Source organism: Pseudomonas sp. M47T1, assembly GCF_000263855.1.
Classification (GTDB): Bacteria; Pseudomonadota; Gammaproteobacteria; order Pseudomonadales; family Pseudomonadaceae; genus Aquipseudomonas.
On sequence record NZ_AJWX01000024.1, the window covers coordinates 1 to 57,671 of the forward strand.

General features: G+C 56.5%; 48 protein-coding genes and 5 pseudogenes (1 of these 53 running past the window's edge). 22 read left to right on the forward strand and 31 right to left on the reverse strand.

Annotation, left to right across the window (positions count from 1 at the left end; genetic code table 11):
* Positions 1-125: 125 nt before the first annotated feature.
* Positions 126-3,065 carry a DEAD/DEAH box helicase gene (locus PMM47T1_RS21575; protein WP_008372986.1) on the forward strand — a complete coding sequence of 980 codons (2,940 nt, stop codon included), beginning with the start codon at positions 126-128 and terminating at the stop codon, positions 3,063-3,065.
* Positions 3,066-3,660: 595 nt separating this feature from the next.
* Here PMM47T1_RS21575 and PMM47T1_RS21580 read toward each other — a convergent pair.
* From PMM47T1_RS21580 to PMM47T1_RS21590, 3 genes are all read right to left on the reverse strand, one after another.
* The gene (locus PMM47T1_RS21580) at positions 3,661-4,467 is read right to left on the reverse strand and encodes a hypothetical protein (RefSeq protein WP_008372988.1); all 807 of its coding nucleotides are present in this window, start codon (positions 4,465-4,467) and stop codon (positions 3,661-3,663) included.
* 75 nt (positions 4,468-4,542) lie between these two features.
* Positions 4,543-6,546 carry a UvrD-helicase domain-containing protein gene (locus PMM47T1_RS21585; RefSeq protein ID WP_008372990.1) on the reverse strand — a complete coding sequence of 668 codons (2,004 nt, stop codon included), beginning with the start codon at positions 6,544-6,546 and terminating at the stop codon, positions 4,543-4,545.
* Positions 6,543-8,609, reverse strand: coding sequence for an ATP-dependent nuclease (locus tag PMM47T1_RS21590; protein WP_043301370.1), 2,067 nt, complete (start codon positions 8,607-8,609; stop codon positions 6,543-6,545). The genes PMM47T1_RS21585 and PMM47T1_RS21590 overlap by 4 nt, the downstream gene beginning before the upstream one ends.
* Positions 8,610-8,919: 310 nt before the next feature.
* Here PMM47T1_RS21590 and PMM47T1_RS21595 point away from each other — a divergent pair.
* Positions 8,920-9,234 (forward strand): annotated as a pseudogene (locus tag PMM47T1_RS21595) (DUF7693 family protein).
* Positions 9,235-9,418: 184 nt separating this feature from the next.
* Here PMM47T1_RS21595 and PMM47T1_RS21600 read toward each other — a convergent pair.
* Positions 9,419-9,637 carry an antitoxin Xre/MbcA/ParS toxin-binding domain-containing protein gene (locus PMM47T1_RS21600; RefSeq protein ID WP_008373002.1) on the reverse strand — a complete coding sequence of 73 codons (219 nt, stop codon included), beginning with the start codon at positions 9,635-9,637 and terminating at the stop codon, positions 9,419-9,421.
* 332 nt (positions 9,638-9,969) lie between these two features.
* Positions 9,970-11,112: a hypothetical protein gene (locus PMM47T1_RS21605; protein ID WP_008373004.1), complete on the reverse strand. Its 1,143-nt coding sequence runs from the start codon at positions 11,110-11,112 to the stop codon at positions 9,970-9,972.
* Between the two features lie 261 nt (positions 11,113-11,373).
* Here PMM47T1_RS21605 and PMM47T1_RS29230 point away from each other — a divergent pair, with 261 nt between their 5' ends.
* Positions 11,374-11,742 (forward strand): hypothetical protein, encoded by a 369-nt coding sequence (locus tag PMM47T1_RS29230; protein WP_177323399.1) that lies wholly within the window; start codon positions 11,374-11,376, stop codon positions 11,740-11,742.
* Positions 11,743-11,967: 225 nt separating this feature from the next.
* A pseudogene (locus tag PMM47T1_RS30630) lies at positions 11,968-12,087 on the forward strand (DUF7740 domain-containing protein); the annotation flags it as partial.
* 151 nt (positions 12,088-12,238) lie between these two features.
* On the opposite strand, the gene PMM47T1_RS21615 reads toward PMM47T1_RS30630, so the two are convergent.
* The 5 genes from PMM47T1_RS21615 to PMM47T1_RS21635 form a co-directional block, all read right to left on the reverse strand.
* Positions 12,239-13,303 carry a hypothetical protein gene (locus tag PMM47T1_RS21615; protein ID WP_157213065.1) on the reverse strand — a complete coding sequence of 355 codons (1,065 nt, stop codon included), beginning with the start codon at positions 13,301-13,303 and terminating at the stop codon, positions 12,239-12,241.
* 115 nt (positions 13,304-13,418) lie between these two features.
* Entirely contained in the window at positions 13,419-14,174 is a 756-nt protein-coding gene (locus PMM47T1_RS21620; RefSeq protein WP_008373008.1) for an isochorismatase family protein, read from the reverse strand.
* A gap of 48 nt (positions 14,175-14,222) precedes the next feature.
* Positions 14,223-16,619, reverse strand: a complete 2,397-nt coding sequence (locus PMM47T1_RS21625; RefSeq protein WP_008373010.1) for a membrane-bound PQQ-dependent dehydrogenase, glucose/quinate/shikimate family — start codon at positions 16,617-16,619, stop codon at positions 14,223-14,225.
* A gap of 98 nt (positions 16,620-16,717) precedes the next feature.
* Positions 16,718-17,923 carry an MFS transporter gene (locus tag PMM47T1_RS21630; RefSeq protein WP_008373012.1) on the reverse strand — a complete coding sequence of 402 codons (1,206 nt, stop codon included), beginning with the start codon at positions 17,921-17,923 and terminating at the stop codon, positions 16,718-16,720.
* A 12-nt stretch (positions 17,924-17,935) separates the two neighbouring features.
* A complete protein-coding gene (locus PMM47T1_RS21635; RefSeq protein WP_008373015.1) occupies positions 17,936-19,033 on the reverse strand; it encodes an aldo/keto reductase in 1,098 nt (365 codons plus the stop codon).
* Between the two features lie 162 nt (positions 19,034-19,195).
* Here PMM47T1_RS21635 and PMM47T1_RS21640 point away from each other — a divergent pair, with 162 nt between their 5' ends.
* A complete protein-coding gene (locus tag PMM47T1_RS21640) occupies positions 19,196-20,089 on the forward strand; it encodes a LysR family transcriptional regulator (protein ID WP_008373016.1) in 894 nt (297 codons plus the stop codon).
* A 3-nt stretch (positions 20,090-20,092) separates the two neighbouring features.
* Here PMM47T1_RS21640 and PMM47T1_RS21645 read toward each other — a convergent pair.
* Positions 20,093-20,407 (reverse strand): annotated as a pseudogene (locus PMM47T1_RS21645) (SDR family NAD(P)-dependent oxidoreductase); the annotation flags it as partial.
* Here PMM47T1_RS21645 and PMM47T1_RS21650 point away from each other — a divergent pair.
* A pseudogene (locus PMM47T1_RS21650) lies at positions 20,405-20,947 on the forward strand (SLC13 family permease); the annotation flags it as partial. The pseudogenes PMM47T1_RS21645 and PMM47T1_RS21650 sit on opposite strands and share 3 nt — an antisense overlap.
* A gap of 847 nt (positions 20,948-21,794) precedes the next feature.
* On the opposite strand, the gene PMM47T1_RS21655 reads toward PMM47T1_RS21650, so the two are convergent.
* The 12 genes from PMM47T1_RS21655 to PMM47T1_RS21705 form a co-directional block, all read right to left on the reverse strand.
* Positions 21,795-22,598, reverse strand: coding sequence for an SDR family NAD(P)-dependent oxidoreductase (locus PMM47T1_RS21655; protein ID WP_008373024.1), 804 nt, complete (start codon positions 22,596-22,598; stop codon positions 21,795-21,797).
* 47 nt (positions 22,599-22,645) lie between these two features.
* A complete protein-coding gene (locus tag PMM47T1_RS21660; RefSeq protein WP_043301373.1) occupies positions 22,646-23,446 on the reverse strand; it encodes an SDR family NAD(P)-dependent oxidoreductase in 801 nt (266 codons plus the stop codon).
* A 55-nt stretch (positions 23,447-23,501) separates the two neighbouring features.
* Complete coding sequence (locus tag PMM47T1_RS21665; RefSeq protein ID WP_043301384.1) at positions 23,502-23,861, reverse strand: nuclear transport factor 2 family protein; 360 nt, start codon at positions 23,859-23,861, stop codon at positions 23,502-23,504.
* A gap of 84 nt (positions 23,862-23,945) precedes the next feature.
* Positions 23,946-24,410: a cupin domain-containing protein gene (locus tag PMM47T1_RS21670; protein ID WP_008373031.1), complete on the reverse strand. Its 465-nt coding sequence runs from the start codon at positions 24,408-24,410 to the stop codon at positions 23,946-23,948.
* 327 nt (positions 24,411-24,737) lie between these two features.
* Entirely contained in the window at positions 24,738-25,700 is a 963-nt protein-coding gene (locus PMM47T1_RS21675; RefSeq protein WP_008373033.1) for a helix-turn-helix domain-containing protein, read from the reverse strand.
* Between the two features lie 103 nt (positions 25,701-25,803).
* Positions 25,804-26,598 carry a hydroxyacylglutathione hydrolase gene (locus PMM47T1_RS21680; protein WP_008373034.1) on the reverse strand — a complete coding sequence of 265 codons (795 nt, stop codon included), beginning with the start codon at positions 26,596-26,598 and terminating at the stop codon, positions 25,804-25,806.
* 62 nt (positions 26,599-26,660) lie between these two features.
* Positions 26,661-27,164, reverse strand: coding sequence for a lactoylglutathione lyase (gene gloA, locus PMM47T1_RS21685; RefSeq protein WP_008373047.1), 504 nt, complete (start codon positions 27,162-27,164; stop codon positions 26,661-26,663).
* Between the two features lie 512 nt (positions 27,165-27,676).
* A complete protein-coding gene (locus PMM47T1_RS29235) occupies positions 27,677-28,084 on the reverse strand; it encodes a (R)-mandelonitrile lyase (RefSeq protein ID WP_008373048.1) in 408 nt (135 codons plus the stop codon).
* A gap of 83 nt (positions 28,085-28,167) precedes the next feature.
* A complete protein-coding gene (locus PMM47T1_RS21690) occupies positions 28,168-30,549 on the reverse strand; it encodes a membrane-bound PQQ-dependent dehydrogenase, glucose/quinate/shikimate family (protein WP_008373049.1) in 2,382 nt (793 codons plus the stop codon).
* A 122-nt stretch (positions 30,550-30,671) separates the two neighbouring features.
* Complete coding sequence (locus tag PMM47T1_RS21695) at positions 30,672-31,436, reverse strand: SDR family NAD(P)-dependent oxidoreductase (protein WP_008373050.1); 765 nt, start codon at positions 31,434-31,436, stop codon at positions 30,672-30,674.
* 16 nt (positions 31,437-31,452) lie between these two features.
* A complete protein-coding gene (locus PMM47T1_RS21700; RefSeq protein ID WP_238536641.1) occupies positions 31,453-32,709 on the reverse strand; it encodes a multidrug effflux MFS transporter in 1,257 nt (418 codons plus the stop codon).
* A complete protein-coding gene (locus tag PMM47T1_RS21705; RefSeq protein ID WP_008373052.1) occupies positions 32,706-33,203 on the reverse strand; it encodes a DUF2255 family protein in 498 nt (165 codons plus the stop codon). Before PMM47T1_RS21705 ends, PMM47T1_RS21700 begins: the two co-directional genes overlap by 4 nt.
* Positions 33,204-33,500: 297 nt before the next feature.
* Between PMM47T1_RS21705 and PMM47T1_RS21710 the strand changes: the two genes are divergently transcribed.
* From PMM47T1_RS21710 to PMM47T1_RS21720, 3 genes are read left to right on the forward strand one after another with little or no spacing between them, the layout of a single operon-like run.
* Complete coding sequence (locus tag PMM47T1_RS21710) at positions 33,501-33,992, forward strand: (R)-mandelonitrile lyase (RefSeq protein ID WP_008373053.1); 492 nt, start codon at positions 33,501-33,503, stop codon at positions 33,990-33,992.
* Positions 33,989-34,777, forward strand: a complete 789-nt coding sequence (locus PMM47T1_RS21715; protein WP_043301374.1) for a carboxymuconolactone decarboxylase family protein — start codon at positions 33,989-33,991, stop codon at positions 34,775-34,777. Before PMM47T1_RS21710 ends, PMM47T1_RS21715 begins: the two co-directional genes overlap by 4 nt.
* A gap of 13 nt (positions 34,778-34,790) precedes the next feature.
* Positions 34,791-36,002 (forward strand): NAD(P)-dependent alcohol dehydrogenase, encoded by a 1,212-nt coding sequence (locus tag PMM47T1_RS21720; RefSeq protein ID WP_008373055.1) that lies wholly within the window; start codon positions 34,791-34,793, stop codon positions 36,000-36,002.
* Between the two features lie 106 nt (positions 36,003-36,108).
* Here the strand turns inward: PMM47T1_RS21720 and PMM47T1_RS21725 are convergent, their stop codons facing one another.
* The 3 genes from PMM47T1_RS21725 to PMM47T1_RS21735 all read right to left on the reverse strand — a co-directional run bounded on the left by PMM47T1_RS21725 (position 36,109) and on the right by PMM47T1_RS21735 (position 39,231).
* Complete coding sequence (locus PMM47T1_RS21725) at positions 36,109-37,092, reverse strand: aldo/keto reductase (RefSeq protein WP_008373056.1); 984 nt, start codon at positions 37,090-37,092, stop codon at positions 36,109-36,111.
* Positions 37,093-37,250: 158 nt separating this feature from the next.
* Positions 37,251-38,159, reverse strand: a complete 909-nt coding sequence (locus PMM47T1_RS21730) for a LysR family transcriptional regulator (protein ID WP_008373057.1) — start codon at positions 38,157-38,159, stop codon at positions 37,251-37,253.
* Positions 38,160-38,337: 178 nt separating this feature from the next.
* A complete protein-coding gene (locus PMM47T1_RS21735; protein WP_008373058.1) occupies positions 38,338-39,231 on the reverse strand; it encodes a LysR family transcriptional regulator in 894 nt (297 codons plus the stop codon).
* A gap of 133 nt (positions 39,232-39,364) precedes the next feature.
* Between PMM47T1_RS21735 and PMM47T1_RS21740 the strand changes: the two genes are divergently transcribed.
* The 11 genes and pseudogenes from PMM47T1_RS21740 to PMM47T1_RS21780 all read left to right on the forward strand — a co-directional run bounded on the left by PMM47T1_RS21740 (position 39,365) and on the right by PMM47T1_RS21780 (position 50,526).
* A complete protein-coding gene (locus tag PMM47T1_RS21740; protein WP_008373059.1) occupies positions 39,365-40,126 on the forward strand; it encodes an SDR family oxidoreductase in 762 nt (253 codons plus the stop codon).
* Between the two features lie 182 nt (positions 40,127-40,308).
* On the forward strand, positions 40,309-41,331 hold the full coding sequence (locus tag PMM47T1_RS21745; RefSeq protein ID WP_238536642.1) for a zinc-dependent alcohol dehydrogenase family protein: 1,023 nt from the start codon (positions 40,309-40,311) through the stop codon (positions 41,329-41,331).
* Between the two features lie 318 nt (positions 41,332-41,649).
* The gene (locus tag PMM47T1_RS29240) at positions 41,650-41,976 is read left to right on the forward strand and encodes a hypothetical protein (protein WP_008373062.1); all 327 of its coding nucleotides are present in this window, start codon (positions 41,650-41,652) and stop codon (positions 41,974-41,976) included.
* Positions 41,963-42,207, forward strand: a pseudogene (locus PMM47T1_RS30435) (glutathione transferase); the annotation flags it as partial. The gene PMM47T1_RS29240 and the pseudogene PMM47T1_RS30435, both read left to right, overlap by 14 nt.
* Before the next feature lie 238 nt (positions 42,208-42,445).
* Positions 42,446-43,075, forward strand: a complete 630-nt coding sequence (locus tag PMM47T1_RS21750) for a DNA-3-methyladenine glycosylase I (protein ID WP_008373063.1) — start codon at positions 42,446-42,448, stop codon at positions 43,073-43,075.
* 444 nt (positions 43,076-43,519) lie between these two features.
* Positions 43,520-44,257, forward strand: coding sequence for a hypothetical protein (locus tag PMM47T1_RS21755; protein ID WP_050990450.1), 738 nt, complete (start codon positions 43,520-43,522; stop codon positions 44,255-44,257).
* A 23-nt stretch (positions 44,258-44,280) separates the two neighbouring features.
* Positions 44,281-45,681, forward strand: coding sequence for a DUF1254 domain-containing protein (locus tag PMM47T1_RS21760; protein WP_008373068.1), 1,401 nt, complete (start codon positions 44,281-44,283; stop codon positions 45,679-45,681).
* Positions 45,682-45,707: 26 nt separating this feature from the next.
* Positions 45,708-46,613 carry a transporter gene (locus PMM47T1_RS21765; protein ID WP_008373069.1) on the forward strand — a complete coding sequence of 302 codons (906 nt, stop codon included), beginning with the start codon at positions 45,708-45,710 and terminating at the stop codon, positions 46,611-46,613.
* A gap of 52 nt (positions 46,614-46,665) precedes the next feature.
* Entirely contained in the window at positions 46,666-47,703 is a 1,038-nt protein-coding gene (locus PMM47T1_RS21770; protein ID WP_008373070.1) for a DUF1254 domain-containing protein, read from the forward strand.
* Between the two features lie 1,006 nt (positions 47,704-48,709).
* On the forward strand, positions 48,710-48,916 hold the full coding sequence (locus PMM47T1_RS21775) for a hypothetical protein (protein ID WP_008373071.1): 207 nt from the start codon (positions 48,710-48,712) through the stop codon (positions 48,914-48,916).
* A gap of 332 nt (positions 48,917-49,248) precedes the next feature.
* Positions 49,249-50,526, forward strand: a complete 1,278-nt coding sequence (locus PMM47T1_RS21780) for an MFS transporter (RefSeq protein WP_043301377.1) — start codon at positions 49,249-49,251, stop codon at positions 50,524-50,526.
* Between the two features lie 63 nt (positions 50,527-50,589).
* On the opposite strand, the gene PMM47T1_RS21785 is transcribed toward PMM47T1_RS21780, so the two are convergent.
* The 5 genes from PMM47T1_RS21785 to PMM47T1_RS21805 all read right to left on the reverse strand — a co-directional run bounded on the left by PMM47T1_RS21785 (position 50,590) and on the right by PMM47T1_RS21805 (position 55,281).
* Complete coding sequence (locus PMM47T1_RS21785) at positions 50,590-52,443, reverse strand: ABC transporter ATP-binding protein (protein ID WP_043301387.1); 1,854 nt, start codon at positions 52,441-52,443, stop codon at positions 50,590-50,592.
* Between the two features lie 214 nt (positions 52,444-52,657).
* On the reverse strand, positions 52,658-52,906 hold the full coding sequence (locus tag PMM47T1_RS21790; protein ID WP_008373074.1) for a CsbD family protein: 249 nt from the start codon (positions 52,904-52,906) through the stop codon (positions 52,658-52,660).
* A 254-nt stretch (positions 52,907-53,160) separates the two neighbouring features.
* Positions 53,161-53,757: a dTMP kinase gene (locus PMM47T1_RS21795; protein ID WP_008373075.1), complete on the reverse strand. Its 597-nt coding sequence runs from the start codon at positions 53,755-53,757 to the stop codon at positions 53,161-53,163.
* 243 nt (positions 53,758-54,000) lie between these two features.
* Positions 54,001-54,678, reverse strand: coding sequence for a type 1 glutamine amidotransferase domain-containing protein (locus PMM47T1_RS21800; protein ID WP_008373077.1), 678 nt, complete (start codon positions 54,676-54,678; stop codon positions 54,001-54,003).
* A gap of 21 nt (positions 54,679-54,699) precedes the next feature.
* Complete coding sequence (locus PMM47T1_RS21805; RefSeq protein ID WP_008373083.1) at positions 54,700-55,281, reverse strand: TetR/AcrR family transcriptional regulator; 582 nt, start codon at positions 55,279-55,281, stop codon at positions 54,700-54,702.
* Positions 55,282-55,473: 192 nt separating this feature from the next.
* On the opposite strand from PMM47T1_RS21805, the gene PMM47T1_RS21810 reads away from it, so the two are divergent.
* Both PMM47T1_RS21810 and PMM47T1_RS21815 read left to right on the forward strand, forming a co-directional pair.
* On the forward strand, positions 55,474-56,412 hold the full coding sequence (locus tag PMM47T1_RS21810; RefSeq protein ID WP_008373084.1) for a GlxA family transcriptional regulator: 939 nt from the start codon (positions 55,474-55,476) through the stop codon (positions 56,410-56,412).
* A gap of 295 nt (positions 56,413-56,707) precedes the next feature.
* Positions 56,708-57,671: the 5' portion of a ubiquinone-dependent pyruvate dehydrogenase gene (locus tag PMM47T1_RS21815; protein ID WP_008373085.1), read on the forward strand. Its footprint extends 755 nt past the window's final position; the window shows 964 of its 1,719 coding nt (coding positions 1-964); its start codon is at positions 56,708-56,710; its stop codon lies off the right edge, out of view.

Below are 57,671 nucleotides of genomic sequence, written 5' to 3' on the forward strand. Positions count from 1 at the left end.
CCTTAGGTTGATGACGAAGACGCTGTTATCCGCGTCCACGCCGAGCTTGAGTCGTCTGCCGGCGGGCGCGTGCTACTATATCGCCAACCTACCCCAGAAGCTTTTTCAGCCCTCAGGTCATCGCCATGGACGACGTAGCAGTAACGCATTTGGATGTTTATCAGAGCTGGCAACACCATCTCTTCAATTTCAGTCTCGATGATTCCAAAACCAATACTCCGGGGCTGCGCAAACCACAGCTGGCTGCGTTATATGCAACGTTGGGGCATCTGGTCGTAGACCCCTCAGCCACCGCTACCGTCGTGATGCCTACCGGTACGGGGAAGACCGACACCATGCTCGGGTTGATCGTGGCCGCGAGGATGGCAAGAACATTAATTCTGGTTCCCTCGGACGCCCTCAGAACTCAGCTGGTGGGTAAGTGCACCGGGATGAAAACGCTCCGTACGGTAGGAGCAGTATCGGATATCGCGCGCAATCCTATCGTTGCAGCCATCGGTTCAAAGCTTTCCGAAGCGCAGGTTGCTGATTTGGCTACAGCCAACATCATCGTGGCTACGCCCCAGGCCTTGCTGTTATTCGAGGAAAAAGCTCTGGAAGCGCTGGTGAAGATGTGTAGCCATCTGATGATCGATGAAGCTCATCACGTGGTTGCAGCCAGCTGGAACCGCATCAAAACCGCATTCAGGGGCAAACCTTGCATCCAGTTTACCGCGACGCCCTTCCGCGAAGATGGTCTGGCACTGGCTGGCAAGATCATCTACAACTACCCGCTACGTGATGCGCAGCTTGATGGGTATTTCAAGGGAATCGAGTTCCATCCGGTGCGTGAATACAACCTCAAGCTTTCCGACCGAGCCATTGCAGGCAAGGCTGTCGAACTGCTCCGAGCTGACCTCAAAGCAGGATTCAACCATCTGATGATGGTGCGCGCCAAGTCGCACAAGCGGGCCACAGACCTGTTTGAGATCTATAAGCAGCATGCCGACCTGACACCAGTGCTGATCCACAGCAAGGTGCCTAACCAGGCTAGGGTCATGGCGGCAATCGTCAGGAAAGAACACCGAATCATCGTTTGCGTCGACATGCTTGGCGAAGGCTTCGATCTGCCGGAGCTTAAAATCGCCGCCATTCACGATCAGCATCAAAGTCCTGCGGTTACGCTCCAATTTATCGGAAGGTTGACCAGGGTAGATGCAGCCCTTGGTGATGCAAAGTTTGTGGCCAACATCGCCAATCAGAAAACCGATCACCAGATGGCAGCGCTCTACAAGGAGAGTGCCGACTGGGGTGCAGTCATTCGTGATGTCAGTGAACAAAAAGTCAGTCGGGAAGTTGAGAAGGCCGACTTCAGCGAGCAGTTTGCCAACGGCGATGATGCCCAGGTAATTTTTGGGCTGAACCCGACCCCTAAAATCAGCGCCGTGGCGTACCACGTCTCCCCTGAAAATTGGAGACCAACGCGGGCGGAAGATTTGGACGGGCGCAGAGAAACTCTGCAGTACATGTCAATCAACGAGGAGGCGGACACGGTGATCGCAGTGACTCGGCGAGAGTCGTTGGTTGGGTGGGCTCAGACCGAGGAAATCGTTGATACTAACTGGATCCTGTACCTTGCCTTCTACAACAAAGCGCAGAAAACCCTCTTCGTCCACACCTCTGGTGAGGACACTCAGGCAACCCGCTTCCTAAACCTGGTGGCCAAAGACTCTCGTCGTATCAATGGTGAGCCTACCTTCCGCACCCTCCATGACATTAAGCTTATGAAGCTGCAAAACGTTGGACTATCTCGCGCCCGCAAAGACCTGCGTTTCACGATGCACGTGGGGCGAGACATCAATCAGGTGATCAGCGACATCGAGACGGGCAACGCGACCAAATCCAACATCTTTGCGACGGGCTTCGAGGATGGGGAGCGTACAACCGTAGGCTGCTCGCACAAGGGTAAAATCTGGGAGATGAATTCTTCCCCGATCAACTACTGGGTCGATTGGTGCAAGCGCATGTCGGTGAAGCTTAACGACAACACCATCGACCCCGCCGACGTACTGAAAAACGTCATGCGTGTAGAACAAATCAAAGACAAATGGCCCAAAGGCCTGTTTTACGCTGACTGGCCTTTGTCCATCGCGATTGAAAACGAACAACGGATCTCGCTGTATTTTCAAGGAGAGACATTCAATCTCCTAGACGTACAGCTCGGTAAGCCTGAGTACAGCAGCGCACTGACGTTGGAAATACCCGTATTGGTCGAGGGCCATGACGGCGAAGAACGTCGACTCACCACAATCGCGATCAAGCTGTTGGAGGACGGCTACAAGACCTCTTGCCTAGGTATGAAGATCCTCTACCCTCACGAAATGCCACTGGACTCCTACCTCGATGGGGAGCCGCTTGTATTACTCAAGGTCGACGGCTCCATGGTGCAGGGCAATTACCGTCAATACTCGCTCAACAGCATGGATGTGAAGCTTCCTGCAGCGTTGCTTGAAACTTGGGATTGGGGAATGACGAAAATCCATCAAGAGTCCATGCGTGCGGAGCGACGAGAGGACTCAGTGCAAGGCTTCACCTTCGCCAAGATCGCTGATGACTATTCCATAGTTTTCAATGACGACGGCAAGGGCGAAATCGCTGACCTGGTGGCGATCCGCGAGGGCAAGGACGCGATCTATGTAGACCTATACCACTGTAAGTTCTGCCCGATGACGGATGGGGCGGCGGTGCCCGGGGCGCGGGTAGCAGATGTCTACGAAGTATGCGGTCAGGCGTCCCGATCAGTGAAATGGCTATGCACGGATGAAAAATTCTTCAACAGATTGATGGATCGCTACCAGCAATCCTTGCTTAAGGATTTTGACAGAATGTTGAAAGGCACGCCTCAGCAGCTGGAGATACTGCGTAACAAGTGCCATGACCACGAGCTAATCTTCAAGTTTTTCATCGTGCAGCCCGCCATCTCAGCTAAGAAGGTGTCTCAGGAACAGCTTGCTGTGCTCGGTACCAGCTACTCATACATCAAGAGCATCTCGGGATCGGATATCAAAGTGATCGTGAGTCCGTAAGGCATCAATGTTAGCGGGGCGGGATGATTCCCGCTGCCCACTGCCCCTGCCCATGGAGCTTGTGTTTCCATCGCTCAGGCTCCTCAGTACCGGGGTGCGCACACTTCAAGGGCGGTTTGCTCGTGCTACTCAGCGCTTCGGAATATCGCCGGCGACTGGGGGGATTCGACGACCCAGGGTGCCATCAAGAAGCCCGCTACCAGCTAACCGGTGAATCTGCTCGTGAGCCCACTGCATGCCGGTACCGTTTTGGTGGCCCTTCACAGAGCCTTGGTGAGCAACTTTCACGGCTTCGTCCCTCTTCGATGGGTGTTCGGTACTTCCGGGGCTGCGCGGTGAGCTGAGCCGCCGGGATCAACCGAGGCATCCTCATCGGTAACGTACTGACAATTTGCGAGCTAGCTTAGATTCTCTAGTCAACTGTGACAAAACCGCAAAAACTAAGGTAAATCTTAGTTTTCAGCTTCTGATCGTAGGCAGTGGGTTGCCTGACAGAATGCGTACAAGGCTCTCCCAGCACTCAACATTTGCTCGGTCGCGGTGAGCCCTTCAAGACCGCAGCTTGAGTCCAGGGCCTAATCGACGCATTCCCCACCTACCCTCGCTTGCGAAGTATGCGCTTGGCCGTTGGCTCATTTCTGACGATGAGCAGCTCGGAGTCCAAGACTGTGCGCGAAATAAATGCAAGCGTGCGAAGCGTAGGCTGGGCATCGATTGCCCGCGCGACCTCATCTGGGTTGACCGACTTGTGCCCGATCAGGCGCCGGCTTCTGCTTTTACGGAGCGCGTCGACGATCAGTTGGCCAAGTTGGCGAATCCCGCTCTCATCCAGATCCCGGGTGGCTCGTTGATCCCGGGAGGTACCTAGAAGATCACTCATCATGTGGGTTTTGACTCGCGATGGGTCATCCGAACACAGGTAGGCCACAGGATGGCTATTGAACACAACGTAGTGCTCATCATCGTCAGGCAGCACGCCGATATCATTGGGGCGGAACCCGAAAGAGTTGTCGACGATTTGCTTCGACAGGTAATGCGTATTGAGCTCGGCGCTTAGATGGAACGCAGGGGCCACGTAGTAGACTTCACTGCCCGTGCTTTCGAGCTCCAGTAGCAAATCATGCTGCGCGGAATGCCGTAACGCATGGAGGTGCCAACGGTAGTAGGCGCCCCCCATCAGCGTATATTCCTTGCAGTTTGTGCGCTCCAAGCGATGGCTCAGCTTGAACTGCAGAAACAGTGGCGATCCGAAAGGAATCTTCACGTCGTAGCCGCCACCCGGTTTTCCCTCCTTCTGCAGTGAAGGAAACTCAGGGGCAGCCACTACATGAGTGCTAGGCGCTGTGATCAGCTCGTTGGTGAAGGCGAAGCCGTAGGAAAATTCTGACATCTCGGGTTTCATTATTGCTGCGTCCTTGCTGTTGGTCATTCATGGCAAAGCATCGGGCTTTAATGTCTGCATAGTGGCGGTCGGTGACTAAGGGGCAGGTGCTGACGCTGCAAGCTCCAGAATTGACCAGCCAGCTTTCTCAAGCGCAACCCTGCGCTTTACACCAGTAGCGCCCTCCCCCAATGAACTCTGCCGTATGGCCAAGCACAACATGTGCGACGGACGGGTCATCCCGACGTACATCAGCATCATGTCTTTCTTCGCTGTTTCCTGGGGCCTCTTGGTAGCTGCTTTTTTTCCCTCAAGACATGGCATGAGTTTCTGGATGAAGTGACTGCCCCTGAAGGTCTCCAGGATTATCGTCGCGGCGTGTGTCTTACCCTTTTCCGAGTGAATGGATGACATCCGGATGTCGACGCCGGCAGAGACATCCTGGAACCTGTAGGTGTTTACAAGGGAACCCCCTGTTTCTCCGGCTTCGGTGGCAACGGGAGCGGGCTCATAAGCAAGGTATTGGCGCCCCAGGAGTTCAGCTGCCACTCCCTCAGAATCATAGAGCGCGGCAGCCAGTACCATGAGTTTCGGTGCGATGACCTTGACCCAATCCTGCTGCGTGATTTCGGACGGCACAAACAGCATCTGCTGGAGACAATCGCGGTATTGAGCGAAGGCTTCGTGCTTAATCATGAATTTCTCATGCACAGCGGCTTGGTGCCGACCTCGGATCTGAACCAGGCTGCGAGGGAAAGCCAGCTCACCGAGGTTGATCAGACACGAGGCCAGTAGCTCAACGGCCGAGTTGGCCGTGGGCTCCTTCATCGCATAGCGGCGTGCTATATGTGCGCCCTCGGCGAACGTGCGGGGCTTAAACGACGTCTTAGTCATGTCAGACCGATAGGATGGCCAATAATGCTCCAAGGCTTTCGGGTACTGGTTGGGTTTGAAGTTCTCAAGCCGATGCACGGCGCCGACGGCGAACACACCTTTTTCGCGGATATCTTCCGGCAGATGTTTCAGCACCAGCTTGCCGAATTCGTCCAGCACTCCGGTTGCATCCTCGTCCGGAAAGACGATGATCGTGTGCGGGATGGTGCTGGGTTCCCCTTCAGTCCGCAGCCCTTTCAAGCCATCCGTTATCGGGACATAGGCAAACGTGTTGGCAATCGATGCAATGGCCTGATCAAAGCGGAAGCTGCTGGCGATCTCCAACTGACGTTTTGGGTCAGGGAACGGATCTGATAGTGGTGTCTTCCTGTCGAAGATTTCCTGGTTTGGGTCGCCGACGCGGATGACCCGAACATCTGGATCATCGTGAGGAAAGACGCGTTGCAGTATGCCCGCCTGGTCAGGTTGGGTGTCCTGCATCTCATCGATCAACACGCACGGGAAGCGCAGACGCAATGCGCCGCACACGCCTGGTTCTTGGTCGAGTAAGGCGTGGCCCAGCACGAACACTTCATCGAAGCAGAAGTAACCTGCCTTGGCAGCGCCACCCAGCGATTTCACCACACTTTTGTAGGTGGCGGTGTGCGGTGCAAAGCCGATATTTTCATCCCCGAGTGGATGATCGAAATCGGCAGACCGGACTCGCAGGCTGTGGAGGCTTTTGTGCTTCATCTCAAAGGCCGTCTTTGCACCGAAGTGCTCGCTATCCGTCAGCTTTCTTCGGCGTGCCTTGTGCGTGAGGTCATCGTCAATGGCCAGCAGTGCAATCCCTTTCGAGCGCAGCCATGGCGAAGCCAAGAATCGTCCGGTGAAACCATGGATAGTGTCGATATAGTGAGGGAAGCGCAGCAGCCGTTGACCTACTTCCGTACCGCCGAGGCGTTTCTCGATCTCTTCCCTGGCCGCGTTGGTGTGTGAAAGCACGCAGATACCCTGCATACGGCTCTTCCAGTGACGAGCCAGGATGGCCAATTTCGCCACGACCAGCGTCGTCTTGCCGCTTCCCGGGCAAGCCGCTACATCGATGGTATCCATGGACTTCAAGAAATCACGACGAGGCTCGTCCAGCGTTTCCAGCCCCATAAGCTTGATGACCCAATCCACATCGGCATCAGTGATGGGGGCAACCAGTTGGCTAAGCGTCATTCGTCGACCTCATCCAGCGGATCAGTTGAGCCTGCCGGTGCTGCCGGCACCACGAGGTTGTGAGCTGGGCTAGAGGTTGTGGTCAGTGCGGCACCTCCGGTTGCGTACTCGATCGCGTGGACAACATAAGTGGGCAGCAGCCCACGCAGCGTCGTGGCGTCCAGGGTTTTGTTTTCAAACCGCTGGTCGATCAAATCGATCAGGTGCTGGGCTGCGATCGCTTTAGAAGCTCTTTTGAACAGTTTGTAGATCGCGGAACACCGAGCATCCTCGGTGGTATAGGTGGTCTGGATCTTGTCGAAAGCTGTCCGCGCCTTCTTCAGCAGCGTGATCTTGGTCTCCTTGCCTTCGTCGATCTTTTCCTCATTGATGGCAAGGTATGCGGCATGGTGGACTTCCTGCGAAAGACCCTTGAACGCTAGGTCGTACTCAAGCGTCCAGTGATCTGCAACGTATGTGCGCACGCATTGCCCGTCACTTTCTGCTCGCTTGTCGCGGTGCTCCTTGAGGCCTTTTTCAAGGTCAGGCGCAGTGGCACCGAAGTCTTTCATCGCGCGCCAGCGTCGATCGGATTTGTCTGGCCATACAGCCCCTTTTACTCCCTTCAGGCTCAAAATCTCGGGTGCACAGTCCGGCATCACGTCCATGTCTGTAATGCAGGCGGTAGGCACCGATATCTCCCCCTTAGAAGTGTCTTTCCGCTGCAGGATTTTCGAATACCGGCGCAGGCCGACGCCGCCCACGTTGATAATCGATACACCATGCTTGGTGAGATCTTTGCCAAGTCGCCGAGCGAGTGACGGCAGCAGAATGGCCTCGGCATCACCTTCTACGACCAGTAGCCCCTTCGCGAAGAACAGACCCGCTTTGGTAACGTCCAGGAAGCGGCTGAGGAAGCGATAGTCGTCAGGAGCAAGGCAGGTTTGTTCTTCCGCAAGGGAGAACGCTTGCTGCCGCTGCATCAGAACCAAGTTCTGCAACGGAATTTTGGAGCTTAGGTTGGGGCTGTGCGTGGTCAATATGACTTGAACCGGCCTCAAACCTGTAGGTGGCTGAGCCGCAGCCTCAAGAAACTCCATCAATTGGAGTTGGCGCTGAGGATGTAGGTGCGCTTCTGGCTCTTCGATGAGGAGCAACGGAAGTCCGTCGGGCTCTTTGCCGAGCAACAGTAGCTCACAGGCCATGAACAGCACGTTGTTCGAGCCCAGCCCATAAACGCCGCGGGCTTCACCTGTGGCGTGATCCAACAGCCCCAGCTCCAAACGCTCTAGGATCTGTTTGAGTTTGGCGGGATCCGTTCCCGCCTCCCCGAAACCAATGCGACTTGTCAGTGGCTGACCAGCAAGGGAGAGCGGACGCAGGTAGGTGTCGTTGATTTCTTTCTGCGCGGAGACGATGGCGCCGTGGCTGTTCACCAGGTGGCGAAGATAGTCGCCCATGCCTGCAATGCTGAGGGCCTCAGCGTCAGCAAGGTCAGCTGGAAGCGCTGCAGGATCAAAGGCGCTGCCGGCGTCAATGTTCGGGAAACTACTGAGTACCTGAGACAGGCGGGAGTTTCTACCCGGCGACATCTCTCGTTCTGCGTCGCGTAGCGGTTTCAGGTACGCGGTGGCCAGTAGTTGCCGTACACCCACGTCCAACGACGGGCCTTCTCCGTTTTCACCCGAGCGAACCGAGATGTCGACCCATTTACGGGTGGAGGCGGAGGCAACGATGCGGCGAGCCGACCAGTGAACGTATAGCCTCCCAACGCCACCCTTGTAGGTCACATACTCAGCGAAAGCGCCGAGTTCCGCGGGGCTCAGTCCTTCCAGCGTACACCTGAGGGTGATGGCTTCCGCCTGGGTGCCATCGTTGGCGATGTGAAAGTCCTCGATCTGTAGCCTGAGATACTCAGCATCACGTGTCTGCAGAACGTAGCGAATCGCATCGATGACTGCGGTTTTGCCCGCGTCGTTTTCACCTACGAGGGCTGTCACGCCTTCGTTGAACTGGATGTTCAACGCATGACCGCCTTGGCCGAACTGGCGGAAGTTTTCGATTTTCAAAGCCGAAAGGTACACAGCGCTACCCTCACCTGATTCAGTGGCAGGGAGAGGGTCGCTGAGCGTCAACCTGACCGATGCTATCCCTCCCTGGATGCGCTAGCTATATGCCATGAAAAAGCCATTGGTGCTAGACGATTCATCCGGTTGCTGCCGGATCGTGATAATTCGGCATACTCGCGTGGGCGTATAGCCGCTGCGAGTATCAGTGCGGCACAAATTGATGGCGGCGTAGCCCGCGCAAGACGTCAAGGTTCATTTACGATGCTGTCGGCCCAGGCCGGTCGCGAACAGGCCGAAAGCATCAATACGCACAGGAGCTTTTCGTTTGGCAGCAAAAACACTAACAGCCCGCGAGGCCTATCAAATCCTGCGAGACATTGCCCAAGGGGTTCGCACCATGCGCCGCATTGGCCAGCAGTCGTGGGCTGAGATCTGCTGTGGCTTGATGACTGTCGAGGCCGACGGCTGGGTGTTCACGTTCTACAACGATTGCGACACCCTCGATTACTGCGACAGCTGCTAAAGCCCCGAGGGACGTGCTTACGTTTTCGACTCGCTGCAGTCGTACAGTACCGACCCTGTGGAGCTGTTGAGCACTAGGGAGCAGGTCACGTTAGAAAAGTTGCTGAGAGACGCCTAGACGCCCCGCACTCAGCATAGATCGAGAAGGAACTAACCTCACCCAGGGCGACTCAGGAGGCGCACGGCCAATTCGCCCGATGGGCATATGGAGGTTTACATCATCAGGGTGTGGCTGGCTTGGCAGCCCTGAGCCGAATCAGGCTCGACATCTGACACGCCTCTAGAGCGCTGTTCGCTGACAATCAGGCGACAAACCCGTGATCCAAGCGCCTGATTAACTCGATAGCCATGTCCGTCTCCAGCCTGGTCGTGACCATAGCGGCAGGAGCTTTGCCGCCAAATGCTTTTACCGGACGTGACATCCAGTGCATGGCTGCGTCGATATCGCCGCTATACAAACGCTTCGCTGCGTCGAGCACTTCTAAATAACGGGCCTGTTGATCGGGGGGCAAAGTGCTCATGAGTACGCTCCTTCTGCGGTCTGATCCTAGACTACACCATCGCCATCCGCTCACTGTCTCCCCCTTATAGGCGAGCCTGGTGTCAGTTTCAGGCGTGCCTATTACTACGATCCCGGCATGTGGTTACGGTGGCCTGAGGCTGGCGTCTCAGGAAATGTGTAAACCAGTTTTTTGACGTGTAAAGCGGGGTGATTTACACATCAAAAAGTTGGTTTACACACCGGGTCGAGGGCGGTTTCAAGCTAGATCTTCACTTCTCTCCCGGATTCCCTCCCCTTATCCCACTGCGTATCAGCACGCGTTGACTCAAGTCCACAACACCATGGTTTCCGTCATTCGCATGCGCGCTGCAATCGCTCAGCAAACAGAGGCAGATAAAGCTCAGACTCGGCTATTTGCCACCAAACCTTGTTCTCATCCTGGTCGGTGAAGGCCAGCAGATCGTGCGCCAGAAAGACCTCAAAGCCCGCCCTCGCGACCTTATCTTCGGCGGTGAACTCGTAAAAACCGGCTTGGGCAAGTAGCTTTTTGACGATCAGCGGCAGCAACCAAGCGGAGAAAATGAGGTGGTTATGGCGAGGCCAGATGCTTCCCTTCTCACCATTTGCGGGGCCATGAGCTGCGGCGTTACGAGCGGCACAGAAATCGTGAACCCAGGCGTCGAGCGGGCGACTTACGTGCTTGTCCCAGTGCTTGCACCACCACTGCTCGTCCAGATTTCCCTTATGCCAGATGGGCGGGTTCGGTAGCTCGTCGAAGTGTTCGTTGATGGCTCTGCGGAAGGCAGCTTTGTCATGCGGAACGTCAAGCAGCGTGTCTATGGCGACCCGCATCAGGATCAGTTCGGATCGTTCATCTATGGATGACGCATCGGTATTGGCTCTGAGGAAGGAAACGACCGCTTCGTCGATGCGTTCCTTAAGTTCCCCAACAGGTAGCTTGAGTAGTGCTTCAAGCAGTGGGTTGTCGAGCGTAATCCGCGAGCTGTTGTCGACGTGGTACGGCCGAATGAACTTGAGCCCTCCCCTGCCCGCCAGCATGTTTTGTGTCCCACCGTCACGCCGACGCGTGGTCACACAGGAATGAGCCGGTGACGCGACATCAAACCGCTGCGCAACGACCTGGAGTGTGTCGGCGTTGCAATAGTCGGAAGTTGAGCACAACGACCGACCTACCAGGGCAGAGAATGCGAAATACGAACACTGAACCAGTCGCTGCTGGATTTGGACGTCCGAGGCCTCAAGGCCCGGTGTGTCTTCGTCCCAAATGATGACCGCGGCTTGCTGGATCGTCTGTGAAGGCTGAGAGCCGACCCTTCGGTCGCCGTAGTTGCCTAGTACGCCGTCGAAAGCTTCCTGCGGTATACCCAGGAGTTCACCCGGGAGTCGACCTCGTTCGTAAGGGATCAAGCGGAAATCTGCGATTCGGAGCTCTCCAGCAGCAGATACCCAAGGTAGAAAGAACACCACCGCCATAGTAATTCCCTTCAGTTAGTCACAGGTTGAATGATCTTAGCCCGTCGATCAGTGCGCAACGCCGCTGGTGTCTGCCGAAACGGTGAGTACCTCGGAATTTACGGATGTCAATGTTACGGGGTGCTCGGCACGTTGAGGGAAGCTCGTACATGAGCCGTCCGACTAACACTGGCACCGCACGACCTTTGGACATAGCGGTTTTAGCCGCTGACTTTTTTCAAGGCAGGTAAGATAGTCAGCTCCTCATCGCGGTGATTACCCATGGACGATTTCGCCCGCCGTTTTGCTGAGCAGGGTTATGAACCCCACGCAGACGACTGCTCTCACCTTGTGAAAGCATTGAATGAACATCTCCACAGCCCAGGTGACTCTCATCGTCTTCGACGCCTCTATGACTCATTGATCGATGCTGCAGATGACGGCGCCGATGAAGGCCTCTTGCGGCATGCGACGGAGCTAGCGGACTTAGTGGCTTCGCGTATCGAGCCGGAGAACGGATGTCTCGTTCTCTACTCTTGTTCCAATGCATGGGCCGCGCCGTTAGAGCTCGCCTATTCAGAGCTCGTATACGGCGCGGCTTTCATCGCCCTACTTGCAGCCCTCATTACTCTCAGAGAGCTCAGCGCATGACCGATTCGAAGAAGCCCCAGAACAACCAGAATCACACACCGCCTCCGCCCCCCACGACTGAATATCTGCGAAGATCCGAAGAGCAGGTGGTCAACCGCACCACACCGCCAGGGAAGCGTTGATAATTTGTGCCGGCCTCGAAAAAGGTCGGCAATCCCAGATTTCCAGTGATACCCCTTCCGTAAAAAGGCCTCTGAAACGCTACCCAGTACCCCCGAGCCCGCAATGAACCTGACCCACGTCACTCTCGTCCTGCTTTTGGCCGCAAAGATCCACGGCACTGATGCAGGCGTCAGGGCAGCCGCGAAGAATGTGGTCAAAAAGCTTCCTCGCAGCCATCGCGAAACCTAGCGAGCGCCGATTCGAGCATGGCACGGGCCACGCCCAGCTATCACTTCGCCGATCACTGCACATCCTTGCCGCCCGCTGTAGAAGGCCGCGCGGGGGAAGTCGTTGTTCAACACTAGCGGTGCGCTTAGTCCTGAATAACAGCGCTCTAGTCGCGTACGCTGTCCTGTTCAGAGACGTTGCGATCTATCCAGGCGAGGATCAAATCGGCAATCTCAAGGTTATTTCTATCCTGCATCAGCATATGGCTATTGCCGCGAATACCCAGGCTCGGAGGATGAAGCATGTCGGCTACTCCACCGGCTCGCCGCAAACGATCAATAAGCCTCAAGCATTCGTCGAAGCGATCCTGCCAGCCGGGGCCCGAAATATAGGTGGGTGCCTCCAAGTGATCCCCATAGACGACGAGCAAGGGGATGCTGGCCAGTGTGTCTATCTGGGAGCTCGTCCAGCGATCAGCCGAGCAACTGCCTGGCTCTACCAAGATCATTGCTTTTACCGACGAGGGGTCCAGGAGTGCCGCTTCCAACGGGTAGGCGCCAGATTGCGAATGGCCGAGCAGAATGGCCCCACTCAAGGTTGACGCAAGTGTCGACAGCGCAGAAAAATTGGGATTGGGCGACGGCAATCCCGCGCTAAGGTCGGGAATACCTTGCTTGGAAAAACTTTGAACCGCCTCTACCGGATACTGGGAATCGGGGTATGGCGTCCCCTCCTCGGGGCCAAATCTGAAGTTAACCCATGCAGCAAACCGATCGCCCATGCGTGTAACCCTCGGCTGCTGATCCGACGTTTCCTCCCCAGCACCTACAGCATTGAAAATCGCTTGATTGAAGCCTGAACGTCCGCGCCCCACCTGATCAACCACATAGACAGGGAATGACCGACGGACGAAGTATTCGTACCAGCCCATACGGCCGTCTGGTGTGGTGTCAAAACTGTTCCCGCTGAGCCCCGCACCATGAACCATCACGATAGATGAATGGGCCTTAACAGGCGGGATCATATACTCGACGTACATCTGGTCAACAGTGACTCGATCCGCTGGACGCTGGCTCCCCAGTTCTACAAAGGTTTGTTCTACCGGGCGCCCCCCGACAAAAAAGCTGCCTCGCGCTTCAAGCACCAGGGGCCCCTGATTAGGTGTCGTATTGTTAATTTGGTCAGCCATAACGTCGTCAATTTCCGCAGTGACAATAAGTATCGAGCTCATGAGCATGAGTCCACGAGCCGCCCGTTTAATTTGTCGAGCCCAGGAACTCGGTGAGAGGGGCCAGGCGCATTTGAACATCCGAGACCAGCACCGACGTGAAGAACTGCCTGCGTGATCACTGTGGTGGCCTAAGCTCATCAAATGTCGCAAGGACATTGCTACTAGGCGGTCGAGAGAAATCGGGCGCAAGCTGAGCCGCCAGCGCCAGGACAGAGGTCGGGATCGCACCCGCCATCTCCATTTCATGAAGCGCCGCTGATTCGGTGCGCGCAGACTGGCTACCTATGGCATCAACAACCACGTAGACGGTGTATCCAGATTTCAGCGCACCGAGCACCGACTGTAGTACCGCTACCTCTGTGGCATAGCCAGAAACCACAAGCGTCTTTCTCTTATGCTTAGCCAAAGCGTCGACTAGGTTAGAATCCAGGAAAGTGCCAGCCATGACGCGTTGATAAGTGTTAGCCTGGTTCGTATAAGGGGCTAATTCAGGAATTTGCGGGGCAGGCTTACCGCCGATAGGTACGATGGAATACGTGACAGGGACATCGACCAGCTTCGCGATTTTCGCCAACGCTGCTGCATTCGCACTGAGAGACGACGGGGTGACCGATTTACTCCCCTGCGTTAGTTTCGACTGAAGATCAACAAACAACACCTGAACGTCTTTAGCATCGATATCGAACCGTTGAGCGCCCAATGCGTTCGGACTACGGTTGCGTAACTCAGGGGAGACTGTTGATTCAGCCTGCGCCAAGGCAGGAAACATGCTGCTCTCCAGCCCCGCCATGATTCCCAAGGTGAGCACTAAGCATCCAAGTTCGCGTCTGCGGCCTACCGGCGAGGCCAGGCGAGCGGTTAGTTTTTTCATGTCCGTGTGCTCTTTGTGCAGTTGAAAAGGTGAGCCCTTGCAGAGGCCTTATTCAGGCAGCGCGTACGCCACGATCTTCGTGCTCTGCCGGGTCTTCATGGAAAGCTTGCCGCCTGCGGAGATAACGACGTACTGCCTACCGTCGGACGTCTGATAGGTCATAGGAGTGGCTTGTCCACCCCCAGGGAGGCGTGACTCCCATCGCTGCTCACCGGTACGGGTGTCGAACGCGCGAAGCATTCCGTCTGCAGCCGCGCCAATGAATACCAAGCCGCTTCGCGTCGTGACTGAACCGCCAATGTTGGGAACGCCCATGGTTAACGGCAGGTGGGAACGTATGCCCAGAGGCCCGCTATCGCGCCCGGTGCCTAGCGGTTGACTCCAAATGGCCTTGCCACTGGAAAGATCTACTGCCGTGAGCGTGCCCCATGGCGGCGAGTTGCAGGGGATGCCCAAGGGAGAAAGAAATGGCCCCACGATGGCCGCAAAGGGCGTGTTCTTCATTGGGTTCATGCCTTTGCCCTGACTCTTGCCGTCGAACAGTTCGATGCCTTGCTTGTCTCCTTCGGCCCGCGTGAACATCTTGATTCGATTAGGCGTTCTTACCCAGTTCACCATCATGATTCCACGGTCTGCATCGACCGAAACTCCTCCCCAATTCACACCACCGCCGTATCCGGGGTCAATGATCGTCGGCCGATCCAGAGAGATAGGCGTCAACGTCCCCTCGTAGTGCGACTCTTTGAAAAGAATGCGGCAGACCATCTGATCGACAGGGGTCACTCCCCACATGTCTGATTCGCGAAGCGTCGCACCCCGAAACGATGGCATCCCCGTAGAGAACGGCTGCGTGGGCGATAACCGCTCGCCGGGCATAGAATCGCCCTGCGGCGTTGCCTTTTCGGTGACAGTTTTGATGGGCTCACCGGTTTCACGATCCAGTACGAAAATCTCGCCACGTTTGGTCGGCTGAATCAGCGCAGGTCGCGGGCCATTGGCGGTGGGAACGTCAACCAAGGTCGGTTGTGATGCCACATCGTAATCCCAGATGTCGTGGTGAGTGGTCTGGAACCGCCAGCGCAGCCGGCCAGTGTCCGCATCCAAGGCGAGCACCGAACTGGATATCTCGTCATCGAAGGATCGACGCTGGGCGCCGTAGTAATCGGGCGTGGCATTGCCCGTGGGTAGGTACACAAGCCCTAGCTTCTCGTCAGCGCTGATAGGCGCCCAGCTATTGGGTGTCGAGTGGGTATAAGTCTCATCACCAGCGGGTTCGTCGGGATTATCCGGGCGACCCGCGTCGTATGCCCAAGCCAAGGCGCCGGTCACGACGTCAAAGGCCCTGATGACACCAGAAGGTTCGCCCCAGTACTGCCCATCCATCACCGCGCCGCCGAATACGGCTTTACCACGGATAATCTGAGGCGCAGAGCTGACGTAGTTGTAGCCAAAAGGCACTTTACCCATGCCTTTATGCAGGTCTACGCGTCCATCCACACCAAAGTTGGGGCATGCCTTCCCTGTAGCAGCGTCGAGCGCGAAAAGCTCCGGTTTCTGGCTGGTTGCCAAGATCCGCTCAGAGCAAATGCCAGCATCACCTGGGGTGCCGACCGGCACCTTGTAGTAGGAAACGCCTCGGCAGGGCTTGCCACTCGGCGGCGTGTCTCCGCTCATATCGAAACGCCAACGCTCATGACCAGTTTTCGCGTCAAGCGCAACGACGACGTTGTAGCCACTACACGCATAAAGGCTATCCCCGACCTTGATGGGCGTTACTTCCATCCCGGCACTGCTGATTTCAGGCGCCGGGCCTAGGTCAGCCTCCCAGGCGACTTTGAGGTTTGCGACGTTCGCCGGCGTAATTTGCGACAGAGGACTGAAACGCGACCCACCTTGGTCGTTGCCGTAGTAATGCCAATCTCCACCTGCATCGTGTGTCAAAGGCTGCGTTAGGGTGTCTGGGGCTTTGGCTTGACCCCGTTCCCACAGCGGATCTATCGGGGCACTGGGCGCGATGGCATGAAACCCGAATCCTGCTGCAACGGCGATAACAGAACCAGCAACTAAGGCCTGTGCACCTTTAAAAGGACGCCCGCTCCAAGCAGTCACTACGAACGGCAGCCCCAATACCGCAGGAGCGACGAGCCGTGCGATCAGCCCCCACGCACCCGCCCCAACCTCAGCAATGGCCCAAGCCAATGTACCGACGAGCATTGCCCCATAGAGCCAGGCGCCCAGCACCTGGCCACGCCATGTGAAGAATGCAGCCGCGACACTGACTGCTCCTGCAATCAGGTAATAGAGCGAGCCGCCGTTGATTACAAGCAGCACGCCACCGACAAACAGCGCCAATCCATAGATGCCGATGAAAACAGCATGCAATCGCTGAAGCCCGAACATCCAGGAAGATCGGGGGTAATGGCCGAGCGTCTGCCTTTGATTCATAAGAAGATCTGTTCTCTAAGGTGATAGGTAGTCAACTTCTCTGCCGCAGATACCGTCGGGACTCATCGATCATTTAGAAGTCATCCCGGCTCAAGTGGCTAAGCACGGCGGTTTTCCGCCCAGCCCAGGACGCATGTCCCGACTGCGGCGATGGTAAGAATCGCGCTACTGCTCCAGAACGTAGCGATGGCGCCGTCCGCGTCGAAGACTACGCCGCCAAAGGTCGCGCCCAGGGTGATTGCAAGTTGCCCCGTGGCCACCATGAGCCCGCCACCGGCTTCAGCATCGTCGGGAACGCTATGGGCGAGCCATGTCCACCACGCGACAGGAGCCGCCGTAAAAACACCGCCCCAAATGGCGAGCAATACTGCGACCGCTGCCGGCGATCCACCGAAGATCGCAAGTGCCGCAGTGACGACCGTAAGGGTCGCGGGTAAGAGAAATAGAGTCAGATAGAGCCCTTTTTCGATAACCCTTCCAATCAGAAACGTGCTGATGAACCCCGATATCCCTACGACCAGGAGCATCATCGAAAGCCCGCGTACACTGACGTGGGTTATATGCTCCAAGAAGGGACGCAGGTAGGTGAAAGCTGAAAACTCGCCAACGAAAAGCAAGCACCACATGACTAAACCGAAAACAAACGACGACTTGCGCAGAAGGGAGAAGGGGCCCCTATCGGCATTCATCCCCTCGGCCGGGAGCTTTGGTAGCGTGAAGGACAGCCAGAAGAACGCGACCGCCACAACGGGCACGATACAAAAGAACGCGCCGCGCCACCCAATGACCCCGCCCATGAAGCTGCCCAGAGGCGCAGCCAACACGGCGGCCATGGCTGTACCACCGTTAACTACAGCCAGCGCTTTGGGAACTGCACCTTTAGGAACCAGCCGCATTGCAATGGCAGCCGACATTGACCAGAAGCCGCCTACCGCGATTCCGAGAAGCGCCCGGCCCAGCATGAACACGAAGTAATCAGGCGCGAAGGCCACCAATGCACCGGAGGCGATCAAAAGCAGGATAAGCGCCATCATGACCTTGCGCCGATCGCGTTTTCCAAGCAAAACCGAGATCAGCAAACTGGTGACGACCGCAAAAACTCCTGAGATTGAAATGGCCTGCCCTGCTTGTCCTTCGGACAACTTTAGAGTGTCAGCGATAGGGCTCAGCAAGCTGACAGGCATGAACTCGGATGCGACCAGCACAAAGCTGCACACGGCCATCGCGTAGACGGCACTCCACCTCGCTGGGTGCTCGACCGTGTCGTTGGCGGATCCTGCTCTCGACGCATTGACGCTTGTCATGAAAGGATCCTGTTATGTACGGTTGGCAGAGCGTCCTAGAGGAGCGTCGCTTCCCTCTGCCACAGGGTTGCGGCTTTCGGCACTTCCATCACATGACCTTGCGCGCTGGCCATTACCGAAGGCGCCATAGGGATAGCCGCCGGACTGCGGGCGGCTGACCTTCTCCAGCCTCTGCGTCGCTTCCTCGCTCAGGTGAAGATCGGCCGCGCCAAGATTGTCTTTGAGGTGTTCAAGGGTGCGTGCACCAAATATCGGGGCGGTCACCGCTGGCCGGTCGGCAAGCCAGCTAAGGGCAACCTGGGAAGGCGTCGCACCAATTTCCTCAGCAACCTCCACTACCGCTTCGATAGTCGCCCAGTTCTGATCCGACTCGGCGTATTCAGCCGATACCCATTGATAAAGCGGCTTCTCGGAACCGGCGCGGGTGTTGGCTGCAGGAACACTGCCGCGCTCATACTTACCGGCCAGGAATCCACCGGCCAGGGGAGACCAGGGGAGCAGGCCGATACCATTGTGTAGCGCTGCCGGAACGATCTCCCATTCGATCTCACGCGACAGCAAGCTGTACTGCGGCTGCAAGGTCACTGGAAGCGTGGCGCCGAGGCGCTGAGCCGTGGAGATGAAAAGCTGCAACTGCCAACCCAGGAAATTGGAGAGCCCGATGTAATGGATCTTGCCCGCGCGAACAGCGTCATCCAGAAAGAGGATGACTTCTTCAACGGGCGTCAAGGGATCCCAGGCATGCAGTTGATAGAGGTCAATCGATTTTTTCCCAAGGTTACGTAACGACTCCTCCAGCAATCGATTCAGCCCTGGTCTGGAGAGCCCAGCGGCGTTGGCGCCAGAGTGTGTAGAGAAGCGTCCCTTGGATGCGAGCACAACGGTATCGGTAATATCGCGCGGCCGGTTAGCAAACCAACGCCCCACTATCGCTTCGGACTGGCCGCCCATATAGACATTCGCCGTGTCGATCAAATTGCCACCGGCTTCGACGTACGCGTCCATGATCGCAAACGCCTCCTTCTCGGAGGTTTCACCACCGAAGTACATCGTCCCGAGCGCAAATCGCGAAACGATTGTGCCGCTGCTTCCAAGCTGTCTACGTTCCATTTTTCAATTCCTCATGATTGGTCACAGTCAGAGACCTGTTGGGCCCACCCAGAGCGAGCACCTGCTCGCTGCCGGGCTGCAAGTAGATAACCCACTCTAAAGTCGTACCAATTGCTCGTCTATGCGCTAAAATCCGCAAAGACTTGTGAATGAGAGCCAGTAATGTCCAAAGATCGAATCAGCGATGTACAGGCTTTTTTGGCCGTTGCACGTGAGCTGAGTTTTTCTCGGGCAGCGATCAAACTGGGGCTGTCACCCTCGTCGCTAAGTCATACGGTGCGAAGCCTGGAAGAGGCATTGGGTGTACGTCTGCTCACACGCACCACGCGCAGCGTTTCCCTGACAGAAGCCGGCGCGCAGCTACTCAAATCTGTGGCCCCCCGTTTGGCTGAAGTAGAGGCTGAACTTAACGCCATTGGCGAATTCGCACTCAAGCCCAAAGGCACTGTGCGTATTACGTCTACTGACTACGCGGTCGATACGGTGATATGGCCGCGCCTTACAAATGTGCTCGCTCAATACCCCGAGCTGAAGGTCGAGATTTCCATCGATTACGGCCTCACCGATGTGGTCGCTGAGAGATTTGACCTGGGTGTTCGACATGGCGACCAAGTTGCTCAAGACATGATCGCCGTTCGAATTGGGCCCGACCGCCGGATGGTGATAGTGGGTGCTCCATCGTACTTCGAGCGTGCTTCTCGGCCGGTAGATCCTTCGGACTTGCTGAGTCATAACTGCCTCGCATTGAGGTTTGCCAGCGGCGGGCTATACGCGTGGGAGCTGAAGAAAGGCACTCATGAAACCCAAGTGCGCGCTGAAGGACAGTTCATCTGTAACGGCAGCTCCCAACTTTTGAACGCAGCTCTTTCAGGCTTTGGCCTCGCCTTCGTTCCAGAGGATCTAACGACCGATTACGTTGCCGACGGTCGCTTGGAATACGTCATGGAGGACTGGTTTCCCACCTTCGCCGGCCTGCATGTTTATTACGCAAGCCGTAAGCAGATGTCCCGTGGCGTAGAAGTCGTTATTGATGCGCTGCGCTATCGCGACCGATAGTGATCAACGCATGATGAAACCGCCATCCACGGAGATGGATTGCCCAGTCACATAGCTGGAAGTGCTGCTACTCAACCAAAGAACAGCATCGGCAATTTCTTCAGGCTTGCCATGGCGGCCCATGGGTATGGACTTAACCATTCCCTCCATTGCCCCGCCCTGCCCCGCAGCCACCATGCTGTCAACCATGGGCATCCAGATCAGCCCTGGGCATACCGCGTTGACGCGGATGTTGCGGGCGGCATATTCAAGCGCGGCGCTCTTGGTAAGGCCGATCACACCGTGCTTGGCAGCGTGATAGTCGGCGCGTTCTGCGCCATCAGCTTCCTGCTTGGGTTCGTCATCGCCTTGGTGATGAACTATCCGCGCCTTAACCTACAGAAAGAACGAATGCTCGCTCATGCAGGTAACGCGATGGTGATGGTTCTGCTGGTATTCGCAGCTGGCGTGTTTGCGCGCATTTTTTCAGGCACCAAGATGGTCGATGCAAGTGCACAACTATTAGTCAATACGATCCCTCCATCATGGGGCCATCTCTTCCCGCTGGTCGTTGCCATCACGAGCATGCCGCTGACATTCTTGCTCTCGAATGACGCGTATTACTTCGGCCTAGTGCCTATTCTGGCTAACGCGGCAGCGGCGTACGGCATAAGCCCAATCGAAATCGCCCGGGCGTCTGTTCTCGGCCAACCCGTTCACCAAATCAGCCCGCTGGTAGCGTCTACGTTGCTGTTGGTAGGGATGATTGACCGAGACCTGGGAGACTTTCAGAAAACCACCATCAAATGGGCAGTGTTGCTTTCGCTCCTGATGACCGGAGTTTCATTGCTGACCGGAGCCATTACACTTTTTACGTGAGTTGAATACAGTGCCTGTCGTGCCATATGCAAGTGACTAGTCAGTGAGAATGCAAACGGATGTTCACATGAACGCAATTTTCTAAGCAGCCGAGCTCGGTAATGGGATTGCTGGAAAACTGTCTCATCTGGCGAATGAAGAACTGCCCAACGCGATGAGGTGCTTGCGAGTAGGTGATCACTACCTGCCCGCAGGCTTCAACTCGTCAGTGCAGACAATGGGGCCTCTAGATCAATCTCGACATCTTGCACAAGCTCTGGAAAACGCTGAACCAGCCCAACATCTGAGGGTTCCAGCCAGTGCGGATTGGCTTCGATACCCACCAAGATCGATCCAAGTTATCTGGGGAAGTCGCGGTCGAAAAGGTGTCAAGCGAGAGTCTTGGCAAACGACCGCTTCTTTTAATACGCGTCGCAAAGGCTGCGCCCACCGAGGCGCGAGGGCTAACACTCCAAGGATTCACGACAGCCTGCTTATCGCGGAGTGCCCGTAGAGGGAAAACGCACAAAAAGTAACGGAATTCTTAGGCCACGGCTGCGCCTGCTCACATGGGGCTCAGCCGGGGCGCCAAGATAGCCGTTAAGACGTCACTGCCTGCCACAAACATCTCCCCTTTTCCATAAGCAGAGCCTTGATTGGGCCGGATTGCAACCAAACTGCTTGTACCAGGGGCGGCAGACAGTATGCCGGGCGCTGTGTGATCGAATCGGCAGCAGTCTAAGCACCGGCTGCACTGGGTACAATGTACATTACGGAGGGGCAATAGTGCTGGCGTCTCGACGTCCAGCGTACTCAAGGAATCCGAGGATAGCCCTCTTAGTTTCAGAGGGCTTTTGGTAAAAGCGTACTAGCGGGCGGTGAACGCCCCGTCGACGGTCAGATTCGAACCAGTCATCCATTCCGCATCGTCTGATGCAAGGAAGCAGACTGCTTTTGCCACATCTTCAGGGGTGCCCATGCGCGGCCATGGGGTCAAAGCCTCTAGAGAGGATTTCGTTTCTTTATTCTCCAAAAACGGACGAACCATTGCGGTCGCGAGAAAGCCTGGGCAGACGGCATTGACGTTGATCAGTTCAGGCGCAAAGTCGACGGCCAACTGCCGAGTCAGGTTGACCACCGCTCCTTTCGAAGCACAGTAAGATGGCTCCAACGCCAGTCCTACTAGTCCACCAATTGAGGCAATGTTGATGATCCGCCCACGTCCCGCACCTGCAAGCGGCGACTGAGTAACCATCTGTTTGATGGCATATTTGCTGCCTAGCCAGACGCCTTTGGCGTTGACATTCATGGTGAAGTCGTATTGATCTTCAGTTTCATCGAGGATGCTGTGCAAACCGGTAAACACACCAGCGTTGTTGACCATGATGTCGACTCGACCATAGAGCTCTACGCATGCAGCAACAAGAGCTTCAACATCGCTCGATTTGGAAGCGTCAGCCTGTTTGTACTCTGCGCGGCCACCCGACTGGATGATCGCTTCGTGGGTCGGGATGTCGATATCTTTTTCGTAACCTCCCGCGAGAGCGGTTGGCTGGAGGTCTGAACACAGAACAGCTGCGCCACGATCAGCCAATGCCAAGGCAATAGCGCGACCGTTACCGGAACTCGCCCCGGTGACAATGGCAATGCGGTTTTCAAGGTTTTTGCTCATGTTCGTACTCCCTAGATTTATTTTTGTTAATGGGTTTTGCGTAAACGTTAAACCGAATAGCGACAGAGCGTTTCGCCACCGTCCAGACGAACGAGAACACCATGCATGTAGCTGGATTCGTCAGAGGCAAGAAAGACGGCAAGGTTGGTTACGTCAGAAACTTCACCCCAGCGTTTGAGGGGAATACTCTCAACAAAGAACTCGTCAAAGTTTTTGTCGTCAAAAAGCTCTCGGGTCAGTGCAGTTTTTGCATAGGTTGGGCAAATGCCGTTTACCCGAATACCTTCATGGCCATATTCAATGGCAAGGCAGCGTGTGAGGTTGGCCTGAGCGCCCTTTGAAATGTTGTAGACAGATTGCTTCGGATGCCCTTGAAGGCCAGCAGTGGATACAAGGTTGATGATGTTCCCGCCACGGCCTTGCTGAAGAAACGTCTTGATGGCCTCTTGGCAACCAAACCAGGTGCCCTTCACGTTAACCTGCCAACAGGCCTCCAGATCGTCCTCGCTGAACTCGTGTGCCAGCTTTCCGCCGCGATAAATGCCAGCGTTGTTGACCATGATGTCGAGCTGACCGTAGCGCCCTATGGTTTTCTCCATCAAGTTTTTCAAGTCTTCCTGCTTGGTGACGTCGCATTTAACGAAGTGGGCATCACCACCTGCCTTCTGAATTTCGGCCACCGTGGAGAGTTCAGCATGGGCTTCAAAACCGCCTTGCGATGGCGCCTCCTGCAGATCGGCGACGATTACCTTGACACCTTCATTTGCAAACGCAGTTGCGATTCCGCGACCAAAGCCAGACGCTGCACCCGTGACGATTGCAACTTTGCCATCCAAATTTTTACTCATGATGACCTCACGAAATATTTAGGGTCGTCTTTTCCGAGTGATCGAAATGGACGTGTTACTGAAATGGCGTAAACGTCTGGATAGCGATTCGAGCGCCCCTAATCACCAATGTGTCCGTTGCCATCGGGATGAAAGGCGCCGCAGACCAAGTCAGATACGCGACTTCATCTTTTACGGCTTGGCTTTCCACTTGGAAGGCAGCCCAAAACTCAGGGGTCGTGCTCGCCAAAAACGCCTCGAAGAAAGCTCGAATTTGATTCAGCCCTGCATGGGTCGCCGTAGGGGTGATGATTACCGAGCCATCGGTGTAGTCCTTAAGAAGCTCATCAATTCCCAGTGCAAAAGCGCCAAGGTGATGTCGAAAGACTTGCTCTGTGATGGAGGTGGATTCGCTTGTGGCAGCAGAGTTACTCATGGTTTCACCCAGGAAAGTTACGAGCTTCAAAAGACGGCCCGCCTCGGAAGGCTCTTCGGCGGGCGGCTATCGGATCAGATGGCGTCAGGCTGAAAGTTTCAGCTCTTGCTGATTCAGGAACGCTTCCCATGCGCCTTGGGCTTCATCCCAACCGATATTGACTGCAACGCTGCCGTCCGCATTGGTAAATGCCAATGGGCCTAAAAAGGTCATGTAGAAGGCACTCGGAATCGGGAACTCCGTTTTGCCGTGGAACGCACCGGAAGACTCGTAACCGTAGCCAGGAGCGATTGCGGTGTCACCACCTTCATCGCGACCACCACGAACATCCATACGGCCTTTGTAGAGGAAATATTCGCCGGGGCCGGTATGAAAGTGAGCGTTGAATGAGGAACCCGCTGGGCATTCAAAGACAGCTGTCCAAGAACCCATATCTGGAGAGACGTGCAGAAGGCGCCACGTGATACCACCCGCAGAGAGCGCTTCCGGGAACGGGGCCCAAGGCGCATCATCCATCTGTACGTATTCTTCTTGAGACTTCTGTTTCATGAGTACATACCTCTAATTGTTTTTATGTCGTAACTACTCAGGCTGCTACCTTGCATTAGGCGTTCTGCTAACCCTTCAGGCTTCGGACTGACAATTCAAACAATAAAGAGAGACCGGGGCGACGGCTTGCTCCAGAGCGCACCGATTACATACTCGCAGTGCATCTGGGTGCAACCGCAGACACAGTGGGATTGCCACCGCTACCAGGACAATGGATTTGGTTTGGAAAGCTGGGAGCAGGAAATGAAGGGAAATGTGCTCAGGGCGCGTCGAGAAGACGCGTCCTGAAACATCGTTCAGCAAGCAGCGGGAGATGCCCTTGTTGCGTTACTTCAAAGTCACCGAATTGGATTCGTGACGGAATTCATGAGGAGTGATTCCGAACTCGGTTTTGAACCGACGGCTGAAATGCGTGGAGTGTTGAAACCCCCACGAAAGCGCGATATCAGTGATCGTTCTCTGCGCCATGCTGGGATTAGACAGCTCGCGCTGACATCTCAGTAGTCGCTGGTGAATAACGTACTGAAGCGCCGTTTGGCCTGCGGCCTCAAACAGCGAGTGCAGGTGCCGTAGAGAGATGCGATGTGCAGCGGCAATGTAGCCCGGTGAAAGCTCAGGGATACTCAGGTTTTCATCAATGAATCGCTTGATCCGCTCCAGCATCTGCTGTTTTTGGCACTCTCCCGCTCCTCGCACAACACCCAGCGAACTGACTAATGTACCAATCATCGCCTCAGTCAAGGCCTCGCTGTTATTAAGGTTTCCGGAAAAGAACTCTGGCTCCATCGTCTGGATCAGTGAGTTAAGCATGGTCGCTGTAGTCGATCCTCGGGAGTATTTACTCTCTATCGAATGCCAAGAGCCCGGCAGCCAACTACGAAGCCTTGAAAGCGGCATCAACACAGAGATTTTTTGAAGCCTTTCTGTCACCTCGAACGACATGGGCCGGGTAGTGTTCCAAACCAAAAGGTCACCCGGCCCCAAAGCGTAGCTATTTGAGTCGATAGTGAATCGCTCCTGTCCGGAAAGAACTAGCTGCAAGGCAAGTGTCTCCTGGTCATCAGCAGCGATTTCTCTCCCGTGCCGAGTTGCTCCGCAGGGATCACATACGCACCGCACCACCTCAAAATTACCGAGCGTGTGATGAGAGACCTCGGCCGAAAAATCGGCAGACGTGGGAATGTCAGGCTTCCACAGGCCGAAGACAGTTTTAAGCTTCTCATTCCATTCATCGTAGTGAATGGCGTCGCGATCAGTAGCAAGGTCTGGCACATCAGGCAGGTGAGTCATTTACAGACTCCTCTTATTTTATTGTTAGGAGATCGTCATACCATAGGCTGTGTACCAAAACGCCACAACGGGAAAGCGGGCTTAAAAATGCTCTCTTTTATAACTACCAGTTATCTCTGAGCTCTCCTAATCGTGCAAAAACCTGACTTGGTCGAGGGGAGTGCCCGGCGAAACGAGGGCGCATTTTCTCCAGAATCTTGGCCTCACCCAGCCGCAGAAATGGGTTGTAGGCGCGCTCATCGCCAAGCGTCATAACAGGAACAGTACCAGCCTGGAGGTGGCAGATCTGCTCCTTTAACCGTTGCGCGAGAAGGTTCGACGGATCGCACTCCAAAGCAAAGTTCAGGTTGTTCAGCAGATAATCGTGACCGGGGTAAAGCAGCGTATTGTCGGCTAACGGCCCTATCACGCTTACAAATGTGTGGTAGAGGTCGTCCACGTTGCCACCGTTTCGACAGTTCCCGGCAGATGCGTTGAACAGAGTATCGCCGGAGAAAAAACACGCCGCCTCTTTATCTGTTGGTGGCAGCAAGAGGAAACACACATGGGCGGCTGTATGCCCTGGAGTGAAAAATACCTTAAGCCGAATATCACCCAGCTCAATGATCTCGTTAGCCACTAAACCTTTTGCTACATTTGGGATGACGGATGCGATTCCCCGGTGAGCCCAGATTTCGGCGCCCGTCACTTGTTGTACAAAAGGGTTACCCTCAATGTGGTCATAGTGTTCGTGGGTATTAAGGATGAGCTTGATCTGCCATCCCATCTCGACCGCAATTTGCAGCACTGCGCGATGGTCAAACGGGTCTATCACAATGGCCTGCCCTGTCCTATCACACCCAACGACGTAGTTGAAATTTCTTAAATCGTTACCAACATAATGTCGGATGACCTTCATTCACATCACCGTGAGCAGATTTGGAAATAGAGGCCCAGCTCCAGGTCACGGCCTTGTGTGATCTATCTCAAAACGATCATCTCAGCCAAAGAGCGAGCAGCAAGGATTTCAATCCAATAGCCATCAGGATCTTTGATGAACGCTAATCCTTTCATTTTCCCTTCGTCAGGTCGTTTGACGAACTGGACGCCCAGTTTTTCAAAGCGCTCGCAGGCCTGGTGCACGTCTGGAACAGTGATTCCTATGTGTCCAAATCCACGGGGATCAGAGTTCCCGGTGTGGTATCCAGGAAAATCTTCCTCTGTCTCAGTCCCCCAGTTATGGGTCAGTTCGAGCGTGGCCTTCTGCTTGAAAACATACTGCGCTTTTTCGAGGGGGTCTGTAGGAATGGCGGCTGCATCAGAATCCTGATACGCAAGGAAATACAGAGAAAATTTCATATCGGGGAAATCAAACTTGTTCAGCAATGTCATCCCCAATACATCACAGTAAAAATTGATCGACTTCTTAGGATCACGAATCCGAATCATGGTCTGGTTGAAAATAAAATCTTGGGTCTCGCTCATTATATTGTCCTATGTCTTATTTGTTGTGTAACGCATCATCGGTCATCGTCTACGAATACTTTGGGAACGACATGACTTTCAGCGCATGGCGAAATGACTCCGGGCGCACGCCTGACGACGTCGGCACTTCTTCTCGCAGCAAATAATCATGGAAGCAGAGCGCAAAAAAAGAGCACCCATGCTTTACGGCCGTGTCCGCACGCTCAGGCAAGCAGGTGTGCACGCTAAGTGGCACCCGCACATCTCTTTTCGTACATCATCACGCTGCCTATCGAGACCTCCGAAACGCTATTAATCAGGAATGGCACCCAGATAAATAAAGCGAATCACGACGTTGGTGGATGGGCGTAATCGCCTGGCGCAAGGGCTGTGTGTGAGGCATTCACGAGCATCATTCACCTTGGCAGCATAGTGCACATGTGAGATATCACGATGAGCGCTCTGTACCTCGCCTCGCATGAAAGCGGGTACCTCAGTCGGATCTCGTTGCAAATCAGCGCCTGCTGAGCGGCTTAGGGGGTAGGCCCTACCTGATATTGCTCATCTGTCACTTTTTCCAGCCATTCAACATTCTTACCGTCCAAGGCTTCTTGAACAGCAATGTGAGTCATTGATGTAGTCGCTGAAGCGCCATGCCAGTGCTTGTGGCCGGGAGGGCACCAGATTACATCGCCTGCCCGGATTTCCACGATTGGTTTCCCTTCACATTGCGTCCAGCCGCAGCCAGCCGTGACGATCAGCGTCTGCCCCAAAGGATGGGTGTGCCAGGCGGTGCGGGCGCCGGGCTCGAACGTAACGCTTGCTACCGAAACCCTTGCCGGTTCCGGTGGAAAGTTGAGCGGATCAATCCGGACTGTGCCAGTGAACCACTCCACCGGCCCTTTGACGGATGGTTGAGAGCCTGCGCGCTTGAGTTCCATATACGTTTCCTCGATCAAGATCAACAAATTAGAGCCTGGCTGCGCCTCACCGACGGAGCCAGGGATGCTTCTAGGCTGCGCACTTACTGAGGCAGCGCGTAAGCCACCACGTAGTCGCCCTTTTGTGTAGTAGCCGAGTTACCACCTGCACTAATGACCAGAAACTGTCTGCCCGTTTTGGGCGACACATAAGTCATGGGCGTTGCTTCGGCACCCACAGGCAGGCGTCCTTTCCACAGTTCTTTGCCGGTTCGTACATCAAAGGCGCGGATATAGAAGTCCTGCGAGGCCGCGATGAACACCAGACCGCTGGAGGTCGTTACAGGGCCCCCACGAGTCGGCATGCCGATGGGCATGGGCAAGTGTGTGGCGATGCCCAGCGGGCCGGTTTGTTCGGTAGTGCCGAGTGGCATCGACCAGACGACTTTTTGGGTTGCTAGGTCGATGGCGCTGATAGTCCCGTACGGCGGCTGCTGGCAAGGGATACCTAACGGCGACTGGAAACGCCCCTGTTCGATCCCCCATGGGGTTCCCTCTTGAGGAGCATTGCCCTCGTGGCCACCACCGGCGAGAGTTTTTTCGTCATATGCAACACGCGGAATCATGCGGTTCCAGATCGCAACGCGGGTATCGTTGACGATCATATAGCCAAGGTTTTCCGCAATAGATACCGACCCCCAGTTCATGCCACCGAGCCAGCTGGGATACTGGATCGTCAGGCGCTCACTGGGCGGCGTGAATTCACCCTCGTAGCGCGCCTTGCGGAACTCGATTCGGCAAACCAGCTGGTCGAGCGGCGTAAGTCCCCACATACGACTTTCGCTCAACGGTTCAGTCCCGATGGCAGGCATGCCAACGGAATAAGGCTGGGTGGGCGAGCTGCGATCATCTGCAACCCCGCCCTGTGGAACCGAATGCTCTTCGACGTTGGCAATCGGCGTTCCGGTGCGGCGATCCAGCATAAAGATCTGGCCCCGCTTGGTCGTCTGAATCAGCGCAGGCAAGGTTCCGCCGTGACCATCCGGTACGTCATAAAGAGCCGGCTGCGAGGGTACGTCGTAATCCCAGCGGTCATGATGCACGGTCTGGAAATGCCAGCGCTCGCGCCCAGTAGCGATGTCCAGCGCGACGACGGAAGATGAGTAGCGATCATCGGCTTCCGATCTGTGGCCACCCCAGAAATCAGGTGTCGCATTCCCGGTCGGCAGATAGATAAGACCCAAGGCGTCATCAAACGCGGGGGTAGACCAGACGTTGGGCGTTCCGGCCGTGTAGCTCTGACCTTCAGGCGGTTCGCGGGTGATGGCCGGGTTACCCAGATCCCAGGCCCAGACCAAGGCTCCGGTACGCACATCGAAAGCGCGAACCACACCCGAGGGCTCGCCGGTTTTCTGGTTGTCCCACACCAGCCCGCCCACGACCACCAGATTTCGCACCACAGTGGGCGCCGCCGTAGGGAAGTAGAGATCCTGGTTGGCGTTGCCCATGCCCACGCGCAGACTCACGCTGCCGTGGTCACCAAAGTCCTCGCAGGACTCGCCTGTCTGCGCATCCACTGCGACGAGACGAGCATCCACGGTCGTGGCGATGATCCGCCGGCTGCACGACGCCACGGGCGCTTGAGTGCCAGCAACTGAAACCTCTGGAATCCCATCGTGATACCCCACACCCCGGCACCGCGGATACACGTTGTTCGCCTGCACCTTTGGATTGTAATGCCAGATTTCTTTGCCGGTGTCGGCGTCCAGAGCGAACAATTGGCTCGACTGCGTGCAGCCGTAAAGTACACCGTTCACATGCAGCGGTGTCACCACATGACCTTCCTTGCTGGCCTTGGGAATTTCACCTGTTCGATAAGTCCACGCGACTTTTAGATCGGCCACGTTCTGCGGGTTGATTTTGTCCACTTCAACGTGACGAGTACCGGACGGGGTATGGCCAAAATAACGCCAGTCTGTAGCCGGCTTTACAGTACCCACTGCCTTGCCGGGTAGCGGATCTGACGCACCATCGGCAGTCTGAATCGGTTGCGGCTGAAGAGCCGTGTAGAACGTCGCCGCCAGCCCTACTGCCACTACCAAAGCCCCGACATAAGCGGCCTTGCCCACCGACGGGCTTTGGCCACTGCGCATTGTGGGGATCGCCAGGAGTACCAGAAACGCCAGTGCGGCGAAGGCGAACAAACGTGAAAACAGTGGCCAGAAGGCCAAGCCGACATCCCACATTGACCAGACAACCGACACCGCGAATACCGCTAGATAGAGCACGGCCCCAGACAGGCGACGACGTGCCAGCAACACTCCGGCGAGGGTCATGCCAAGACCGGCCAGCGCGAAGTACCAGGAACCACTTAACGCGATGAGATAGGCGCCGCCCGCGAGCATGAAGAGCCCGGCCAACAGGGTGATTAAGCCCAGCGCAATCAGCAATACAGTGCCTGTTCTGGACGGATTTGATTCCGACATGAGTCTCTATTCCTTTTGATGCTCGACCTAATGGTCAAAGCGCAGCCCGTCTTAGCCGCTAACGCGAGGCGTTGCTCAGTCTGGTAAACGAATGCTTTTTCACACCCACACAGGCAACTGGATCAACGCATTACGAAACCACCATCCACCGAGATGGATTGCCCAGTCACGTAGCTGGAGGAGGTGCTGCTCAGCCAGAGGACAGCGTCAGCGATTTCTTCAGGCTGTCCATGGCGGCCCATTGGTACTGCCTTAGTCATGCCTTCGAGTGCCTCGCCCTGCCCCGACGCGACCATCTGATCTGCCATTGGTGTCCATATCAGACCCGGGCATACCGCGTTGACGCGGATATTCCGAGCGGCATATTCAAGCGCGGCGCTTTTGGTAAGGCCGATAACGCCGTGCTTGGCAGCGTGATAGTTGGCGCGTTCTGCACCGCCCACTAGGCCACCCAGGGAGGAGCAGTTCACAATAGTGCCGCTACCCTGGCGACGCATGTGTTCCAGCTCGAACTTCATACACGCCCAGACACCACGCAGGTTGACGGACATCACGCGGTCGTAATCCTCGACGGTGGCATCGGCGATTTCTGCCAAGATGTTTTGGATACCTGCGTTGTTGAAAGCAGCGTCCAATCGCCCAAACGCTGCAACGGTATCGTTGATCATTGCCTCCACCTGATCGATGTTGGAAACATCACAGCGAAGGCCGATTGCCTTATGACCGGCAGCGACCAAGGTTTCGGCCTGGGCCTGAGCTGCCTCACCGTTTACATCCGCCAAGGCAACAGCTGCTCCAGCTTGGGCGAATGCCTTGGCAGTGGCCAAACCAATGCCGGAGGCCGCGCCGGTTACCAAAGCAACTTTGTTCTCAAACGAAAAACTCATCGAAAAATCCTCAAAGTTAAAGGTGATCAGTTTTGTGTGTTGTCCGCAGCACGGACGCTGCGCTGAGCAGGCAGCCGAGACCGCAAATCCCTACGGAGAGGCCCATGGGCCACGGAGTACCATCTGCAAATTTGGCGACCAGCGCTGCTCCCAGCATGCCCGCGCCGTACTGCAGCGCACCGGCAAGCGCCGATGCAGTACCGGAATACTCGGGGAGGCAGTTCAATGCCCCGGTGAGGGCATTTGCCAGAACAAAGCCCGTAGCAGTGACGAAGACGAAGCATCCGGCGATAAGGAGCGGCAACCCGCCCCAATCCTTCCAAGTCGAGATCGCAATAACGCTCCCAGCGATAGCTGAAATGCCCCCACCGACTAGTAACAGATCGTCAATGTCGTACCGGTTGAGCAAACGAGCGTTGAGCTGGTTCGTCACCATGAGGCCAACAATCCCAGCGCCAAACAGCGCGCCATACCACTGCGGATCAACATGGTGATAAGCGATATAGGCGAAGGGTGAACCCGCTATGTAGGCGAACGTGCCTGCGTAAAAGAATCCGCCTGTGGCGATGTAGGCCAAGAATTTTGGCGTACGCAAGAGCAGGCCGTAGCGCTGAGCGATCGCGCTCACTGAGGTTGGGCTGCGACGCTTTGAAGGCAACGTTTCAGGTAGAAGGATCAAGCTGGCAAGCGTACCTGAGCCAAAAATTACCAAAGTCCAAAAGATCGCCTGCCACGAGAACAGATGTAGGATTTGGCCGCCTAGAGTAGGGCCCGCCAGTGGCGCCACCGCCATGATTGTCATCAACGTCGACATCTTTTGCGCGGCATGGCGACCTTGATAAAGGTCTCGCACGATTGCCCGGGCGAGAACCACGTTAGCGCATGCCCCCAGCGCCTGAACGACACGCCAGCAGATCATCGCCGTACCAGTGGTTGCCAGGGCGCAACCGGCTGCGCCAGCAATAAACAACAGGCAGCCAAGCGCGATGGGCAGTCGCCGACCGAATCGATCACTGAACGGCCCCCAGAACAATTGCCCCCCACTGAAGCCTGCCAAGTAACCGCTCACGGTCAACGCCATTGTTCCAGCGTCGGCGTGCAGAAAGGTGGCCATGATGGGCATGGCGGGCAGATACAAGTCGGTGGAGACTGATGCGAATGCTAAGAGGGCACTAAGGATCAGAAGGGTGCGAATGCCATGCTGTGGCTCATGCTCCATCCCTAACGCTTCTTGAGTCCGGCCTTCAGCTGAGGCCACTCCGATCTGACTCACTGCGTACTGCCCTTGGGCAATATGCGAACAGTCGCTGCTCGGGATCGCTCACTGATCATCGGTGCCAGGTAACTGCTGGTGCTGTATTTGGCTCGGTAGGCATCGTCGATCTGATCGTTGACTCCACCGCTCACTGGCTCAAAGCTGACGTCAAAGGTTTTGCCAGCGGCAATAATTCGTCCTGCCTTTTGTTTAAGTGCAGCCTGGTACCAACGAGAGTTAACGCCGTTGTACGCGCGTACGTACAGGTCACCACCTACCTGCACGCACCAGATAAAGGTCGGAGTACCGTAGTTCACCATGTCTTCGCGAAAAACAGAGATGTGCAAGTCGTCGGCTTTGACGATGGCACCAAGCTGAGCCTGCTCCCACTTCATATTTACCCCCTTCTGCTCGTGCCCACTTGTAGTTTCAGCGGACGTCGCATAAGTGCTCATACCACCGCAAATGACGAAAGCGGCGAGCGCCGCGCCCGATAGGAATCGCGCATTCATATTCAAATCCCTCCCTGCATGAACGTCAGTGATCGCTGAATACGTAGGAATGTTTAAGTCCGACCAAGCTAATCAACCTGATAGGCGCTGAATACCCGGCTAATGCTGGATGTTCTGCTGAGTGGCACTCATCAATTGTTGAAGCTACCGAGATACAGGGCCCGAGCCCGAAGCTGAGAATTCAGAGAAGGATTGATGAGGTGTGCTCATCGGATCATGTGGAATTTGGCTGGTAGTACCGGGAAATTTTCTCATTTAGGGTGATGGATCAACCGCCCCCTTAGCAGGAGCTTGCCAATGAGAGCACTCATCAAAACTTCTTCGCTGGCCGCCATGTTGTGTACGGCCATGTCCGCGCATAGTGCAGATATCCCGAAAGACCAGACCATGGCTATCAGTCGAAATGGTGAACAAGCTTCGATCATGGGTGCCCCTGCCAACTTTGTTGGGAACGCCCGGATTGACCCGCTGTTCGCTGCGCGCGCGCCATCGACGGTTTCCGCTGGCGCTGTCACTTTCCAGCCAGGCGCCCGGTCGGCTTGGCACACTCATCCGAAAGGCCAGACCTTAATCGTTACTGCGGGTACCGGTTGGGTGCAGCAGGTGGGCGGCGAGAAAATCCTCATCAAGCCAGGAGACCTTATTTGGACGCCGCCGGGGGTAAAGCATTGGCATGGCGCTACAGCCACCACCGGCATGACTCACATCGCAATACAGGAAGCTGTGGATGGCAAAAACGTCGAGTGGATGGAGCCTGTCAGTGACGCGCAATACGAGGCGTCTCGATGAGCCTCGCGAAGGCGGGTGTCGCCTGCTTAACCATCCTGCTGGCGGCCTGCTCAACGAATGCCCAAGTGTCTGCTCCCCATTCTCCACCAGTACCGACTCTAGACGACATGCGCACAGTGTCTCCAGCGTTGGCTCACAATACTGAGACCACTCTCCTAGGAGAGGTGTGGAAACGACCTGGCTTGACACCACGTGATCGCAGCCTCGTCACGCTGGCAGTCCTGATATCCAAACAGCAAACAGTTGAACTCGCGTACCACCTGAATTTGGCGCTGGATAACGGCGTCAAGCCTTCGGAGATTTCCGAAGCCATTAATCACCTCGCGTTCTACACCGGATGGGGCAATGCGACCGCAACCATCCTGATCACCAAGGATGTATTTGAGAAGCGCGATATCAAACAGGATCAATTGCCCCCTGTCTCACCTCCTCTGCTTCCTATCGACCAAGCATCCGAGAACGTTCGCACGGCCTACGTAGACAAGAACGTCGGCCCCGTATCGCCGGGACTTGTTCACTACACAAGCGCTTCACTGTTCCATGATTTGTGGCTACGGCCAGACCTAGCGCCTCGTGATCGAAGCATGATCACTGTCAGTGCGCTGATCGCTACTGGACAGGTCGCGCAGCTCAAGGCGCATCTCACTCGCGCCATGGATAACGGACTGACTCAAGCCCAAGCCTCAGAGATGTTAACCCAGCTGGCGTTTTATACCGGCTGGCCGAATGTTTTTACCGCTGTGCCGGTATTCAACGAAGTATTCACCAGCCGATTGAAATCCTGAGGAAAACGCAAGGATGAGTGATGACAGCAAAATTAACGTCGAACCTGTAACGATGGGCCGACGCAAGATCATATTGGCTGGCGCCAGCCTCGCAGCTGTCCCTTTGCTCGGCAGCGTGGGCACCGCAGCAGCGGCAACGACGGCATCGGCTGAAGCTGCACCTCTCAAAGGCCCATTTACAGTACGTGCCTACGCCACCAAAGGAGCCAAGTCGGGCTTCGCGCCCATGCAGATTCAACGCAGAGCTGTAGGGCCTAAGGACATCCTGATCGACATCGAATACGCGGGCATCTGCCATTCGGACATTCACACTGCGCGCAGTGAATGGTCTGAAACCCCCTACCCTTGTGTACCTGGGCATGAAATCGCTGGAAAGGTCGCGGCGATTGGTAGCCAGGTCACCAAATTCAAAGTAGGCGATTACGCTGGCGTCGGGTGCATGGTCGACTCTTGTGGCGAATGCGAGAACTGCCTCGCCGATCGCGAACAGAATTGCCTCAAAGGCACGACGTTCACTTATGCCTCCCCAGACAAAGTAATGGGCGGGATGACTTATGGTGGATATTCAGAACGTATTGTTGTGAAGGAACACTTCGCCATTCGAATGCCGGCAGGCGCCAACCTCGCCGCCATGACTCCGCTGCTGTGCGCAGGGGTCACGACCTTTTCGCCAATGCAGCATTGGCAGCTTAAGCCGGGCCAACGAGTAGGGGTTGTTGGCATGGGCGGCTTGGGGCACGTGGCAGTGAAGCTTGGCGTGGCTCGGCGCGCGGAAGTTACGGTCTTCACGACGACGCCCGGCAAGATCGAAGACGCCAAGCGGTTGGGCGCACATGAAGCTGTGCTGTGGAGCGACAAAGCCGCTTTTGCACGCCTGGCGAACCACTTCGATCTGATCATTTCGACGGTGCCCGAATCCTACCCAATGCAGCAGTTCGTCGACCTGCTGAAGCTTGATGCAACCTTCGTCAACGTGGGGGCACTTGGAAAACTCGAAGGCCTCGACGGCATGCTCATGGCATTTGGGCGCAAATCTTTCGCAGGCTCTTTGATCGGTGGTATTGCTGAAACTCAGGAAGTCATCGACTACTGTGCCGCCCGCAATATCACTGCTGATATCGAGATGATCAAGCCTGAGCAAATCGACAAAGCTTATGAGCGAGTCATTGGTAAGGACGTGCGGTACCGCTTCGTGATCGATTTCGCCTCTGCCCGGAAAGCGTAATCGCTATTGTCTTCCGTCGAGGCTTAATGCGGCCAACTGTCGACGCACTGGCCACTGCACCCATCACCAAGTTGATGAGTGCAGTGGCGAATCCAAGCGCTCCTTGTTACCACGCATAAGCTTGAGGTGCTTCACCTTGTGACGGCCAAATCGCGTCTAGGCGCTCAAGCGTGCTGGTCGACAAATCCACCTTCAGTGCCTGCAGATTTTCCGTGAGCTGCGCCACAGTCCGAGGCCCAATGATTGGTGCAGTAACTGCGGGTTGGTGAAGCAACCAGGCCAATGCCACATCAGCGGGCGATTCGCCAAGCTCGGCACACAGTGCTTCGTACTGTTCCAACTGTGGCCGGTACCGCTCGATTTGTTTGACGACCTTGGGTTTTGCCCGGCGACCTTCAGTGATCTTTTGCAGAGCACCGCCCAGCAGACCACCGCCGAGTGGGCTCCACGGCACTACGCCAAGCCCAAGATGCCGACAAGCCGGGATAACCTCCAACTCGATCGCACGATTCGAAAGGTTATAGATGCTTTGCTCTGATACCAGTCCCAAGAATGAGCGGCTAGCTGCCGAAGCTTGAGCCGTGGCGATATCCCAGCCTGCAAAATTACTGCTGCCAACATAGATTACCTTGCCCTGTTGAACGAGCAGCTCCATAGCCTGCCAGATCTCCTCCGAGGGGGTATTACGGTCGATGTGGTGCATCTGGTAGAGATCAATATGGTCAGTCTTCAGCCGGCGCAAGCTTTCCTCACAGGCTTTCCGAATGCGGTATGCCGAAAGGCGTCGGTCGTTGGGCCCGAGCTCCATTGGCTGATAAACCTTGGTGGCCAACACGATTCGATCACGGCGGCCACCTTGGGCAAGCCAGCGGCCAATATATTCCTCCGAAATCCCATACCCTTTCGCCATGTCCGGAGAGTTAGGCCCGCCATAGACATCGGCAGTGTCGAAGTAGTTGATCCCTGCCTCAAGCGCCTCATCCATGATACTGAAGCTGGTCGCCTCATCCGTGAGTTCACCAAAATTCATGGTGCCTAGACACAGCCTGCTGACTTTGAGTCCCGACCGACCAAGATGCTTGTATTCCATATCTACCTCGTGACTAAAGAATGTTCTCCGGTACACGCCAAAAGCGACTGTACCGGGCCCGTTAGTTAGTCCCACAGTAAAGATCACGGATTCATGAGATCGGCTCAGTGCGGCGTTCGCTTCACCGCATGAATGTAAAACGGCGCTGCAAATAACAGCTATTCACCTAGCGGTTGGATTTCACGGATGAGGTCTATCAGCAATCGTAGCCCTGTTGGGATTTGCCGATGACTGGAAAAGTACATGTGAAAGCCCGGCGCAACGCTAGCCCAGTCATCCAGGACAGTGACGACCTCACCACAATCGATCAGAGATCGCATGGCGGGCTCAGGGGCATACATCAAGCCTGCTCCATTTCGCACCAACGACAGTCCTACACGAGTTTCATCGATCGTGATCGTTCCAGGTACAGCAACTTCAAGCTTTTCCTCATCTTTTTCAAACTCCCACTTGTACATCACACCACTACCTAAGCGGATCCGCAGGCAACGATGGTTATGTAGGTCGTCGGGGTGCTTAGGAACACCGAACCTTTGGAGGTAATCGGGAGTTCCGGCAACGACCCACCGAATGTCCGGCGATAGACGCTGCGCAATCATGTCTTCAGGAACTGTTCCGCCATAACGGATACCTGCGTCATGGCCTTCACCGATCACATCAACGATCAGATTGGTCACCGTCAGATCTATCTGGATTTCCGGATACCGTTCTGTAAATTCCGGAAGCACGGGGCCGAGCAAGAGGTCAGCGGCGTCGCTCAGAATGTTCAATCTGATTCGGCCTGTCGGATCGTCCCGGAACTTATTCAGAATCTCCATGGCGCCGTCAATTTCCTGCATCGGCGCGCTGATCACCTGATGCAGCCTTTCGCCCGCATCCGTTAACGTTACACTTCTAGTGGTTCGGTTGAGTAACCGTACCCCAATCCGTGTCTCCAGAGCTTTGATGGCATGGCTCAACGCGGATGCACTGATCCCAACTTCCCGGCCAGCTTTGCTGAAGCTTTGGTGCCGAGCGATGGCAAGGAAATAAACAAAATCAGCGAGATTCGCGCGGCTAACGCTCATAAATATCCTTGACGGAAAAGTAATCTGCGACCCATATGGGTAGCTTCGTGCGTCAATTTTTACCCATCCAGCTCTTGGAAACTAATGAGCTTTACTCATTGAGTACCACCATAAAACTCAGCAATCGCTGTCGTCAGCCAGAAATGATGAAAGGCAATTTGTCGCCCCACAGCACTTATTACCCTTTAAACCGCATGGCATCTACAAACGCCCGGAACGCAGGTGATGCCTGTCTCCTGTTCGGATAATACAAGTGATAGCCCTCGAAATATGGGCACCAAGCAGACAACACCTCAACCAAGCGCCCGCTCTCCAGATAAGGCTTAGCTAGGTGATCCGGAACGTAACCGAGCCCGACTCCGTCCAGGGCTGCATTTAGAACATGAATGCTGCTGTTCGCCGTAAACTGTCCGCTAACCCGAATATTGATCGCGCGCCCATCCTTCTCGAATTCCCATGCGTAGCAGGGGCCATTGGACGAATGCCGGATATTGACGCATGAATGCTCAGTCAAATCCCGAGGCTCCAGCGGCACGCCATGGCGTTCTAGGTAGCTTGGAGACCCGACGACCGATAGCCGCCAATCTGGCCCGACCCTGGCGGCAATCATATCCTTGCTGATCGATTCTCCGAGCCGAATCCCTGCGTCGAAGCGCTCGCTGACGATATTGGTAAACCCATAGTCGATACTAATTTCTACGTGGATGTCTGGGTATTGCTTAAGAAACTTCGGCAGCATTGGCCGCAGCGTGCTTTCCGCCGCATCGTCAGAGCAGGTGATCCGGATAATTCCTGACGGTTTGTCCCGGAGAACCCCAAGCGCGTCGACCTCGGCCACTATCTGATCGAATAGCGGGCCAATCGAGTTTAGCAACCTCTCCCCCGCGTCAGTTGGCGCTACGTTACGCGTAGTGCGGGTCAATAAGCGCACGCCTAGCCTTTCTTCAAGTCCTCTGATCGTATGGCTGAGCGCTGATGCCGATACCCCTAACTTAACCGAAGCTTTCGTAAAGCTCTGGTCTCTTGCGACTGCCACGAATGACTGAAGGTCGTTGAGTTTGGGGACGCTCATTATTGAATTTCTCTCAGCTCAATACTTAGATTATCGACGCTTATAATACTAATCACATTCCCATAGCCTGTGTTCAGTTTTCAAGCGGCATAGCCGTATCCGTCATGCCAGAACCACAGAAGAGGAATCCAATATGTCCCGTCCAACCTACGAATTCAGTGGCCAAGTGGCTTTAATCACCGGTGCAAGCCAAGGCTTGGGCTTTGCGACAGCGAAAGCGTTTGCCGAAAGTGGTGCATCGGTTGTGCTGTCTGACAGCAATGCAGACTCTCTGCAGCAGGCCACCGAGCAGTTGAAAGACCTAGGATTCAGCGTGCTTGCCGTCCCATGCGATGTCACCCAGGAAGCCCAAGTCAAAGCACTGATTGAGAAGACCGTCGCAGCATTTGGTCGGCTGGATATGGCCTTCAATAATGCAGGCGTCAGCGGCCCGACAGGCGCCATCACTGAAGAGACCGAAGAAGGCTTCGACCAAGTGAATTCCGTCAATCTCAAAGGTGTCTGGGCCTGCATGAAGCACGAACTGATTCAAATGGAGAAGCAGGGGTTCGGCGCCATCGTGAACTGCTCTTCGCTAGGTGGTTTGGTCGGTTTGCCAGGACGCACTGCCTACCATGGAACTAAGCATGGCGTGCTGGGGATCACCAAATGCGCGGCGTTGGAGTTCGCAACCAAAAACATCCGCGTTAACGCCGTTTGCCCTGGCACCTTCGATACACCTATGGTCGAGGACATCGATCAAGATTCCATTACCGAGTTCATGCGCAGCCAGCCAATAGGTCGGATGGGACGTCCAGAAGAACTGGCAGCGGCAGTACTGTGGCTATCCAGTTCAGCAGCCAGTTTCGTAATTGGAGCTGCTCTGTGCGTGGACGGCGGGTTCACCACCCATTAAGCCCTCGTTTACCCACTGATGAGTTCGTGTGCGAGCTATGCAATATGAATCGCACGCGTAACTCTTCATCTGAATTGATGAGGGAGGCTAATGAGTACATCAACAACTGCCTACCTTATCAGCCAGCTCCTCGATCAGTACCTTCACACTCGAAGATTGATATCAGAAGCTAAACAAGGGTTATGACTATGCTTGCTGCTGTTCTACACGGGCCACGAGACATCCGTTACGAGGAAGTTGCTGAGCCTCGGATAATTGAGCCCACCGATGCAATCATCCGCGTGGCAGCCGCTTGTGTATGTGGCTCTGACCTGTGGCCATACCGTGGTATTCAAGCCATCACCGCACCTATGCCCATGGGCCATGAGTATTGCGGCTTCGTCGAGCAAGTCGGCGAAGCAGTAACTTCCATCAAGCCAGGCCAATTCGTCATCGGTTCATTCTTTGCTTCCGACAACACCTGCCCGGTCTGTGAGCATGGCTACCAATCATCCTGTAACAGCGCCGAGTTCGTAGGCGGTGCACAAGCACCAAGGATGAGGGTTCCTCTCGCCGACGGGACATTGGTGGCCACGCCCGGCATACCGTCGCCAGAGATGATTCCAAGCCTCCTAACAACTTCGGATGTGTTGGGAACCGGCTGGTTTGCCGCGAAAGCTGCCAACGTTGTGCCCGGCGCTACCGTAGTGGTGGTGGGAGACGGTGCTGTCGGTCTGCTCGGCGTACTCTCGGCTAAGCAGATGGGTGCAAAGCGCATCATCGCCATGAGTCGGCATGAATCTCGACAGAAGCTCGCAGTGGAATTCGGGGCCACGGATATCGTCATCGAACGAGGTGATGAAGGCGTAGCCCGTATTCTCGAACTGACTGACGGGTTAGGCGCAGACTCCGTACTCGAATGCGTTGGAACCCACGAGTCAATGATGCAAGCGATCAAATCCGCGCGCCAAGGCGGCCATGTCGGCTACGTCGGCGTACCTCACGGGGTGACGCTCAATGCCGAAGAGCTGTTCTTCGAACATGTGCATCTGCATGGCGGGCCAGCACCCGTTCGACAGTTCCTGCCTAAGCTGATCGAGCTCGTTTGGAGCGGCAAGATCAACCCCGGAAAAGTCTTCGATCTGACCCTGCCGCTCGATCAAGTCGAGGAGGGTTACAAAGCCATGGACGAGCGCCGCGCGATCAAAGCGTTGCTCATCCCATAACATAGACAACCGGCTGCCGGACGCGAGTCGTCGGGCAGCCATCGCTTTTGGTTTCACAGGGAAATTGCTGCGTTCGAGGCATGAAATGCAACGTACAGGCTGGTGCCTCACAAGTCTCCTGCTGGGAAGAATGCCAATGTATTTCGAATCCATCGACGACATTCTGGGCCACCGTTCTCAAAGGTATTTTGGTGATGGTTACCTAGGTTGCCGCTACACAATCAAAGGCTTTACCCGCACTTCAAGACCACCTTTTACGCTGTTCTCCTGCATCGGTGCGGTTACGGTCGAAATGGCTCACTGCAGCGTTCACCGCCCATGAATCCGACAACCCCTGACGGTCGTTACTTCATTGTCAAAGGGCAACTGTGGCGCTGCTCCAATCCCTCGCTGAGCAACGACGAACGCCAGCGGCTAGTGAGTGAGCTGATGCGCGCGCGCCGGGCCGTGAAGGCGGCGAAGGCATCAGGTGATCCAGGAGAGATGAAGCTTGCTCGATCAAACGTTCAGGCCGCGAAAGTTGCGCTTGGTGACCGCGGGCCTGTCTGGTGGGACGACGGCAGTCCAGACTTCAACCGGCACCGGGTGGAGAACTCACCCTATGCACACTGGTATCGATCGCCGTCTCAGATTTGCCTTGTCTGAGTCGTCTGCGATCACGGAGTATCTCGAAAACGCTTATCCTAAAGTGCCGATCTATCCAGACGATCTCCGGCTGCTCGCAAAGGCGCGGCAGGTTCAGGCTGGACTCGCAGCGACCTGCTGCCCATTCGGAAAGAGCGCTCCCCCCTCGTCGTATTCTATGGCGAGCAAGCAGGGCCCTTGTCACCAGCAGCCACTTCGGCAGCAAAAAAGTTATTTCAGGCCGCTCAGGCTGCCAACTCTCCCCACTCCTGGCACACCAAGTCTCTTCAACCAGCCACTCTCTCCGTGAGCGTTACGCGCGTGCAGAAGAAGAGCCTAGAAATAAAGCGGCCAGGAAAGTACTCTGGGCGGGGCGCAAAAGCGACCCAACAGAAACGGAGGTAAATCAAGCTTGCCTGGCCCCCCGCCCATTCTCCAGTTGAAACCGGGTCATCCTGAAAAAATGAAAGGCGAAATCGACCCGTCATCAATGGCGGTGCCCCCCTCACGTCCAGCCAAGATAAAGCCCATCCATGCGGTCAAATGCGAGGACGGCCTCGTAAGGCCGCCATGGGCTGTCACGGACCTGCTCCTGCGCAACTACTACGACACCGAATGGGGTGTCCCGGTACGTGATGAGCGTGGCTTGTTCGAGCGCCTGAGCCTGGAAGCATTTCAATCAGGCCTGTCCTGGGTGACGATCTTGCGCAAGCGCGAAGCTTTCCGGCGGGCGTTCAAGCAGTTTGACCCCGATATCGTGGCCGCCTTTGATGAAGCTGATATTGAACGTCTGATGGCGGATCCAGGCATCGTACGGAATCGAGCCAAGGTGCTCGCCACGATCCAGAATGCACAAGCAACGGTCCGCCTCAGGGACCAGGGAGGTTTGGCAGCTTTCATCTGGTCGTTCCAACCGTCGACGACGCCTGCGCCGAAGACCATGGCCGACGTACCCACAACGTCAGCCGAGTCGTTGATGCTCAGCAAAGCGCTTCGGGAAAACGGATTTACCTTCGTGGGCCCGACCACCCTGTATGCGCTGATGGAGGCCACCGGCATCGTTGATACGCACCTCATCGAGAGTCATCGACGAGGTAGTTCAGGGGTTTGGGCATCGTGAATCAGGAATGTCTGCGCGTTTACAATTGAGCAGTTTGCAGCGGTGACTAGTCACTGCGGAAGGCGTCACCACCCTCCTCCTTGCCTATGCAAATAATCGCACTGACGTTCACCCACAGCAGGCCAGCCAGGCGCATCGCCTAACGCCGAAGCAATATTTTGTGTACTTACGAAATTATTGCAAGAAAATGCTAATAATCGCCCTATAGCTTACACAGATAGGCTAATGCCAGAAGGTGTTTCCTCGCCACATGGGAGCACTAGGTTGATTGCAGAAAAAAATCCATCTAACTATATTTTGTCCGTGCCTTGCGTAATCGTGACCTGCGCCTAACATCAATGAGTTGGATGAAATTGATTTTCAACCTTTGACCTTATGAGCGACTGTAGTATGGAAAGGAACCCCATAGTTAAGGTCCTTGCGCTCGCGGTAGGTCTAATCTGCATGCACGAAGCGCTTGGCGATAATGCGGACACCGCTAACAAAAGCAACAACCCCTTGAACCTGGCACCAGGGCTCAACCTTCAGGATTACTACACCCCTGAACTGTATGACACCAACGTCCATACCAATGACGCACTGGTGCGGGGAACGCTGCCTGTTGCCCCGAACGATTTTTCACCTGTCCCTCAATTGCTCAGAGCGACAGTGCCGTTCAGTACCCGCCCAGACCCGCACGGGGGATACAGCACAGGTATTGGTGATTTGAATCTTTTCGATATTTTCTTGCTGAAAACGGAAGGCATTCAACTGGGTATAGGCCCGCAGATAACTGCGCCAACTGCGGCCCATGACGAATTGGGAACAGGGAAGTGGCAGGCGGGACTCGCAGCCGTAGCAATTGATGCTTCGCCAAGTGGCTTGCTAGGTGCATTGGTTCAGTACCAAAGCTCCTTTGCTGGTGACAGTGACAGAGCCCACGTCGAGTCGGCCACACTCCAGCCCTTTGTTATCCACAACCTTCTAAAAGGCTGGTACCTGCGCTCGACAGGTACTTGGACTTTCAATTTGAAGGACGACACGCATTACATTCCGATTGGGCTCGGGGTCGGCAAAGCGTGGAAGGCCGGCAGCAATATCCTCAATGCGTATGTTGAGCCTCAATGGACTGTGCAGCATGAAGGCCCTGGAGTGCCTCAGTTCACTGTGTTTGCGGGGCTCAACGTAACTTTTGGTAAATGAATACCCTCATGGAGAAGTCAGGAATGACATCGTTACGTAGTTTGCTTATAACCGCTACGGCAGTGTTGTTGAGCCCGGTCGCACATGCCGATTTCACTGCATCCCCTAGCGAGGCCGAAGCCATTGCCAAGGAGGCTTATCTATATGGCTTTCCTGTCGTTGAAATGTACAAAACCTTGTACGCGCAAGCCGTAAAGACTGACGGCCCTGATTACAAGGCACCGTTCAACAAAGTTGGTAACACGGCTCGAGTGTTCACACCCAAGGACACTGCGTTCGTTACCCCAAACTCAGACACGCCTTATTCATTTGTATGGCTCGATTTACGCAGCGAGCCGCAGGTGCTAACGATGCCTGCGATAGAAAAAAACCGGTATTACTCAGCGCAAATGATCGACTTGTACACCCACAATTTTGATTATCTGGGCACGCGCACTACTGGTAATCAAGGTGGAAGTTTTCTCGTCGCAGGCCCTGGGTGGAAAGGTTCGACTCCATCCGGCATTGCTAAGACGCTTAAGAGCGAAGGCGACATCGTTTACGTCCTCATTCGAACTCAGCTATTCGATGAAAAGGACTTAGCTAATGTCAAAAACATTCAGCAAGGGTACGCAGTCCAACCTCTGAGTTCCTACCTGAAAAAATCAGCGCCTGTCGCTGCGCCAGACATCAACTGGCCACAGCCGCAGGCGAACATGAGCGAAACTCCAGCGCTGTTCCGCTACCTGGATTTCATGCTTGGTTTTGCGCAACCAGTCGCGAGCGAGAAAGTATTGTTTGAACGGTTCAACAAGATAGGCGTTGGGCCGGGACAGACATTTGACGAAGGGAAGCTCAGCGCAGACCAGATAGCCGGGCTGCAACGCGGCATCGACGCTGGCAAGGCTGAGTTTGCCGAGTTCAAAAAGGCAAAGATTGATACACACCAAGTAGAGAGTGGTGATTTTTTTGGCACGCGCAAACACCTGAAAAACAACTACCTGTACCGTTACGTCGGTGCGAACGTCGGCATCTTTGGCAATTCCTCGTCTGAAGCGAGCTACATCGGTTATTTCACCGATGCTCAAGGCAGCCCGGTCAATGCCGCGCAGAAAACCTACACGCTTCACTTCGACAACGGCGAGTTACCGCCAGCGCAAGCGTTCTGGTCTTTGACCATGTACGACGGTAATACCAAGCTTTTGGTGGAAAACCCAATCAACCGTTACCTGATCAACTCCCGGATGCTGGATCAACTTCGAATGGATCCGGACGGTGGACTCACTCTGTATGTGCAACATGAGTCACCTGGCAAGGACAAGGAAAGCAATTGGCTACCGGCCCCGAATGGCCCGTTTTATGGCGTCCTGAGGATCTACATGCCGACTGCCAAATTTTCTGAAGGGAAGTGGAAACTACCAATGCTGATGCCGGCTGCGAAGTAATCATTCAGTTGCTCAGGAGCTGACGCATGCAATCTAAGAAGTATGTTAGGCACTTGGTGGGCATGGCGCTGATAGCAATCCCTCTGTTTGCTCATGCAGACAATGCGCGGGATTGGCAGAACCTGCCCACCGATCTGAATATGGTGTTCGGTTATTATAACCGTATCGATACCAATACGCCCATTGATACGTCACTGCCCATCAAGGGGTTGTCACTGGATGCCAATCTTTACATCGCGAGATACGCCCGCTCGTTTGCAGTGGACGGACGCAACAGCGCCATTCAGATTCTGCAGCCCTACGCTGACATTTCAGCGTCATTCGATAACGCGCGATTTTTTGATGGCACCAAGCACAACGGAGGGATGGCCGATACCCAGGTAGTGCTCGTGCACAACCTCTTTGGCGGCCCAGCTCTGACCAAAGAAGAATTCGCCAATTGGACACCCGAAACCTTCCTGAGTGGAGCGTTGTGGATCACGGCACCCACCGGGGACTACGACAAGGATCGTATCATCAATATCGGGTCTAATCGGTGGGCGTTCAAGCCTGAACTGGCTTTCGGTACGCCTCTGGGTCCGACCTGGCTCGAATTCAATACGTACGTCTCGCTGTACGGAGACAACGATGAATATCAAGGCGACAGCAAACTCGAACAGAAGCCTCTGTATGCCGTCGAAGGGCATTACAGCTACACGATCAATCGTGCGCTTTGGGCATCGCTCGATGCTACCTACAACCGAGGCGGCGAAACTAAAATCGATGGCAACTGGCAGGACAATAAACAAGAAAACGCCTTATTGGGTGCCAGCGTAGGATTCATGCTTTCTCCCCAGTTTGGAGGCCTGATTGCCTATTCGGACACCGTATCAGAGCGTACAGGTTCTCCCGACGTAAACACGTGGACGTTGCGTCTTCAATACGCATGGTAATGCGAGTAACGCTTCAATCAACGTTCCGGCCTCTAACTTGGAAGTTATAAAAATGCAAAACATCTCAGTACGTGTAGCTTCTGTCTTTCTGCTTGTCGGCATTTCTTGGTCAGTGAACGCTGAAGATGCCGCCGAAGCATCGGCGGTCAAACCGGTGACGGTTGATAATTTCGTCCGAGCAGAATCGGATCTTTATATTAACTCTCTGTTCAAGCAGGGAGGGCTTGGCAAGATGCTGCATCGCAGGGAGCTGGCATCGATTGACCACCAAACGGTTGTCCGGTTGAACAGGGATACGATGTACTCCTCCGGGGTATTCGATCTTGATGCGGGGCCGGTGACTATCACCTTGCCGGATCCAGGCAAACGGTTCATGGCGATGCAGGTGATTAACGAAGATCACTATGTGCCGAATGTTTTTTACGGGGCGGGCAAGCATGTGCTAACCCGCGAATCCGTTGGTACTCGCTATGTAGTGACGGCGATCCGCACCTTAGTCGATCCCAATAATGTGGAAGACGTAAAAAAGGTTCACGCGCTACAGGACGGGATAAAAGTGGAACAGGCCAGTGCGGGCAGCCTCAGTCTTCCAAAATGGGATGCTGTCAGCCAGAAAAAGGTTCGCGATGCGCTTTTGGTGCTTTCCTCAACCATTCCTGATTTCAAAAAAGCATTCGGAACGCCCGAGGAGGTTGATCCTATTCGCCATCTTTTAGGTTCGGCCTCCGCATGGGGTGGAAATCCTGATAAAGACGCAACGTATCTCAACGTGACGCCCGAGAAGAACGACGGAAAAACCGTTTACCGTCTGACGGTAAAAGATGTACCCGTGGATGGTTTCTGGTCTGTGAGTGTTTATAACGCCCAAGGCTATTACGAAAAGAATAAGCAGAACGCTTACACCTTGAATAACCTCACTGCGAAGCAAGCACCTGACGGCTCTATTGTGGTTCAGTTCGGCGGATGCGAAGCGAGCATGGCAAATTGCCTGCCCATAGCCCTAGGCTGGAACTATACCGTTAGGCTCTACCGTCCTCGCGCAGAGATATTGTCTGGTGCTTGGACTTTTCCATCGCCCCAGCCTATGTGAGTGAAGCGTGAGCAGATGCGGAATTGAATGTATACGGCTATCAAAACGCTTAAGCCTTCGAAAGAGAAGGCATGGCGCCGCGACCTTTGAGTTTTGGTTAATCGAGTGATTTGTGTTTGAGATAAGGGCCTTTGAGGGCCCCTTTTTTGCCCGACATTCTGGACGCACGCTTTCCCAATGCTTCCTTTAGTTATGTCGTCAACACCTATGAGGAGTGGCGAATGCTTGTACGTTGTCAGCCGACGCATTCGCCGTTTGGCAGAGTGCACATCAGCAGGGCATATGAGTTTCATGAGAGGTACATCGACAGCCAAATGCGATAGCCAGCCGCATCAGGCGACCTCAAATAAGCCGTTGGCTTTTCAAGGGCGGCGAGCGTCGCATATGGCAGGTGGTCGCAGGTCAATGTGTAGGTGGATCATGCCAACGACCATATACTGCAACGTAGCGCCTACGTCCTGAGGTTTACTACGGCACTGTTGATAACTGACGACGTTGACCAAAACCGGGATGCCCGGTTTTGTAGGGGCAAGTCCAATCTACGGAATTGCGCTAACGTTGCCGCAGCTTGGTTTAACCGTTTCTGTCCAAGCCGAAACCTAATTCGACTCACCCTTCTGCGTAGTAACCCAATTCCCGCCCGCGCTGGCTACTCGCAAAAAGCATCCGCGCATTATCTGAAACACCGCAGCGCGCTTTCGCGGGTAGAACCCGCTCCCACACACGCCAGGCCGGTAACTGCTTCACAGTGGGCCACGCGCTCAGGCAGGCCGCCCCCACCGCAATCGATCCCGTGCATCCGACAGGTCAGCTTCGAGGTCGTAATGCCACAACCAATCAAACCGCTCCGCCGACGTCCTAGCCATCAGGTCCTCATCACCTTGGGGCCGAGCAATCACTTGTGCATTTGGCCCTGCGACTAATAGCCACCCCATGAAGAATCGTTTCAGCTGTACTTTTGTAACATTCTCGACGTAGTTTTAACGCATACCGCTGAGGAGGCGCGATGATGATTCCACGTCCCAAACACCAGGCGAGCGCGTTACGCCCCATCAGCGACGACCAACGACGCGCCCTGGCAAGGTGGGTCACCGAGTCCCATTGCGCGCCCAAAGCAGACCGCACGGCGGTCATGATGCTCCAGGGACGCTACCCGGCTGGCTTGCTGACCCCCGATGAAATAAGCGCCCTGATCGATTCGTTGTCGCTGTAGCTGGGCGTGTTCGTTAGGCTCTGTACGAAATGCGTCCCAGCTCGGCCATGCCGCGTTGCAGCTGCAGGGTGGTGCATCTACGAAGGTAAATAGAGAGTGATCAGCGGGCCTGCCAATTGCCCAGCCGCCCCTTCGCGCCGCGACAAAACGTCCCACCCCCCGCCTGCTATCCCCCTGCACGCCAGACGGCACTAGCCAAACGCCAAAAAACCCCTAGAATCTGCGCGCCCGCCGCACCTGGCGGCCGCGTACTAAAGCCTTTTGCGCCGCCTGATCATCCCGCCAGCAGCCCATCGCCACGTCGCGTCAGTGTATTCACACCCGAGGTTTCAATGTCTCCACAACTCCTGGCCATGGCGCTGGCGCCTTTGCTTGGGCTGTTTATCGTCAGCATGGGCAATGGCCTGCTGTCGTCCATCACCACCCTGCGTCTCGACGCTGCGGGGGCGTCTGCCCTGCAAATCGGTTGGGTGTCGTCTGCCTATTTCATCGGCCTGGCCCTGGGCTCGTTTTTCAATGACCGGCTGATTCTGCGCATCGGCCATATCCGCGCCTACAGCTGCTTCGCCTCGGTGATCGCCGCCACCGTGCTGTTGCAGGGGCTGGGCAGCGACATCAGTGCCTGGTTCGTGCTGCGCCTGATCAATGGCTGGGCGTGCGTGGGCGTGTACTTGGTGATCGAGAGCTGGCTGTTGCTGGCCTCGGACCCGAAAGCGCGCGGTCGCGTGCTGGCGGTGTACATGATTGCGCTGTACGGGTCGGGCATGTTCGGGCAGGCGGCCATTGGGCTGGTGTCGGGGCTGGGTGACAGCGCGCCGTTTTTGATCGCGGGCATGCTGGCCTCGCTGTCGGTGATGCCGGTGGTGATGATTCCCCGCGTCACGCCGCTGGTGGAACGGGTGGAGGCCTTGAGCCCGCGGCAATTGCTGCGTGTCACGCCCACGGGCGTGATGGGCTGCTTTGGTTCCGGGGTCGCCATCGCGGCGGTCTATACCTTGCTGCCGCTGTACTTGCAGCATCGCGGCATGGACCTGAGCCAGGTGGGGCAGATGATGGCCTGCGTGATCCTGGGCGCCATGGTGCTGCAATACCCTGTGGGGCGCTGGTCCGACCGTCAGGACCGCCAATGGGTGTTAATGGTGTTGTGCGCGGGGTGCCTGGCGCTGTCGGTGGGCATTATCGTGCTGCCGGTGTCCGGCTGGCTGCTGGCCGTGGCGTTGTTTCTACTGGGGGGCGGGATTTTCGCGATTTACCCGGTGGCGGTCAGCCACTCGGCCGATCGGGCACCGGCCGGCGCCGTGGTGCCGATGATTCAAGGGTTGTTGCTGATCAACTCCATCGGCTCGGCGCTGAGCCCGATGACGGTGGGTCAGTTGATGGCCAAGGTCGGCGACAACGGGCTGTTCTGGGCATTCGCCCTGCTCAATGCGCTGATGGTGGCCTGGTTCGCCTGGCGCCGCACCCAACGCGCCGCGCCGGAAAGTGCCGCGCCCTTCGCGGCAGCGGCGCAGATGTCGCCGACCGGGGTGGAGTTGCGAGTCACGGAGGATTTGCAGGCAGCAATGGATGAAGCCAGCGACGCTGCTGAAGGCAACGCCCAAGCGGCGTGAAGTGTGGGAGCTGGCTTGCCAGCGAGATTTTCAACGCAAAACCTCGCTGACACGCCCTCCTCGCTACTCCGCTACCTCCATCACGCCCTGGTCCTCGCCCAGAAACCCGCCACTCTGATGCTGCCACAAGCGTGCATACGTGCCGTTTTTGGCCAGCAGATCCGCATGAGTGCCTTGCTCGATAATCTGCCCCTCATCCATCACGATCAGCCGGTCCATCGCCGCGATGGTGGAGAGGCGGTGAGCAATGGCAATCACTGTCTTGCCCTGCATCATCTCATCCAGGCTTTCCTGAATCGCCACTTCCACCTCGGAGTCCAGTGCGCTGGTGGCCTCGTCCAGCAGCAGAATCGGCGCGTTCTTGAGCATCACCCGGGCGATGGCGATGCGTTGGCGCTGGCCGCCCGACAGCTTGATGCCACGCTCCCCCACCAGGGTGTCGTAGCCTGAATGGCCGTCCCGGTCACTGAGCTGGTTGATGAAGCCGTCCGCTTGGGCGTTGGCCGCCGCGCGGCGGATTTGCGCGTCGGTGGCGTCGGGCCGGCCGTAGGCGATGTTGTCACGGATGGAACGATGCAGCAGCGAGGTGTCCTGGGTCACCATGCCCACGGCGCTGCGCAGGCTGTCCTGGCTGACCTCGGCGATGTTCTGCCCATCGATGCGGATCACACCATTGTCCACGTCGTAGAAACGCAACAGCAGGTTGATCAGGGTGGATTTGCCTGCGCCCGAACGGCCTACCAGGCCAACTTTTTCGCCGGCGCGGATGTGCAGGGTCAAGCCATTGAGCACCTGGCGTTCACCGTTGTAGTTGAAGTCCACGTTGTCGAACGAGACCGCGCCGCCGGTGGTGGTCAGCGTGCCGGCACCCTCCACATCCTGCACTTTGGGGCCGCGCGTCAAGGTGGCCATGCCGTCCTGCACGGTGCCGATGTTTTCGAACAGGGACGTCATCTGCCACATGATCCAGTGCGACATGCCATTGATGCGCAGCGCCATGGCGGTGATCGCCGCGACGGCGCCAGTGCCCACCTGGCCCTGATGCCACAGCCACAGGGCGTAGCCGCCTGCACCCAGGATGAGCGCGACCACCAGCGCCTGGTTGACGATTTCAAATTGGCTGACCAGGCGCATCTGCCGAAAACCGGTGTGCTTGAAGTCCTCCATCGCCGCGCGCGCAAATTGCGCTTCACGCTTGGAGTGCGAGAACAGCTTTACCGTGGTGATATTGGTGTAGGCGTCCGAGATCCGGCCGGTCATGGATGACCGGGCATTGGCCTGCTCCTGGCCGACCTGGCCCAGACGGGGCACGAAATACAGCATGGCCAGGCCGAACAACACAATCCAGGCCATGAAAGGCAGCATCAGCTTGAGATCGAAGGCACCGGCCAGGGCGATGATGGCGATGAAATACACGCCAATGCCCGGAATGATCTCGATCACGGTGAACAGCACGTCGCGCACCGCCAGGGCCGTCTGCATCACCTTGGTGGTGACCCGGCCAGAGAACTCATCGGAGAAAAACGACAGGCTTTGCCGCAGCATCAGCCGGTGGAAGTCCCAGCGCAGCCGCAACGGCAAGTTGATCGCCAGCACTTGGTGCTGAACCATGGTGCGCAGCGCCACCAGGCCAACGCTGGCCAGCAGCACCAGGCCGATGGCCCAGAGCATGTGGCGCTCTTGCTGGCCGCCATCGGCGCCGGCTTGCCACGTCGACAGCAGGTCCACCACTTGCCCCAGGAACGAGAACAGCCATGCCTCGTATATCGACACGCCCGCACTCAGCAGCGCCAGCGCCAGCACGTAGCCACGGGCGCCGCGCGTGCACGCCCAGATGAACCGCGCCAAGCCGTCAGGGGGTGGTGGCAGCTCATCCGGGGGAAACGGGTCGAGCCTTTTTTCGAGCATGCGAAGCACAGACATCTCCAAAATCATCCTGTATAGGGTGATTTTGCCACCGAACACTGGCGCAGTGTGCAAAGCAATGCCTGATTCACAGTAGCAACTGCCGCCAGGCTGCGAAGGCCCGCACCGCGGGCCCGCGATCGCCCCCACCGCCCAAGGTCCTGCGGACTTCTGCGCAGCCTGACGGCAGCTCCTGCCAGGGTGATCGGTGTAGTCGCAAACCGTTCTAGCGACGCAGCAGGCGGCTCAGCACCAGCAGTGCGGCGGCGCCAATGGCGAGGGCGGCGACGGGTTTTTCCTTGATAAAGGTAGACACGTTATCCAGTGCATCCCCATAAGTCTTGGTCAGTTGGCCAGACGCCTGGTGCCCTGCCCCTTCGGCTTCCAGCGTCGAGTCGCCCAGCAGGCGGCCTACCGCGCTCTGAGCCTTGCCGGCAGCCTGTTCTGCAACACCTTCGATCTGTTCACGCTTCATGATTAACCGACCTTATTTACCAGTGGACAGCTAAAAAAGCCTGGCCGGCCAACCGGCCGGGGGCTTGCTGCACTGTGTTAGTCAGACGGGCGACACACATAGTTCAAGGCAAAATCGGCTTTGCCATCTCCGACGTAGCCGACCAGCCCATCCGTTGGCGATGGCCTCCTGGGTGGCTTTCTCAGTTAACCGGTTACCTGGCCGGGCGCGGGGAAAAAAAGCGGCCCTGTGCCGCGCAGCAATCTGGAGCAGCATCAAAGCACCCGATATATCTCGGCCACTACCTGCATCGTCGCCTCTTCAACCGTGCGCTCATTGCGGCACAACACCCAACCGTTATCCGCCACCGCCCGCTCGAACGCCTCGGTACAGGCAACTTGCTCTTGCTGATTGAGAATGACCGTACTCCCCAAACCACGCGATCGCGCTGCAGCCCGTGCCCATGAGGTGTCAGGGTCGGTGACCACCCCCACATGCAGGTCCGGCACGCGCACGTTGCGCTCAAGGTTCAACTGGAGAATGTCTGCAAACGGGACCAGCCGGCGAAACGCTGCGTCGGACGGGTACCAACGATCGATCAGGATGATGCTGCCCGCAGGCTGCCTGGGCAGCACCTGCTCGGAGATCCAGGCGCGGCTGTCGGCAAGGCGCTCGCACACCTGCCACTCCAACTCACGACTGGGGTTTCTGGCGAGCTGATTGACCAGGGCCATGGTATCGCCCCGATAAGGGTCGCTTTTCTTCTCGCACAGCCGGATGACTTTGTTGCCGTCAGCCCTCAGTACTTTCGTGACGGTTTCCAGCAAAGTGGTCTTGCCGGTCCCCTTGGGACCATCTAGAGAAATAAACAACGGGCGGCCTTAACTCGGGGAGTCTATGGCGCAGAGCGTACCATCGTTAGGGCTGGAGCCACTGAGAGAAAAAGACGCAACCACTCACTCCCGTCGGTATCAATGCCCGCCAGAATCTCGGACGGGTTATGACAATGCCCCTTGCCCGTCGTGGCCGGTGACGCCGAGGTTCCTGTCTGCGTCAGCGCCGCCTTCGCCCGGCCGACAGAGGTGGAGTACATCCGTACTCCTTGGATTTAAAGCTCAGGCAAGTTGCTTCAACAACGCCTTGGCCACCGCTTCCGAACTGCCCGGGTTCTGGCCGGTGATCAGCTTGCCGTCCTCGATCACGAACGACTGCCAGTCCGGGCCTTTCTCGTACAGGGCACCCAGCGCCTTGAACTCGTCCTCGACCAGGAACGGCACCACATCGGTCAGGCCAACGCCCTCTTCTTCCGAATTGGTGAAGCCACTCACGCGACGGCCCTTGACCAGCGGCTGGCCATCGGCAGCCTTGACGTGGCGCAGCACGCCAGGGGCGTGGCAGACGAAGGCAATGGGCTTGCCGGCGCGTTCGAAGGCTTCGATCAGGGCGATGGACACCGGCGATTCAGCCAGGTCCCACAGCGGGCCGTGGCCGCCCGGGTAAAACACGCCGTCGAAGTCCTGGGCGTGGACGCTGTCCAGTTTAACCGTGCTGGCCAGCGCCTGCTGGGCGGCCGGGTCAGCCTTGAAGCGTTGGGTCAGCTCGGTCTGGAAGTCGGGCTCGTCGCTTTTAGGGTCCAGCGGTGGCTGGCCGCCAGCGGGCGATGCCAGCACGATGTCGGCGCCGGCGTCCTTGAAGGCGTAATAGGGGGCGGCGAACTCTTCCAGCCAGAAACCGGTTTTACGGCCGGTGTTGCCGAGTTGGTCGTGCGAGGTCAAAACCATCAGTACTTTCATTGCCGTTTCCTCAGGGTTCAATCAAAAGCTGTCAAGGGTGCCCAGTGCCTGACGGGTAAAGGCCAGGGCCTCGTCGAAAGGCAGGCGTGTACGGGTAATCTTTGCCATGACGCTGGCGCCCAGCCACAGCGCATAAAGCTGTGCGGCCAGTTGTTCGGGCGGCTGCGCGCCGTGTTGCTGCCCTCGTGCCAGGGCGTCAGCCAGGCACTGGATGATGCGTGCAGTACCGCGGTCCAGCGCCTGACGCATGGCGTCGGACAGGTCGGCCACCTCGGCGCCCAGCTTCACCACCAGGCATTTGCCCGCGTCGGTGTTGCAGGCCTGGCTGTCGGCCCAGTGCTGCCAATACGCCAGCAGCTTGCGGCTTTCCGCTTCGTTACCGTCAAAGATGCGCTGCATCTGTTGCAGGTAGGTGTCGAAGTAATCCTGCAGCAGGGCCTCACCGAAGGCGTCCTTGGAGGCAAAGTAATGATAGAACGAGCCCTTGGGAATGCCGGCCGTCTTCAACACTTCGGTGAGGCCCACGGCACCAAAACCCCGGCTGCCTACCAGTGGCCGTGCGCTGTCCAGAATGTGTTGGCGGGCGGCCTTGGCGTCACTCATGTTCATCGCTCCTTGCCGCTCAGTAGACCAGTCGTCTCGGCTGTTGAAGTGAATGGTAGGGCGACAGGCAAACCCTCACAATGTCGTATCCGCAAGGATTCCGGACATTCGCCTGGCCATGACAAACGCGTTGCCAGCTCCCCTTCCCTGGTCGACAATCAACGCCTTCGCGATGTTCCCCGGAATGGCCCCATGCACAGCGTTGCCCTTGTCGTTTACCCGCAGTTCCAGCCACTCAGCCTGTCCATCGGCTCGGTGTTCGAGTGCGCAAACCTGTTGCGTGGCGAGCCGGCGTACGAATTTCACCTGGTGTCGGAAACCGGCGGAGCGGTGATGTCCTCGCAGGGCTTTTCGGTGAACACCACGCCCCTTCGCGACGAGGGCTACGACACCCTGATCATCAGTGGCTACCTGGACTATCAACTGCCGGACACCAGCCTGCTGGCCTGCGTGACCACCGCCTCCGCGCAATCGCGACGCGTGGTGTCGTTGTGCATGGGCATCTTCGTGCTGGCCGAAGCCGGGCTGCTGGACCGACGGCGCGCCACCACCCATTGGCTGCACGCCCCCAGCTTCCAGAAGCGCTACCCCCACATTCACCTGGAAGAAGACAAGCTGTTCGTGGTGGATGGCCACCTGTGGACCTGTGCCGGCATGAGCGCGTGCCTGGACCTGGCCCTGGCAATGGTGGAAAACGACTTGGGCAGCGATCTGGCGCGCAAAGTCGCGCGCAAACTGGTGATTGCCCAGCGCCGAGGCAGCGAGCAGTCACAGCTGTCGGCATTGCTGGAGCTGGACCCCAAGTCCGACCGTGTGCAACTGGCCTTGGCCTATGCCCGCGAGAACCTGCGCGACGACTTGTCGGTGGACGCCCTGGCTGCCGTGGCGCGGCTCAGCCCCCGGCAGTTCAGCCGGGTGTTTCGTGAGGAAACCGGGCGCACGCCAGCCAAGGCTATCGAGTCGCTGCGCGTGGAAGCCGCCCGGGCCATGATGGAAACCAGCCGCCACCCGGTGGAAGTGATCGCCCGGGAAACCGGCTTTGGCGATCGCGAGCGCTTGCGCCAGGCATTCCTGCGAGCGTTCGGGCAGCCGCCCAAGGCTTTGCAGAAATTGTTGATTGAAACCCCTTAGGCTCTGTACGAAATGCATCCCAGCTCGGCCATGTCGGCGCTGCGAAAAGGTTCGCTGGACCTTCGGCGGTGTCATGCCGGTCGCTGGCACGCGGCGCGAGCCTTGGCAGCCTCACGTGGTGGCAGCTCCGACCATCGCCCTCTGTAGCAGCGGCCGTCAGTGAACCCGGGGCATGCGCAGTGAGTACCTGCGTACTCCGCCCTCCTCGACTTTGGTCTGACCCTGAAAAACCTGAACTCCCCCGGGTGCATGGGAGACTAAACCCTCAGCACTCACCCCTTTGCGAGGAAACCCAATGTCCAGCAAAAAAGTCGCTGATATCGTCATCGAAACGCTCCAGGCCGCCGGCGTCCGTCATTGTTACGGCATCGTTGGCGACACCCTCAATCACGTCACCGACGCCATTCACCGCAGCGACATCCAGTGGGTGCATATGCGCCACGAAGAAGTGGCGGCGTTCGCGGCCGGGGCCGAGTCGTTTATCAGTGGCCGGCTGACGGCGTGCGCAGGCTCCTGCGGGCCCGGTGGGTTGCACTTCATCAACGGCGTGTTCGAGGCCCAGCGCAACGGTGCGCCCATGGTGCTGATCGCCAGCCAGGTGATCACCAGCGAGCTGGGCATGGACTTCCCCCAGGAAGTCGACTTCAAGGCCATCTACGGGCCCTGCACGGTGTTCTGCGAACAGGTGTACACCGCCGATCAGGCGCGCCGGGTGACTGCCCTTGCCGCCCAGACTGCACTGAACGAGGGCGGCGTGGCGGTAATCATTTTGCCGTCCGACATCAGCATGGCCGAGGTCAAGGCGGATGCGCCCTTCGCCGCCCACCACCCACGCCCGGTCAGCCAGCCCAACCCTGAAGAGTTGGCCCAAATCGCCGCCCTGCTCGCCGCCGGCAAGAAAGTCTCGATCTACGCCGGTTTCGGCTGCGCGGGTGCCCATGATGAACTGGTGGAACTGGCTCGCCTGCTCAAGGCGCCCATTGCCCACACCTCGCGGGCCAAGGATTTCGTCGAATACGACAACCCCTACAACATGGGCATGACCGGCGTGTTCGGCGTGGAGTCCGGTTACCACGCCATGATGGAATGCGACACCCTGCTGCTGTTGGGCGCCGACTTCGCCTGGAAGCAGTTTTACCCCGCCAAGGCCAAGGTTATCCAGGTGGACCGCAAAGGCGCGCATCTGGGCCGGCGCCACCCCGTGGACCTGGGTGTGGTGGGCGACGTGGGGCCGACGCTCAAGGCGCTGCTGCCCCTGA

What these genes read in the sequence shown, in the direction of transcription:
- PMM47T1_RS21575 (WP_008372986.1), top strand. Translation starts at nt 126, where the DNA reads ATGGACGACGTAGCAGTAACGCATTTGGATGTTTATCAGAGCTGGCAA.
- PMM47T1_RS21580 (WP_008372988.1), bottom strand. Translation starts at nt 4,467, where the DNA reads ATGAAACCCGAGATGTCAGAATTTTCCTACGGCTTCGCCTTCACCAAC.
- PMM47T1_RS21585 (WP_008372990.1), bottom strand. Translation starts at nt 6,546, where the DNA reads ATGACGCTTAGCCAACTGGTTGCCCCCATCACTGATGCCGATGTGGAT.
- PMM47T1_RS21600 (WP_008373002.1), bottom strand. Translation starts at nt 9,637, where the DNA reads ATGAGCACTTTGCCCCCCGATCAACAGGCCCGTTATTTAGAAGTGCTC.
- PMM47T1_RS21605 (WP_008373004.1), bottom strand. Translation starts at nt 11,112, where the DNA reads ATGGCGGTGGTGTTCTTTCTACCTTGGGTATCTGCTGCTGGAGAGCTC.
- PMM47T1_RS29230 (WP_177323399.1), top strand. Translation starts at nt 11,374, where the DNA reads ATGGACGATTTCGCCCGCCGTTTTGCTGAGCAGGGTTATGAACCCCAC.
- PMM47T1_RS21615 (WP_157213065.1), bottom strand. Translation starts at nt 13,303, where the DNA reads ATGAGCTCGATACTTATTGTCACTGCGGAAATTGACGACGTTATGGCT.
- PMM47T1_RS21620 (WP_008373008.1), bottom strand. Translation starts at nt 14,174, where the DNA reads ATGAAAAAACTAACCGCTCGCCTGGCCTCGCCGGTAGGCCGCAGACGC.
- PMM47T1_RS21625 (WP_008373010.1), bottom strand. Translation starts at nt 16,619, where the DNA reads ATGAATCAAAGGCAGACGCTCGGCCATTACCCCCGATCTTCCTGGATG.
- PMM47T1_RS21630 (WP_008373012.1), bottom strand. Translation starts at nt 17,923, where the DNA reads ATGACAAGCGTCAATGCGTCGAGAGCAGGATCCGCCAACGACACGGTC.
- PMM47T1_RS21635 (WP_008373015.1), bottom strand. Translation starts at nt 19,033, where the DNA reads ATGGAACGTAGACAGCTTGGAAGCAGCGGCACAATCGTTTCGCGATTT.
- PMM47T1_RS21640 (WP_008373016.1), top strand. Translation starts at nt 19,196, where the DNA reads ATGTCCAAAGATCGAATCAGCGATGTACAGGCTTTTTTGGCCGTTGCA.
- PMM47T1_RS21655 (WP_008373024.1), bottom strand. Translation starts at nt 22,598, where the DNA reads ATGAGCAAAAACCTTGAAAACCGCATTGCCATTGTCACCGGGGCGAGT.
- PMM47T1_RS21660 (WP_043301373.1), bottom strand. Translation starts at nt 23,446, where the DNA reads ATGAGTAAAAATTTGGATGGCAAAGTTGCAATCGTCACGGGTGCAGCG.
- PMM47T1_RS21665 (WP_043301384.1), bottom strand. Translation starts at nt 23,861, where the DNA reads ATGAGTAACTCTGCTGCCACAAGCGAATCCACCTCCATCACAGAGCAA.
- PMM47T1_RS21670 (WP_008373031.1), bottom strand. Translation starts at nt 24,410, where the DNA reads ATGAAACAGAAGTCTCAAGAAGAATACGTACAGATGGATGATGCGCCT.
- PMM47T1_RS21675 (WP_008373033.1), bottom strand. Translation starts at nt 25,700, where the DNA reads ATGACTCACCTGCCTGATGTGCCAGACCTTGCTACTGATCGCGACGCC.
- PMM47T1_RS21680 (WP_008373034.1), bottom strand. Translation starts at nt 26,598, where the DNA reads ATGAAGGTCATCCGACATTATGTTGGTAACGATTTAAGAAATTTCAAC.
- gloA (WP_008373047.1), bottom strand. Translation starts at nt 27,164, where the DNA reads ATGAGCGAGACCCAAGATTTTATTTTCAACCAGACCATGATTCGGATT.
- PMM47T1_RS29235 (WP_008373048.1), bottom strand. Translation starts at nt 28,084, where the DNA reads ATGGAACTCAAGCGCGCAGGCTCTCAACCATCCGTCAAAGGGCCGGTG.
- PMM47T1_RS21690 (WP_008373049.1), bottom strand. Translation starts at nt 30,549, where the DNA reads ATGTCGGAATCAAATCCGTCCAGAACAGGCACTGTATTGCTGATTGCG.
- PMM47T1_RS21695 (WP_008373050.1), bottom strand. Translation starts at nt 31,436, where the DNA reads ATGAGTTTTTCGTTTGAGAACAAAGTTGCTTTGGTAACCGGCGCGGCC.
- PMM47T1_RS21705 (WP_008373052.1), bottom strand. Translation starts at nt 33,203, where the DNA reads ATGAATGCGCGATTCCTATCGGGCGCGGCGCTCGCCGCTTTCGTCATT.
- PMM47T1_RS21710 (WP_008373053.1), top strand. Translation starts at nt 33,501, where the DNA reads ATGAGAGCACTCATCAAAACTTCTTCGCTGGCCGCCATGTTGTGTACG.
- PMM47T1_RS21715 (WP_043301374.1), top strand. Translation starts at nt 33,989, where the DNA reads ATGAGCCTCGCGAAGGCGGGTGTCGCCTGCTTAACCATCCTGCTGGCG.
- PMM47T1_RS21720 (WP_008373055.1), top strand. Translation starts at nt 34,791, where the DNA reads ATGAGTGATGACAGCAAAATTAACGTCGAACCTGTAACGATGGGCCGA.
- PMM47T1_RS21725 (WP_008373056.1), bottom strand. Translation starts at nt 37,092, where the DNA reads ATGGAATACAAGCATCTTGGTCGGTCGGGACTCAAAGTCAGCAGGCTG.
- PMM47T1_RS21730 (WP_008373057.1), bottom strand. Translation starts at nt 38,159, where the DNA reads ATGAGCGTTAGCCGCGCGAATCTCGCTGATTTTGTTTATTTCCTTGCC.
- PMM47T1_RS21735 (WP_008373058.1), bottom strand. Translation starts at nt 39,231, where the DNA reads ATGAGCGTCCCCAAACTCAACGACCTTCAGTCATTCGTGGCAGTCGCA.
- PMM47T1_RS21740 (WP_008373059.1), top strand. Translation starts at nt 39,365, where the DNA reads ATGTCCCGTCCAACCTACGAATTCAGTGGCCAAGTGGCTTTAATCACC.
- PMM47T1_RS21745 (WP_238536642.1), top strand. Translation starts at nt 40,309, where the DNA reads ATGACTATGCTTGCTGCTGTTCTACACGGGCCACGAGACATCCGTTAC.
- PMM47T1_RS29240 (WP_008373062.1), top strand. Translation starts at nt 41,650, where the DNA reads ATGAATCCGACAACCCCTGACGGTCGTTACTTCATTGTCAAAGGGCAA.
- PMM47T1_RS21750 (WP_008373063.1), top strand. Translation starts at nt 42,446, where the DNA reads ATGGCGGTGCCCCCCTCACGTCCAGCCAAGATAAAGCCCATCCATGCG.
- PMM47T1_RS21755 (WP_050990450.1), top strand. Translation starts at nt 43,520, where the DNA reads ATGCACGAAGCGCTTGGCGATAATGCGGACACCGCTAACAAAAGCAAC.
- PMM47T1_RS21760 (WP_008373068.1), top strand. Translation starts at nt 44,281, where the DNA reads ATGACATCGTTACGTAGTTTGCTTATAACCGCTACGGCAGTGTTGTTG.
- PMM47T1_RS21765 (WP_008373069.1), top strand. Translation starts at nt 45,708, where the DNA reads ATGCAATCTAAGAAGTATGTTAGGCACTTGGTGGGCATGGCGCTGATA.
- PMM47T1_RS21770 (WP_008373070.1), top strand. Translation starts at nt 46,666, where the DNA reads ATGCAAAACATCTCAGTACGTGTAGCTTCTGTCTTTCTGCTTGTCGGC.
- PMM47T1_RS21775 (WP_008373071.1), top strand. Translation starts at nt 48,710, where the DNA reads ATGATGATTCCACGTCCCAAACACCAGGCGAGCGCGTTACGCCCCATC.
- PMM47T1_RS21780 (WP_043301377.1), top strand. Translation starts at nt 49,249, where the DNA reads ATGTCTCCACAACTCCTGGCCATGGCGCTGGCGCCTTTGCTTGGGCTG.
- PMM47T1_RS21790 (WP_008373074.1), bottom strand. Translation starts at nt 52,906, where the DNA reads ATGAAGCGTGAACAGATCGAAGGTGTTGCAGAACAGGCTGCCGGCAAG.
- PMM47T1_RS21800 (WP_008373077.1), bottom strand. Translation starts at nt 54,678, where the DNA reads ATGAAAGTACTGATGGTTTTGACCTCGCACGACCAACTCGGCAACACC.
- PMM47T1_RS21805 (WP_008373083.1), bottom strand. Translation starts at nt 55,281, where the DNA reads ATGAGTGACGCCAAGGCCGCCCGCCAACACATTCTGGACAGCGCACGG.
- PMM47T1_RS21810 (WP_008373084.1), top strand. Translation starts at nt 55,474, where the DNA reads ATGCACAGCGTTGCCCTTGTCGTTTACCCGCAGTTCCAGCCACTCAGC.